Origin of the sequence: Staphylococcus pseudoxylosus (assembly GCF_003697915.1) — a bacterium.
GTDB lineage: Bacteria > Bacillota > Bacilli > Staphylococcales > Staphylococcaceae > Staphylococcus > Staphylococcus pseudoxylosus.
Genome location: NZ_RCVN01000005.1, coordinates 57672 through 115342 on the forward strand (window position 1 = coordinate 57672; position 57671 = coordinate 115342).

Consider the following 57671-nt stretch of genomic DNA (forward strand, 5'->3'; position numbering starts at 1 on the left):
ATCATGTTACCTGGTCGTGATGGCATGGAAGTCTGCCGTGAAGTACGTAAAAAATATGAAATGCCAATCATTATGTTAACTGCAAAAGATTCAGAAATAGATAAAGTATTAGGTCTTGAGCTAGGTGCCGATGACTATGTGACGAAACCATTTAGCACACGTGAATTAATCGCACGTGTGAAAGCAAATTTACGTCGTCATTATTCGCAACCAGCACAAGAAATTAACGACGAATCTAATGAAATTACTATAAAAGATATCGTTATCTATCCAGATGCTTATTCTATTAAAAAACGTGGCGGTGACATCGAATTAACACACCGTGAATTCGAACTATTCCATTATTTATCTAAACATATGGGGCAAGTCATGACACGCGAACATTTATTACAAACCGTTTGGGGCTATGACTATTTTGGCGATGTGCGTACTGTAGACGTTACAATTCGACGCTTACGTGAAAAAATTGAGGATGATCCATCTCATCCAGAATATATAGTGACACGCCGTGGTGTTGGATATTTCCTCCAACAACATGATTAGAGGCCATGTTAAATGAAATGGCTTAAACATTTTCAATCCTTACACACGAAACTTGTTATCGTCTATGTATTGCTGATTATAATCGGTATGCAAATTATCGGTTTATATTTTACGAATAGTCTTGAAAAAGAATTAACACAAACATTTAAAAATAATATTTCGCAATATGCGAAACAAATAGAAATTAATATTGAAAAGGTCTACGACGAAGATAATTCGGTAAATGCTCAAAAAGAAGTTCAAAACTTATTGAATGAGTATGCTAATAGACAAGAAATAGAAGAAATTCGCTTTATTGATAAAGATCAAATTATCATGGCTACTTCAAAGCAGTCTACCCGTAGTCTAATAAATCAAAAAGCCAATGATAATTCTATTCAAAAAGCACTGTCGCTAGGTGAAATCAATAGCCATACCGTATTAAAAGATTACGGTAATGGTAAACAGCGTGTCTGGGTATATAACTTACCTGTTAAAACATCTAACGATGGTACGATTGGTGACGTTTATATCGAAGCAGATATAAACGATGTATATAACCAGTTAAGTAATATCAACCAAATCTTTATCGTTGGTACAGGGATTTCATTGTTAATTACAGTAATCCTCGGGTTCTTTATTGCACGTACAATTACGAAACCCATTACAGACATGCGGAACCAGACCGTAGAAATGTCTAAAGGTAACTATACGCAACGTGTAAAAATTTATGGTAACGATGAAATTGGTGAGCTCGCACTCGCCTTCAATAACCTATCTAAACGTGTACAAGAAGCACAGGCAAATACCGAAAGTGAAAAACGGCGTCTTGATTCCGTTATCACACACATGAGTGATGGTATTATCGCAACAGATCGACGCGGACGTATACGTATTGTTAATGATATGGCATTAACGATGATGGGCACAATGAAAGAAGATATTATTGGTGATTATATGCTTAACGTATTGAATCTTGAAGAAGATTTCTCATTAGATGAAATTCAAGAGAATAACGATAGTTTCTTGTTAGACATCAATGAGACGGAAGGCATTATCGTTCGAGTTAACTTTAGTACGATTGTTCAAGAAACCGGCTTTGTCACAGGTTATATCGCCGTGCTACATGATGTAACTGAACAACAACAAGTTGAACGAGAACGTCGTGAATTCGTGGCTAACGTGTCTCACGAATTACGTACACCACTGACTTCGATGAACAGTTATATCGAAGCATTAGAAGGTGGTGCGTGGAAAGATGACGACCTAGCACCACAATTCCTATCCGTTACACGTGAAGAAACAGAACGTATGATTCGTCTTGTAAACGATTTACTACAATTATCTAAGATGGACAACGAATCTGATCAAATTACTAAAGAGATCGTAGACTTTAATATGTTTATCAATAAAATCATTAATCGTCACGAGATGTCTGCGAAAGATACGACATTTATCCGTGAAATTCCAAAACAAACGATCTTTACTGAAATCGATCCAGATAAGATGACACAAGTGTTTGATAACGTTATTACCAATGCGATGAAATATTCACGTGGTGATAAACGTGTTGAGTTTCACGTGAAACAGAATGCGTTATATAATCGTATGACGATTCGTGTGAAAGATAATGGTATTGGTATTCCAATCAATAAAGTAGATAAAATCTTTGACCGCTTCTATCGTGTAGATAAAGCACGTACGCGTAAGATGGGTGGTACAGGTCTAGGATTAGCTATATCTAAAGAAATTGTAGAAGCTCACAATGGCCGTATATGGGCGAACAGTGTAGAAGGACAAGGCACGTCAATCTTTATTACGCTTCCATGTGAAGTTTTAGAAGATGGTGATTGGGATGCGGAGTAAAGAGTTAATCAAATCCATAATCCTTATCCTTCTTGTATTAATGAGTGCGGTTTTAACATATATGACCTGGAATTTCTCACCTGATTTAGCCAATGTGGATAAGCAACAAGATAATAAAGAAACAGAAGCTAAGACGATAGGGAAGCCATTAGATCAAGGAATGGATAAAGTGGTTACACCCTATCAGGTAATTCATTCTAAAGGTGAAGATTCTGAAGGTATGGAAGCGACGAAAAGTAATGTAGAAGCAACATTGAAACCATTGAAGAATCATCGTGTATTACGTTCAGAGCAAATGCATAGTAACCATAACTTAATTATCCCAGATCTTAGTGATGAATTTTTAGTATTGGATTTTACGTATGATATGCCATTAGCAACTTATTTAGGTCAAGCCTTGAATATTAACGCTAAAGTGCCAAACAATTTTAAATTCGATCGCTTAATCGTCGACAATAATAAAGATGGTACAGTGAAGCTCTATGCGATTAGTAAAGATCGCCATAACGTTGTGCGTATGACAACGTCTGCTAAACTCAGCCAATTTGAAAAGGTAATGAAGCAGCAACAGAAAAATATGCAGCCTTATACTGAGATTATTACGAATAAAGATACGATTGATAAGGCTACACATATTTTCGCGCCAAAAGCGCCTAAAGGCTTGAAATCATATCACACGATTTATAATCGCATTAGTGTAGATACGATGAATGCCATACTATTTAATGACTCTGTCGTTGTGCGTAGTTCGAAAAGCGGTAACGCAACATATAATAATAATACGGGCGTTGCCAATTATAGCGATGACAGTGAAAAATACCGCTATACTAATCTCTCAGAAGATGAAAATCGTTCTACTAATATGAAAGAAAGCATACCGAGTACCTTTGATTATATAAACAATCACGGTGGCTTTACAGATGATTTCAGGTTATTCAATGTGGATAACAAGACTGGTGAACTGACATATCAAATGTTCTTAAACGGTCGTCCAACGTTTAATAATGATGATCTTAATAACATTAAAGTATCATGGGGCGATAAAGGCGTCTTTAGTTATGCACGTGCACTATTGAAAGCCAATGTAACGATTGATAGTGGTGAAGACGAGGTTAAACTACCTGGTGCTGAGACTGTACGTGCAGAGTTAGCAAACAATCCAGAGATTAACTTTGAAGAAGTAACAAACATGACGATCGGCTACAATATGGATAACAAACCAGATAATACCGATATTGAAATCCAACGCAATAGTGAATTCAAACCACAATGGTATGTACAATATGATGGTGAATGGCGTGCATACAGTGATGGGGGGCTAGAATAAATGAACTGGAAACGTACAAAAACATTATTTATTATCGTCTTTATTCTAGTAAATATTGGCTTAGTCATTATCTATATTGATAAGGTGAATAAGTCACATATCAATGATAGTGAAGTTGAAAATGCTGTGGATTTTAAACAAGAAGAAATTAAAATTCCAGACAACCTCCCAAGTGTTAAAAATTTAAAAATGCAGTTGCTAACCGCGCGTTCATTTGATTTTTCATCCTATGCTAAAGCGCATTCTGATATATCGAGTGAACAATCAGGTGCCATGGCTAAAGGTGACATTAGTAGTCCTATCGACGTCAGCAATGATCAATACACCGACTTAAAGACATATGTCAAAGATAAGGTGTATAAAGGTAAAGACTATGAAATGAGTAACATAGACAACAAAAACGTAACGTTTGAACAAACTTACGAAGATTATCCAATTATGAATAACAATAAAGCGAGATTAAAATTTAATATAAATAATGATGGTAAAGCTTCAAGCTATAAACAAACGGCAATGAAATCTATCACACCATCAGAAGGCGCTAACAACGAGAAAAAACAAGTGAATACGGCGAGAAGCGCAATAGAAGCCCTTTACTTTAACCGTTATCTTAAACGCAACGATGAAGTTACTAACGCAAGACTTGGTTACTACACGGTTGTGAAAGAGCCCAATGTGCAAGTACTCGAAGCCAATTGGGAGATCAAAGTAAAACACGGAGAAAAGATTAAAACTTACTATGTTGAAGCCGTATCTGATAGCCCGAAAGTAATTGAAGAATAATATAACTGATCGAACGCACGTCTCTTAAAGAGATGTGCGTTTTTTATACCCAAAAACAATAAGGAATGGCTTAACTCTCTAAGATAGACATAAACATTAATAAGAAAGCGTTTACAAAATTAAACTACAATGATAATATTTCACTTAAGCTAGTTAGTTAATTTAAAAAACAAACCAACTAGCAAAGGGGGAATTCAATGGATAAAATTTCGGGTACGCATGATAGTTCTTATGTTGACGAAAGCCAAGTTAATGGTTCAACCAAGTTACGCACTTCTGAAAAAGTTGTATTTGGGGTAGGGGATTTTGGTGCTAATTACAGTTGGACTTTTATTGCATCATTTATCATTATTTATATGACAGATGTAGTAGGTATAGCAGGCTCAGTTATTGGAACTATTATACTTTTTTGTCGTTTTGCAGATGGTTTTTCAGACATTTTTATGGGCAGTATTATAGATAATACAAACACTAAAATGGGTAAAGCTAAGCCTTGGGTCTTTTGGACAGCACCTGTATTGGGCGTTTTAACATTCATGTTATTTAATGTGCCAACATCGTTTAGTTATACAGGTCAAATTGCATATATTTTTATCGTATATTTTTTGATTTCAGTTATTTTTTATACAGCAAATAATGTTGCTTATTCATCACTAGTATCATTTATGACTAAAAATGAAAAAGATAGAGTTTCACTAGGAAGTATACGCTTCATATTTTCTAATATCAGTGTGTTATGTATAACAACTTTCACAGTCTATTTTGTAACAAGTTTTGGCGATAATCAGCAAGGTTGGACATATACCTCAGCTATATACGCGTTGTTATGTGCAATCCCATTAATGATTACAGGTTATTTTGTAAAAGAAAGAAATGTGGCCGAAAAGCAATATCATGAAGTTAAAAAAACAAAGCGTATTCCATTTAGTTTAATCATTAAATCTTTAATAACTGAAAAATATTTCCTGATTACAATCGTCTTATATTTATTATGGTATTTGAGACAAACGGATAATAGTATGAGAATCTACTACGCAACGTACATTTTTAATGACGCCAATGTAATGGCAATGATGAGTATAGCGACACTATTGCCTACCATTTTAGGATTATTAGTAGCACCTCAATTTGCCGAAAAAGTAGGTATCAAAAATAGTATTATCATCGGGTTAATTATATCTATTATTTCGTATATTATGATGGGCATATTCTCAGAGAACTTAATACTTTTAGTCGTTGGATTAATTATTCATGGAATAGGGTTAGTGCCTTTTACAGCAGCATTAAGCGGTATTGTCGCAGATGTTGGAGATATTATTTATTGGAAGACGGGCGTACCAGTACAAGGCTCAATATTCAGTTTAGCAAGCGCTGGCATGAAGATTGGTTCAGGATTGCAATCTGCAATTGTTGGGTGGTCACTATCCGTAGGTGGCTATGTTGCCGGAGCCTCAGTTCAATCACAAAGTACCATTTTTGCTATAAAATCCATGCAGATTTATTTTCCATTATTAGCAGTCGCTATCGTAACGATATTCGCATTATTTTTGAATTATGAAAAATTTATTAAACACATAAAAGAACAAATTAGAACAAATAACGTAGGTGAAATGAGAGACAAACAAATATATAAATAAAATGAGGGATTACTATGACAAATTGTATTCATGTAGATAAAAAAGGTTCAGATTGTGGATTAGGTAATATTGAATCACCATTCTTAACAATAGATAAAGCTGCTTCTGTTGCACAACCTGGGGACAGTATCATTGTGCATCAAGGGATATATCGCGAAGAAATAACACATATAAACACAGGATTAAGTGAGTCTAGAAGAATTTCATTTGAAGCAGCCAAAGACGAACAGGTTATTATTAAAGGCTCCGAAGAAATAACAGGATGGCAACAAATCGATGGCAGTATATGGAAAGTAGAAATAGATAACACGATATTTAAAGATTTTAACCCATTTGCTACAAAATTATTTGGCGATTGGTTAGCGGTCGATAACGATAAGAGTTTAGGACAAGTATATTTAAACAATCAATCACTTTTTGAAGTAAGTGAATATGAACAATTGGCTGATCCGAAATTGGTTGAAGAAACACTAGATCATTGGACAAATAAACAAGTTACTTATGACTATAAAGACCAATCAATCTATGTCTGGTACGCAAAAGTAGAAAAAGATATAACAACGATATATGTGAATTTTCATGACTATAACCCCAATAATGAAGTAACGGAAATAAATGTTAGAAAAAGCGCATTTCGTCCCTTCAAAATGCATACAAATTATATTACAATAAGAAACTTTGAAATTGCGAATGTAGCAACGCAATGGTCGCCTCCAACTGCAGCACAGACAGGCATGATTGATACACATTGGAGTAAAGGGTGGATTATCGAAAATAACACACTTTATAACGCCGTGTGCAGTGCGATTGCTATAGGTAAAGAAATTTCAACAGGTGACAATTTAAATACTTATAGAAAAGACAAACCAGGTTATCAATATCAAATAGAGACCGTCTTTAAAGCAGTAAATAGTGATTGGAATAAAGAAACCATAGGATCACATATTGTTAGAAATAATGTGATACATGATTGTGGACAGAATGCAGTAGTAGGACATTTAGGAAGCGCATTTAGTAAAATATATAATAACCATATTTATAATATAGGTAATAAGAGAGAATTTTTTGGTTATGAAATTGCAGGTATCAAGTTGCATGCTGCGATAGATACACAAGTGTACAACAATTATGTTCATAATTGCTCACTAGGTATGTGGTTTGATTGGCAGACACAAGGAACAAGAATAAGTAAGAACATATTTAATGATAATACTAGAGACTTGTTCGTAGAAGTAAGTAGCGGTCCGTATATTGTAGATAACAATATACTAACTGCGGATTATGCTTTAGACAACCATGCACAAGGTGGGGCTTACGTTAATAATATTATTAATGGCGAAATAGTACATAGGTTAATGTTGGATAGAGCAACGCCATACCATGTACCACATAGTACATTAATAGCAGGATTTGCACCAGTTTATGGTGGCGATGATAGATTTTATAACAATATATTTATTGGACAAGAAGGTATACCTAATGTAGGAACTGAAATTTATAATGGTTATAACACGTCACTATCAGAATTTAAAGAAGCGGTTGCTAAAGAAGAAGGCGATCATGAGTCATTTCATAAGATAAAACAACCAGTATATATTGAAGATAATGCATATTTTAATAAAGCAGATCAATTTAATAGAGAAGATCGTAATTTTATAGATGAAAGTGTTAACCCTGATTTATCAATAGTCGAAGAAGGTAATGATGTGTATTTAAATATCTCTGTACCAGAATCATTTATTGAATTTAAAGGACAAGTATACGATACCGAGACATTACCTAAAGTACGTATTGTTGATGCAGACTTTGAAGATGAAAATGGTAATTCATTAACACTCAACACAGATTTAAATGATGAGTTGAGAGAAAATGAGTCTATGATAGGTCCACTTCAAACGCTCACTACTGGAAATAATAAAGTGAAAATTTGGACTAAAAACGATGCAAAATAATAGAGTTTATTTCAAGAAATATGAAAGTTATATAACTATATAGCATGACGTAAAAGATTTGTTTTCTACATTGCGTAGGAGATGAATCTTTTATTTTTATAAATTGAAAAATGATTAACAAACCTTTCCAATTTTATTCAGATGAAATATCCATAAAGTATGTTAAAATTAAATACTGTTGATGAGCGTTATACAAAAGCAAAAAATAAAGCGCTGTAGTATAATAAAAGCGTAAAATTCGCGATAAGTTGAAGCGGAAAAGAGATAATAATTTTATGCGACAGGATTTTTTAAATTCTGTGATTGCAATCGTATGCATGAGGTTCCATTAGCTATGCGCAGTGCTCCTAACGGCACGAGCAATGAAAATTTTAGACAGAGGGTATATTGACGGCACATAAACCGAAGTCTGCCCTATAACAATATATTACTAAACAGTGTTTACAGATTAGAAAGGGTGAATCGCTTGATACGTATGAGTGTATTAGCGAGTGGTAGTACAGGAAACGCCACTTATGTGGAAAATGATAAAGGCAGTATCTTAGTTGACGCAGGTTTGACTGGGAAGAAAATGGAAGAACTTTTTGGACAAATTGATAAACAAATTAAAGACTTAAACGGTATTTTAGTTACTCACGAACATTCAGACCATATTAAAGGATTAGGCGTATTAGCACGTAAATACAACTTGCCTATTTATGCGAATGAAAAAACATGGTCAGCCATCGAAAGGAAAGACAGTAAAATTCCAATGGACCAAAAATTCATCTTTAATCCATATGAAACGAAATCATTAGCTGGCTTCGACATTGAATCGTTTAACGTTTCACATGATGCCATCGATCCACAATTCTATATATTCCATAACAACTATAAGAAATTTACGATTTTAACAGACACAGGTTACGTTTCAGATCGCATGAAAGGTATGATTCAAGGCAGCGACGCATTCGTCTTTGAAAGTAACCACGATGTAGATATGTTACGCATGTGTGGTTATCCGTGGAAGACAAAACAACGTATCTTGAGCGACATGGGACACGTTTCCAATGAAGATGCAGCACACGCAATGACAGACGTCATTACAGGCAGCACAAAACGCATTTACCTTTCTCACTTATCTCAAGATAACAACATGAAAGATTTAGCCCGCATGAGCGTCGGACAAGTTCTAAACGAACACGACATCGATACAGAAAAAGAAGTATTGTTGTGCGATACTGACAAAGCTAATGCAACCCCAATATATACGCTATAGAAGCCCTTGCCCCTTGATTGAAGGGGCTAGGGCTTCTTAATGCATTAGCCAATGGCTAATGTAATCCTAAACTGAAAGCAAGCTCAATTGGAAAGTTAAGCGATTTTGAATGCATTGGTATAGGCGAATGCTAAATTTCGTTGTCCCGCCCTCGCAAAGATGAGTTTTTTGTTAGAACGCAATTGCTCAAGCAATTGCATAAGCGCTACTAATCTTTATAAATAAAGAAGTAGTGCTTTAAAAAGCATTATACAAGGCGCACTTAGAAACCAGTCATCTACTGCACATTAACAGATTATCAATAATAGCGAATTAATGTGAGACTCAGGCTTCTTAATGCATTATTGTGAGTGTATGTAATCCAAAAGAGGAAGAGAGTGTAACTGAAAAGTTTAGCGGATTGTAAAGCATTGGAAATAAGCCAACGTAAACTTACTTTTATAGCGGCATTAAATTGAAAAATTCAGAGATTTTTCATAAATTAACCGAGATTTAATATGATGTTTGAGACTTAACGCTTTTTAATGCATTATTACGTAGGAATGATGCATTCTATAAATAAATTCACAAATTAATTGAGGAAGACTAGTGATTATTGATAAATCATTAGGCTGATTTGTATTGTAATAACCTAACCAATATCACAATTTGAGATATTGGTTTTTTATTATGTGTAAGAATAGTATTACTAAATTTTAAGGGTCATACATCCCTGTGTCTTAATTGAAACCCAATATACAATTACAGCATAATTATAAACAGTGGATAACTTAGCTAATAAAAGGTTTTAATAGGTAAAAATCATGAAGATAACGTAAAATTTGTGAATAAGTATGTAAGATACCCATCAACTTATCCACTGTTTTATCCATAGTTATCCATAGATGTGCACAATTAACAAGGAAATACCCACATTATACACAGGGTTATCCACAAATTAACATGTTATTAACTTATTTTTGTTTAGAAAACGTAAACATTATTAAATAATGATATACATTCCTGTTATAATAAGAGGGAATAGTGTGAATAAGTGTACAACTTGTGGATAACTCTAATAACTATTGTTTATTATGAACTTGGAGGACAATGATGAAAATTACGATACTAACAGTAGGTAAATTAAAAGAAAAATACTGGAAACAAGCAATCGCAGAATATGAAAAACGTTTAGGAGCATACTCCAAAATTGAAGTTATAGAAGTGCCTGACGAAAAAGCACCTGAAAATATGAGCGATAAAGAAGTTGAACAAGTGAAGGAGAAAGAAGGCCAGCGCTTATTAGCAAAAGTAAAACCCCAGTCAACTGTCATAACACTTGAAATCAAAGGTAATATGTTGACGTCTGAAGGATTAGCTAAAGAAATAGAAGGACGAATGACTAGAGGACAAAGTGACTTTACCTTTATTATTGGTGGATCCAACGGCTTACATAAAGGTGTACTAGACCGTAGCGACTATGCATTATCCTTTAGTAAAATGACATTCCCACACCAAATGATGCGCGTCATATTGATAGAGCAGATCTACCGTGCATTTAAGATTATGCGTGGGGAGACATATCACAAATAAAACTAAAAAATAGGTTGTATGTAACTCACTTTGAAATTGATTGAATATATAGTATCTTTAATAAAATGCAGCTATTGTGGCGTAGAATTTGAGAATCAAAAAAGGATTAATATAGTTTGAAGAGACTGAGCATAAATACTAGAAAAATGGCCAGTAAATGAGTTTATTATAAATTCATTTACTGGCTTCTTTAAATAATTATCTAGACAATTTGCTTTTCTAGACATACTCTGAAATGCATTATTTTCTTTAAGAATATTAATATATGACTTGTTTTGGTAATGATAACCTTGGTCAGAGTGTATTGTCATGCGATAGTTAAGATTAGATCTTTTAATTAAAACATTGTTTTAAATATCGATGACAAGGTCTAATGTAGGACGTGTAGACATAAGTTTCGGAATTATATAAATCCATAAAAGTAGATAAATCGAAAACATTTATACCCTGGGTGGGTATATGTTATAGTATAAGTAGCTTTACTATAACATTTTCATTAGGAGGGGTTAATTTGAATAATAATGGTGAAGAGCATAATCATCAAAATCACATGAATCATTCCAATCAAATGCATCATGATAACCATGCCTCACATCATCATCATAGTGGCCATGCACATCATCATGGAAATTTTAAAGTTAAGTTTTTTGTTTCATTAATTTTTGCAATACCTATCATTCTTTTATCGCCACTGATGGGTGTTAACTTACCTTTTCAATTCACATTTCCAGGTTCTGAATGGGTAGTGTTAATATTAAGTACAATTTTATTCTTTTATGGTGGTAAACCGTTCTTGTCTGGTGGTAAAGATGAAATTGCTACAAAAAAACCAGGCATGATGACCTTAGTTACCCTAGGTATCTCAGTAGCTTATATTTATAGCTTGTATGCTTTTTATATGAATAACTTTAGTAGTGCAACTGGTCATACAATGGACTTTTTTTGGGAATTAGCAACCTTAATTTTAATTATGCTATTAGGACATTGGATAGAAATGAATGCTGTCGGAAATGCTGGAGATGCTTTAAAGAAAATGGCAGAACTGTTACCTAATAGTGCTATTAAAGTTATGGATAATGGCCAACGCGAAGAAGTTAAAATATCAGACATCATGACTGATGATATCGTCGAAGTAAAAGCCGGAGAAAGCATTCCAACAGATGGTATTATCGTTCAAGGACAAACATCTATAGATGAATCCCTAGTCACTGGAGAATCTAAAAAAGTACAAAAAATCAAAATGACAACGTCATCGGGGGTTCTATTAATGGGTCTGGAACAATACAACTCAAGGTTACAGCTGTGGGAGAAGATGGATATCTTTCTCAAGTTATGGGACTTGTTAATCAAGCACAAAGTGATAAATCTAGTGCTGAATTGTTATCTGATAAAGTAGCGGGTTATTTATTCTACTTTGCTGTAAGTGTTGGCGTGATTTCTTTTATTGTCTGGATGCTCATTCAAAATGATGTTGATTTTGCATTAGAACGTCTTGTAACTGTGTTAGTCATTGCTTGTCCACATGCTTTAGGCTTGGCAATACCTTTAGTCACTGCACGTTCTACTTCAATTGGTGCACATAATGGTTTAATTATTAAAAATAGAGAGTCTGTAGAAATAGCTCAACATATCGATTATGTAATGATGGATAAAACTGGTACTTTAACTGAGGGTAACTTTTCTGTGAATCATTATGAGAGCTTTAAAAATGATTTGAGTAATGATACAATATTAAGCCTTTTCGCCTCATTAGAAAGTCAATCTAATCACTCATTAGCTATAAGTATTGTTGATTTTGCGAAAAGTAAAAATGTTTCATTTACTAATCCACAAGACGTTAATAATATTCCAGGTGTCGGATTAGAAGGTCTAATTGATAATAAAACATATAAAATAACAAATGTCTCTTATCTTGATAAACATAAACTTAATTATGACGATGACTTGTTTACTAAATTAGCTCAACAAGGTAATTCAATCAGCTATTTAATTGATGAACAACAAGTCATTGGCATGATTGCTCAAGGAGATCAAATTAAAGAAAGCTCAAAACAAATGGTAGCTGATTTACTATCAAGAAATATTACACCAGTTATGCTTACGGGTGACAATAATGAAGTGGCACACGCTGTCGCAAAAGAATTAGGTATTAGTGATGTGCACGCACAACTCAAGCCAGAAGATAAAGAAAGTATCATAAAAGATTATCAACGTAGTGGTAAAAAAGTAATGATGGTCGGAGACGGTATCAATGACGCACCAAGTCTTATAAGAGCAGATATTGGTATTGCAATTGGTGCAGGAACGGATGTTGCAGTGGATTCAGGTGATATCATACTTGTTAAAAGTAATCCATCAGATATCATTCATTTCTTGACCCTTTCAAATAATACTATGAGAAAAATGGTGCAAAACTTATGGTGGGGTGCAGGCTATAATATTGTTGCTGTACCTTTAGCAGCTGGTATTTTAGCATTTATCGGCTTGATTTTATCACCTGCAATAGGTGCTATTTTAATGTCACTAAGTACGGTTATCGTTGCAATTAATGCCTTTACATTAAAATTAAAATAAAAGATAGGAGTTTTATTATGATTAAAAAATTATTTTTTATGATATTAGGATCATTACTAATATTATCAGCTTGCTCCAATAATGATGAAAAAGATAAAGACACTAATGACCAAAAAAGTGAGAGCCATACGAAGCATAATGATGAAAGTAAAGTTCCTGAAAATATGAAATCGACTAATGAGGGTGAATTTAAAGTGGGAGATAAAGTAACGATTACAGCAGGACATATGCCAGGTATGAAAGGTGCAGAAGCTACTGTAAAAGGTGCGTATAAAACATATGCTTATGTTGTAAGTTATAAACCCACAAATGGAAATGAAAAAGTAAACAATCATAAATGGGTCGTGAACGAAGAAATTAAAGATGCACCTAAAGATGGATTTAGTAAGGACGATACTGTTAAATTAGAAGCAAATCATATGTCTGGCATGAAAAATGCTGCAGCTAATATAGATAACGTGAAAAAGACTACTGTTTACGTGGTTGATTACAAATCCAAAGATAATGGTAAAATCATTAAAAATCATAAATGGATGACAGGAAATGAGCTGGAAGCACGATAAAAATCTAGTTCTAAATTGAGAAATAAATAGATATAAAAATATTCTCCTTAATCAATAATTTAAATAACTTATTATTGTTAAGGAGGATATTTTTTATTGTGTAAATTAAAAAGAATTTTAGAAGAATAACATTTATCAAAAAACTGTTCATTACCTTATTAATTGAAATTATATAATTAAAAACCGCATCATTAACCGATACGCAGAAGCTTATCATAAGTGATGCGTTTTTTTATTTTACATTTTACTAGTGATGATGTTAACTAAAAACATACTTGATAACCCAATTTAAAGACGCAATGATCAATTTTATATGCAGAAGATTACATATAGAATTGATAACTTTAATGGGAGGTGACTTATATATGAGACTTGCAGAGCAAATTAGAAAGTATAGAAAAAGTTCTGGTTTAACTCAAGAAGCTTTAGCGGAGAAATTGAATACTACTAGACAGTCTGTTTCAAAATGGGAACAAGGATCTTTAGAGCCTAATATTCAAATGCTTAATAATTTAGCTGAATTGTTTGGTGTTAGTCTTGATAATTTAGTTAATGGTAAAGACGGATTAGAAGATTCTGATGATAAAGACTATGCACATGTACCAATGAATATATGGGAATTTGCTTCTAAAAAATGGTGGTTAATCATTGTAATCGTATTAATTATCGGTGGTACACTTTCACAAATGTTCGGTTAATATATAAGTTCCTTAATTGTTGTTAAGGAGTTTTCATTATGAAAGTTTTAATTAATATTTTAAAAATTGTAGGATTGAGTATCATATTATTTATTATTTCTGTATTCGCGCAAAATATAGGCATCCTATGGCATATATTTAGTTTGTATACTTTGGAATATTTGTTGCATGGTTTAACTTATCTGATAGTGACTATAGGTCTAGTTAACCTATTAGTTAAGAAAGGTTTGAAAAACACGCTATCATATTATAGAATTACTACTTTTAAGATTTATCCGTTATGCTTAATTTTAGGTTTGGTTTTACCGATTATAGTCATAACTGTTTATTTTGTGTTTATATCTGGAGATATAATTGTTACTCAATTTGCCTCTGAAAAAGAGTATATTGAAATGATTATTTCTGTATTATTCATATCAGGTATCGTTGCGCCAATTGTAGAAGAAATTATATTTAGAGGTGTGCTTTTAAAATACATTGAAGATAAAACAAATATCTTAGTAGCAATTATATCAACATCTGTACTATTCAGTTTGGTACATTTGTTCAATGGAAAATTAGTTGGTTTAGATTTTTATTTATTAATTATTGCTGGAACCATTGCAGGAATTATGTATGGAATTGCTTGTTATAAGTATTCTTCAATTTGGGCTAGTATATCATTACATATGTTTTGGAATATTGGAGGTATATTTGTTATGACAAACAGTAAAGAAGACTACGGTATCATACAGTATATAATAAATAGTAGCAATGTATTTATAACAGGTGGCGGTTACGGTACGGATGCATCAATAATTTCTATATTAAGTTATATGTTAGTTATAGTCATACTTTTATTCAGAAAAAGGCATGTAAGAAATTCCAATATAAAATGAATAAATTAAAATAAAGCATTTTTCATTTTGTAATGAAGAATGCTTTATTTTTGTCTGTCTTTATTATTTTAATTAAGTTTAATATCTTAATTTCATACTTGGCCAACCATTTTATCACTTGATAATTTCGATTGTAAGAGGTACAACAAAATCTTCCCCTTTATTTACTGTGACAATACCAATAATCGCATAGACAAATCCTGCGATTGATAAAATAAATAGCGGGATGTAACCAATAAGAACGATAGTTAATATCCAAGATACAATGATGTACGAAGTATAGCTTATTGCAAAGTTTAAGTAATTTTTACCTTGTCTGTTTATATATTTAGATTCATCTTTTTTCATAATCCATATAATTAATGGACCAATAAATCCTGTGAATATATTTAATATCCATATTAACATAGCCATTGTCTTATCGTTTTGACTTACATTTGGGAAAGCATGTGGGTTTTTTGATTGATTTTGAAAATTCATTTTTAACTACTTCATTTTTTATATAAAAACGAACTACTATATAATTAGTTTAATTGATTTTGCTCAACTTGTATACATCTTTTTAAGTACAATATATATGTTTAATTTATTAATAATAGTTATACATGATCAGATTAATTAATTCTCTCATTTTTTATGTTTTTCAAAATGTTTATTTCCCTAGAATACTCTAGTTCCAATGACTAATTTCTAGTATATATTCCCAAGTTAATATGAATTTGCAAGACCGGACTTCATGATTTTAATATTTGTACACTTGTCATAATTGTTTTTAAATGTTTTAGATTATTTAAGTCTATAAAGTTTGATATTTATCACAACAAATGTAACTCCTAGACAATAATTTTACATCAGGTTTGTTGCATGTATTGTTCAATTCTTATTCTAATTCAACTGTTCATCATTATATACTTTAAAGGAGTATGAACCTGCACCACGCTTATTATTTGCAGGAATTAACCAATAATTGTCTTTGTACTGAGGTTCTTGGGATTGAATTTTATTTGAATCATTTTCTAGTTTGGAATCAATTTCAGCTAACCAATAGTCGAAAACATTTTCACGAGTTACAACTTTTCTATTATCTGATGTATCACTAGATTCTTTCTGTGTATTTTGTTCTTGCGTGTTAACTTCATTCATAACTTTTTGAAAAATCTATTAAAAGACTTAATTTATTTGTTAAAATAGTGTTAATTAAAAATAGATAATCAAGGTGGGATATGATGGGGCAAATGGTAAAAGATACTTTGTCAGCGTGGTTATTAATTGAATCTTTAAGTCCAGGCGAAGTGAGTTATACAACTGAAGATATACTGCCAGCTAATCATTTTAAGAATGAATGTAAGCAAACACAGCTTCAAAGTTTTGACGAATACTTTGATATATGGAATGATTTTCGTTTCATTATTTCGAATGAAAAAAAGAAAAAGGGAGAAAGAATTTTTAAATTTTATAGGTATTGTTTTCGATATAATGAGATTAATCTGAAAATTCAATCGATTTTCGATAGTTATTCAGAGATTTATAATCCTAATGCAACACATTGTTATGGTTATACCTTCAATACTGATGAAAACGGTAAAGTCATAGGTGATTCTATACATATTCCAATGATTATGTCTGCATTAAAAGAAATTGAAAAAGATAAAAATGCAAATATAGAAACGCAATTCAATGACTCAGTTAAAAAGTTCATACAAAAAATAAATGAAATTTTAGCAGGCGAAGCCATTAATGAAAGAAAATGGATAAAGCTTACGAAAAATATTTTTCAGTATTAAATTCAAAAAACCTAGGCTTATTTTCACATTATGTAGCTATAGAATTTGTGAAAGATTACGAAACACCTCAGCCAGAATTCAATAGTTTCTTTGTAAGTGATATTGAAATGGCCAAAAAAGGTCCGAACCGAACATTAGTAGATTATATAGAAGGGTTAGAAGATGACCAACGAATAGAAGTCGATGAGAATAAAGAAATCATCGAGCATTTCTTACACCCTTCACAATTACCTGATGGTCGTTGGCCATCACAGACTGAGTTTAGACTATCTCTCATGCAACAAGTCGCTGTAAATCAAATAACAAGAAGTGATAAAAAGATTAGTTCGGTTAATGGACCACCTGGCACAGGAAAAACAACCTTACTAAAAGATATATTTGCCCACTATGTTGTTGAAAGAGGTAAAGAATTAGTGAAGCTGGATAGTCCGAAAAAGGCATTTGTAAAAACGAAGTTACATGAAACAGATGATAAGGATGTATATCTTTTAAAAGAAGCTATTTCAAAGTATAAAATGGTCGTTGCTTCAAGTAATAATGGAGCGGTTGAGAATATATCTGAAGATTTACCTAAATTAGAAGAGATTATTAGAAATCCGGACAATTGTGCATTTCCTGAATATGAAAAGGACTATGCAGAATTAGCACAAGAGTTAAAGGCTTTTTCTGAAACTGCTGAGGACTTAATAGGTGAAAAAGCTTGGGGATTGTTTTCGGGTGTATTTGGTAGAAGTAAAAATATTAATAAAGTTTTAGATCAACTCTTAAAGCAAGACAAAGATTCTATAGGTTTTGCTAAAATGCTACAAAATGAGAATAATGATTTAAGTTATCAAGCATTAATGAAAGAGTGGAAAGTACAGCAACAATTATTTTCAGAAGAACTTGAAAATGTAGAAAAGCTAAAAAATGAATCAATTAAGGCTTTTGAAGTATATAAAGACTATGAACAATATATAAGTGAAGAAAATTTATTAAAAAACAAAGAACAAGCAGCGAAAAATAACATACAACAATTAAATTTTGAAATAGATAATGAAGACAAAGAATTAAAAGAAATAAAAGATCAAATCAATAATAATGATAAACAATTGGATGTCTTAAATGACTTAATAAAATCTATAAAAGATAATAATAAAGGTTTAGTCAATAAATTGAAGGCTATGTTTAACTCAGAAGAAGATGAACATTTCCAGAAATATAACAAAGAAAGACAACAATTATTAGAGCAGAGATTAAGTTTAGAGAAATTAAAAAAAGCCAAACAAGATGATGTTTCTAATAAAAATAAAAAACAATCATCATTAAAGCAAAGCTTAATAAAAACACAAGAAGCGTTGCAAAACATTACTCTTAAAGTGCAAGAATTTGAAGTCTTTCGTAATGAATCAAATATTACAATTCCTTCGAAAGACTTTTGGAACAAAGATACTTATGATGAACGACAAATTTCTAATTTATGGACAAGTGATGAATTACAGTATAGACGTGCAATGTTATTTTTAAGGGCAATGATATTACATAAATTACTATTGATTGCTAATAATACAACTATTTATTATGCTATAAAGGATTTTAAAGACAGACGTAAATTAATAGATGCAAAACCAGAGGTAATACATAACGCATGGAATGTGATACATCTAATATTTCCAATTGTAAGTACCACATTTGCAAGTTTTAAATCTATGTATCAAGGTATACCCAAGGACTTTATCGATTATTTATTTATAGACGAAGCGGGACAGGCTGTTCCTCAAGCAGCTGTTGGCGCTTTATACCGTTCTAAAAAGGTGACAGCTGTGGGTGATCCCATTCAAATAGAGCCGGTTGTTACATTAGAAAGTCATTTAATAGACAACATCCGGAAAAATTATAATGTTCCAGAGCGTTTGGTATCAAAAGAAGCTTCCGTACAATCTGTTGCAGACCATGCTAACTATTACGGATTCTGGAAAAAAGATTCTACTGATGATGAGCAAAAAAAATGGATAGGAATTCCACTTTGGGTGCATAGACGTTGCTTAAATCCCATGTTCACTATTGCTAATCAAATTGCCTATAATAATAAAATGGTGCTACCTAGTAATATTAAAAAGGTTGGTAAAGTAGGTTGGTATAATATAAATGGAAGTTCAGTTCAAAAGCAATATGTGAAAGAGCAAGGAGAAAAAGTATTTGCATTACTAGTCAATGATTGGCATAGAGCAATTAAAGATGGGGAGATAGAACCAAGTTCGATTGTGATATCTCCATTTGCAGCAGTACAAAACAAATAAAAACTTTAGTGAAATCCCAATTATCAACTAAAATCAATGTTGATCGTGAGATAATCAATAAATGGATTAATAAATCTATTGGGACAGTTCATACTTTCCAAGGAAAAGAAGCACAGAAAGTATATTTTGTAGTTGGTACTGACAACACTCAAGATGGTGCTGTGAACTGGTCGTGTGAGAAGCCTAACTTATTAAATGTAGCAGTTACAAGAGCAAAAAAAGAATTTTATGTGATTGGAGACCTTCAAAGAATTCAATCTAAACCATTTTATGAAATTATATATAAAGAAAAGAATACTGATTAATGATTTATTGAGAGGTAGTTTTGTAAGTTTAATTAAATATTATAATGGAGGATTGTTATAATGATAAAGCAGTTGAAGTCGCCAAGCTCTGAAGAACTGGATATTATTTCAAAGATTTGGTTGGACGCTAATTTAGAAGCACATCATTTTATAAATCGTGATTATTGGATTAATAATCTAGATCAAGTAAAAAAGATGTTACCATATTCAATCATTTACGTATATTACGTTGAAAATGAAATTATAGGGTTTGTTGGCTTATATGAGAATGATATTGCGGGGATTTTTATTAAGGATAGTTACCGAAATAAAGGCATAGGAAAGTTATTTATGGAAAAACTAAAAAATGACTATAACACATTGAAGTTATATGTATATGAGAAAAATGTGAGAGCAACTCGTTTTTATCTAAAACGTCACTTTGAAATTAAATGTAAAAATTTAGAAGAAGAAACTCAAGAATATGAATACTTTATGGAATGGACTAATGAATGAAAGTGATATTAAACAAATTAAGGCTAGGACAAATCGAATTGTCTTAGCCTTGATCAATTAAATATAACCATCTTCGAAGCAAAAATTGTTACATTTTTTAGCACGAGTATATAGTTATTTACTCATATTTTTTAATACAATTTCGGCGACTTCACTTACTATTTTATCATTAGGTTTACCATCCTTTTTATCTTTATTTGTAAATATAACTAAAATGATAGGTTTATCTTGTCCATCTGGATAAACAAGTGCAACATCGTTTCTTGAACCGTATGTTAGTGCCTGACCACTCTTATCCATAACTTTAAAGTTTGAAGGTGCGCCATCCTTAATTAATGTATCGCCACTTTTATTTTTCAACATTAAGTCAAGCAATAAATCTTTGTTCGCTTTACTAAGATTTCCATCAACTATAAGTTTATTTAAAGATTTACCATAGGCCATTGGAGTAGTTGTATCTCGTTTATCCTTTGGCGAATAAAAATTTAAGTCGGGTTCTTTTCTAGATGGATGTGTAGTTGTATCTCCTAAATCTGTCAGTCTATTTTTTACATGCTCATACCCTCCTAATTCATCGATAATTTTATTGTTAGCAGTGTTATCGCTAAATAACATGGTAGCTTCTATAAGTTTTTTAATAGTTATCTCTTTGCCGATATATTTCTCTAACACTGGTGAATATGGAACGATATCATCTTTGTTGATGTGAATTTTTTTATCTAATTTGTTGTAAGGTGTTTGCTCAAGTAGCATGGCACTACTTATAGCTTTTAATGTGGAAGCATAAGCAAAACGTTTATTTTCATTAAATGATAATGCTTCACTGTTTTGAGTGTTAAGCGCATACATACCTATGTTAGCACCATATTTTTTTTCGAGTTTTTCAATATCATTATTAGTTGAATGCTTAGTATTACAAGCACTTAATATCAATGCTAACATGATTAAAATTATTAATTTTTTCAATTTTATTCCTCCTATATATTACAAATGTAATCTTTTTGAAAATGATTTTTCTTCAAATATACTTAATTAACAACAAGTCAAAAGAAGTATTTAAATTATTCATCTATGTCAAATTTAGTTTTTCCATGCTCATATAAATCATCATAAACTTTTCCAGATATAGCAGCATTATAGCTAGCCATCCCTTTGTTTTGAACGTCTTTAACATTAATCGCCATTAGCATATTGGGGTTATTTTTATCATATGAAACAAACCAACCTATTTGTCTTCCGGTTTCCCCTTGTTTCATTTTTAATTCTGCTGTGCCAGATTTACCTATAATTCGGGCATAATTTTTGTAGACATCATCTCTATGTGTTTTAGTCACTACACGTTCCATACCATGAGTTAATATATCTATGTCTTTTTTAGATATAATAGACTTTTTCCAAATTTGAGACTTTGTTTCACGTAAAACATGAGGATTTTGTATATTTCCGTTATTTTCTAAAGCACTGTAGATTGACAAAATTTGTATAGGGTTTACTAGTATCTCGCTTTGTCCATATCCTGAATCTGCTAGTAATATGTCATTATTTAAATTACTATTTGAAGTTTGTGCTTTATAAAAGGGATAATCACTCGGGATATTTTCACCAATCCCTAAATCTTGCATACCTTGCTCAAATTTTTTAGCGCCTAAAGCTAATGCAATACGTGCAAAAAATATGTTGTCTGATGACTCTATTGCTTGCTTTAAATCAATCTTGCCGTCTACTACTTTAAATCTTGTTATATTATAATCTCCCCACGATACATCTTTTTGCCATCCTTTACCATAAATATCAAAATTAGTATTGTCGTCTAGTTTATTTTCTTTTAATGCAATAATAGACGTTAATATTTTTTGGGTTGAACCCGGTGATGTAGTGATTTGAAATTTGTTGAGTAAAGGCTCTTTTTTATCGTTAGTTAATTTACGGTAGTCATGATTGCTTATTCCATTCATGAATGGATAAACATCATACGAAGGAGTACTTACCAAAGCTAAAATTTCGCCAGTTTTAGGTTGTAATGCTGTACCAGATCCAATGTCATTTTTCATATGTTTATAAATACTTTCTTGTACCCTAGCATCTATAGTTAAATGAAGATCTTTTCCGTTTTCAGCCTGTTTCTCCAATAATGTGTCTAAAGGTTTATTGTCATAAGTATTTGCAATGGATACCCTAAAACCATCAGTGTTTTGCAATTGTTTATCATAGAGGCGTTCTAAGCCCTTTTTTCCAATAATAGTATTTTTGCTATAGTTTCTAAATTGCTTACTTTTTAACTCGTCAGAATTAATTGGACCCACATAACCTAAAAGGTGTACTGTTGCTTCGTTCAATGGATAAACACGGCTTTTTATAGTGTTTATTTGTAAATTGTATGATTTAATTAATTTGTCTATAGATTCATCTTGTTTATTTATCTTTTTAATTGGTACAAATGAATCTGGCTGAACCCATTTTTGATTAACTTTATTGGTTATAGCTTTTGTATCAATTTGTAAGTCACGAGCAATATCGTCATATTTATTTTCGGGTGTTTTGTTAGGGACAATACCGATTTCGTATGTATCTCCAGTTTTAGCTAAATCTATTCCATTTCTATCTTTTATTTTGCCTCGCTCTGATTTTAACGTTTCTATATTAATTTTTTGTCTATTTTTCAATCCAGGTATTATTACCCCCTGATCCCAATCTAATTTCCAATGTTTATCTTCATAAACAAAGTTTAATTGTGTATCACGTTGTATAGTTCCATATTTTGAAAATATATTATATTTAACATCAACTTGCTTTTTATCTTTTCCAATTTTTTTAATGGTATGATTAGTAATTTTTAGGTTATTAACGCTTAAATCTTTGTATATTTTTTATTCCCATCTACAATTTCTTCTTTTCCATATGCCAGTTGAGATGTTTCTGAACTACTTTTATATACTTTGTTATAGTTTCCCTTTTCAATAGAATTAATTGTTTTCTCAATATCATCATCTCTGAATAACCAAGTTATTATCATCATAATTAGTAAAAGAAGTGGTACACTAATATAAAATTTTTTCATTTATTCCTCCTCGTATACTACAAATGTAATCTAATAGTATTACACTTGTAGTCTGTTTGTCAAAATAATGCTATAATATTTAAGAAGTGAGGTGTGAAAATTGCTACAACAATTCTTGGTAATGAGTATAATTAGTTCAATTCTGACTTTGTTGCTAATTATCATTGTGCGTGCTATATGTATTAAATATTTTAAGACTCGGTTAAATCATAAGATTTGGTTATTAGTTTTGCTTTCATTATTTTTACCTTTATTGCCGATAAATAATATAGTGAAAGTTAAAATACCCAGTATATTTTCAGCTGATATAATTTCGCATTCATCTAAGTCTAGTAATCATAATTTATCAAATGAAAGTACTAATTTAACCAAAGATTTAGCTTTGAATATCCAACATCATGAAATGACATTTATTTTAATTATTTTATTGGTAGTGTGGTTTATTGGATTACTATTTTTTAGCTTTAAATTTATTGCTGCTATTAAACAAATTGCCTTTATAAAAGATTTATCTATTAAATCTTCAATATTAGATAATCATTTGAAAAAATGTATAAATAATTTAAACATCAAAAGCAAGTCTATTGTAATTAGTCACGTAGATGAAATAGAGAATCCAATGGTCTTTTGGTTAGGAAAATATTATATCGTTTTACCTACAAATATTATGTATATGATGGACGAAGAACAAATTGATTATATAATTAGCCATGAACTCATTCATATTAAGAATAAGGATTTATGGAGTAATTATATATTCACATTTTTTATCATCATGCTATGGTTTAATCCAGCATTATATGTATCAAAAAAATTATTTAATATTGATTGTGAAATCTCGTGTGATAATCAAGTACTTAAAAGATTAAGCCAATCAAATCATCAAAGATATGGTGAGGCAATTTTGAAATGTTGGGCTATACAGAAGCAATCAGTTAATGATTTTGCAGCAAAATATTTATTAGGTACTCAATCTAATTTAAAGAGTCGTTTTGTGAATATTTCAAAATTCAAAAGTTCCCGAAATCGTAAATTGAAAATGATACCGTATGTGGTTTTATCTATATTGATATTACTACAAGGAGTGATGGTTTCTGCTCACTCTGACAAGGGCGAATATACGGATGATATCAAATACACAAACTTGAAAGAATTAGATTCTCATTTCTTAGGATTTAATGGTAGTTTTGTATTATTTGATAATCAGAAAAAAGAGTACTTCTTATATAATGAAAAAGAAAGTAGAAAGAGATACACACCTGATTCTACATATAAATTGTATTTAGCTTTAATTGGATTTGATAGAAACGTTATGTCATTGAATAATACTGAACAAAAATGGGATGGCAAAGAAAATGCTTTTAAAGAGTGGAATCAAAATCAAAATTTAAATTCAGCAATGAGGTATTCTGTGAATTGGTATTTTGAAAATATAAATAACAGTATAAAAAATAAAGAGCTTAAAAGTTATATAAGTGAATTACAGTATGGTAATGAAAACATATCAGGAAGCAAAAATTATTGGAATGAATCCTCTTTAAAAATTTCTGCAATAGAACAAGTTAATTTGTTAATGAAGTTGGATAACCAACAACTAAAATTTGATGAAAAGTATATCAACGCTGTAAAAGATAGTATTACGCTAAATAAATCTAACCAATATAGATATTCAGGTAAAACTGGAACAGGTATCATAAACGGTAAGGAAACTAATGGATGGTTTATTGGAACAATTGAAAAAAACGGAAAATCATACTACTTTGCCACACATTTAGACAGTAAGGACAATGCCAGTGGTAAAAAAGCGAAAAATATTTCTGAAAAAATTCTTGAAGAATTGGGGTTAATGAAATGAAGAATGAAGGCTATGATATATCAGCATCAGAATGGGAAATAATGAATACTATTTGGAATAAAAAATTAATTAGTGCTAATGAAGTTATAGAAATAGTACAGCAACATAAGGAATGGAGTCCTAAAACAATACGAACCCTGATTAACCGTCTTTACAAAAAGAAATTCATAGATAGAACAAATCGAAATAAAATCTTTGAATATTTTCCAATTGTAGAGGAAAAGAATATGAAGTACAAAACTTCTAAAGTATTTTTGGATAAAGTATACGAAGGTGGATTAAATTCATTAGTCTTAAATTTTGTGGAAAATGAAGAATTGTCTGAAGAAGAAATTGAGGAATTAAAAAATATATTAAACAAAAAGAAAGATTAAGAAGGAGTATTTTCAAATAACTATTAGAATTTCAAAAGCTTGGTACCATAAAAAGAAAGCATTGATAAATTATCCTTTGTTAAAGAGGCGATTCTACAGTTTAGAGGTTAGGTAATCTAAGGGTACCTAACCTTTTTTGTATAGGACAATATAACAAACTGATATATGTGATACATATATAGAAACAATAAAATATAAAGTATCGTTATTATACTTATATAGCAAATAAGTTTACAATATCTACAAATTTAAAAATTAAGCGTTATACAATTATTTATTATGTTATCATTTACCTCGGGGTGAAAAAATGAAAAGAATAAGAATGGCAGATTCGCTCAGAGGTTTCAGTTTGCTAGGTATTTTTTTGGCAAACTTACTTATTTTTCAATATGGATTGTCAGGGAAATCATACATAGAATTTTATAATTTAAATACATTTAATTTAGGCGTCTTCCATTTTATAAAAATATTTATTGAAGGTAGTTTTATGCCTATTTTTACATTACTATTTGGTTTTTCATTGGATAAATTATACCAATCAATGAAGCATAAAAGTATTAAGCGGCCAAGGGTGAAACTTTTTAGACGAGCAGTATTTATACTAATAATCGGTATTTTGCATGCCTCTTTCATTTGGGAGGGGGATATATTAATGGGTTATGGGCTTTCTATGTTAATTGTTATACCTTTTATATCATTAAACAAAGGTTTCTTTAAGTGGGTTACAATTATCGCCGTTTTACTACTTATCGCATTATTGTCATTTTCATTCTTTGATAAAAGTGAAGTGCCAGAGAACAAGCACAAACAAGAAACCTATGTTGAAAATGTGAAGGATATTTATCAAAATGGTAGTTATAATGAAATAAATAATGCCACTGATGAATTAGAGGATCCATTTTTCAAACAGTTGAAAGGTATATTTGGAGAATCAATTGCTTTAATATTTTTAGCTGTGTTTGTAATGGAAGCTACATTCTTTGGAATAGGTATTTACCTTTCTAAAAGTAAATGGTTTGAAAAAGATGCCAAAGATTTTTGGTCCTCTAAATTATTCATCTATTTAATACCAATATCGCTAGTCTTAAAATCATCATATCTATGGATAGAAAATAAAGATCTAGCAGAAAATTTAACATATGTATTTGGATTTTTACTGGCAATGGGATATGTTGCATTATTTAAATACCTATACCAAAAATACAACAATCATATAATATTTAGAGGTTTTGAAAGTTTAGGGAAAATGTCATTAACATTTTATATATCACAAAGCGTAATGGGTGTACTCATTTTCTATGGCTTTGGTTTAGGGTACTTTGGTAAAGACACACTGATTTTCAGTCTTATTACATTTATAGTATTGTATATCATTCAAGTGATGGTTGCATTATGGTATCAAAAATATTTAAGATACGGACCGCTTGAATATATTTTAAGAGTATTTACCTATTTGAAGTTCAAACCAAATAAAGAAAAACAACTTTACTCTAGAACTAATAAATATTAAAAAACGGAGAGTCAGCGCCTAGTAATAGGTTAGTGAATCAGTATAGAATAGTTTATTGAATATGATAGTGCCTTTGATCATATTGATCATAATTAGTTTTTGGACATTATTTAAAAGCACTAAGATTCAATCAAGCAGAATTTCAACTTGAATAAAACGTTATGCATAAATACGTACCGCAATGATTATTGATATATGGCAAAGGGGTTTAGATTCTTGAGCCACTGAGTCTCAAAAAAGAGTTTATTGAAAATTTGTCTGCTGTAATAGAATATTATCAAGAATAATAGCTTCCTTGACGTTAGATGTCAGGGAAGCTATATTACATTTTGCTAGATGAATGAAATAGCATGTCTTAAAAATATAAAACAAAATAATGTATTAGAGACATAAATAGCTCTGATTAAAGAGCAAGCGTCAATTTCTATTGAAATTGACGTTTGCTTTGTTTTAATTAAACTTAATTTATTCAGTTGTATAAGATGACTAGGTTCACTTCATACCATAAGTCAGAGACTTTATCGAAAATCCGTTATAAAGCAATTAGTACATATATTTTGAAAAAATAATTCTCAATCTAATTTTTACTGAAAAAAATTTATATTATATATATATAGTGTTGGTTGTGAAATTGTGGTAAGTTTTAATTGACTCCCATACTAAATATAGAAGGTGACTATTATGAAATCTTTTTTATGAAATGGCAATAAAAATTATATTCAACCTCTCAAATTCGAAAAAATGCTATATCTGATGCCATACAAGATCATTTTGTGACGAGTGTTAATTTTAAACTATTATTAAAGCAACGATTTGTGTCATACAAAATTAATCCCGAAAATTTATCAGAAAATTCTCAATAATATCATTACAATTAAAAAGGAGTTGTTTTTATGGAACCGAAAATTTTAATTCCAATAATAATGATAATAGCAATATACTTGGTTATTTGTTTTGTTGATTTGTTAAAAGTTAACAAAACAAAGTTTTTACCTAAATGGTTATGGGGTGTAATTATATGCATTTCAATTCCTTTGGGAGGAATAATTTATTACATCATTGGTCGAGATGTTTTAGGTGATAATGATGAATAAAATTGCTGAGATAAATAATCTAACCATCAAATTTAAAAGCTTTAAAGCTTTAGATAAGTAACGTTTAATATAGAGAAGGGCAATGGCGTAATTGGTTTAATAGGGCCTAATGGTGCTGGAAAACCACGCTTATTAATACCATATTAGGACAATTAAGGCCTCATACAGGAGAGGTTTTTGTTAAACAAAATGAAATAGCGTATTGCCCTGACGTTCCGTCTTTTGAGCCATTTCTCACACCTCAAGAAGTTCTAGAGCAGACGTTACAATTGAATGGCAAAAAAGTTAGTGATTTTAAAGATAAAATTGATAATGTATTAGTTTCTGTCGACTTAAAGAGGCATTCAAAAAAGTTATCTGGCGGATTTTCACGTGGTATGAAACAGAGGTTAGGTATTGCATCTGCGCTTATACTTGAACCCAAACTTATTTTTTTGGATGAACCTACGAGTGCTTTAGATCCTTTTGGGCAACTAGATATATTGAACTTGGTTGAGAGGATATCAAGTGAAAGAGTGGTCGTGATATCTAGTCATAATTTAAAAGATATAGAAAAAATTGCGAGTGAATTAATTGTATTGAATAAAGGTAAATTGATTTATAATGGCTCATTAAATCAATTTATAGAAAAAGATGAAGAATATATGTATATAGAATTAAAAGATAAACAAGCAACTGAAAATTTATTTAATACTATGAGGCATAAAGATATGGCATGTTCGTTATATGATGATTTATATATAAAAGTAAAAGTTTCCGAATTAAGTGAAGTATTTATGGTGATTAGTGAATTCACTGAATCACTTCAAACCATTACAAGAAGCAAAATCACTTTAGATGAAGCTTTTTCAGAACAAGTAAATAAATTAAATAATTCATAAGTAGGAGAGATTAATGATTAAATTAGAGTTATTATCATGGTTTAGAAGTAAGCGTTTTCTCATAATTTTTGCTATTTTTCTTTTTTCTGGTTTTTCATCACCTTTAATGGCGTATTACTCAAACGATATTTTAAATAGTTTGAGTAGCAATGAAGGAACTAAAGTAATAATGCAAGATCCACAATGGCAAGATTTATTTACTTCGTATTTTAAAAATGCATCGCAGTTAGTCATGTTAATTTGTGCATATATTGTAGCTGATACATGTAGGTTAGGGAAAGATAAATCAATGCAATTGTATTATAAAACTGGAGCGATTAATTCAGGTAGAATATTCTATCCAAAGTTGACCGTTAGTTTATTTATAATAGCTTTAGGGGCAGTAGTTGGTAGTTTAAGTACTTTATATGTAACTTGGGTATTTTTTGATAGTTTCGACTTAGGAAGTGCTTTAATAAGTTTATTTATTCAAATGATTGCTTTATTGATTTTTTCTACAATAAGTGCAACGATTTCTTTTTGGATTAATTCTCCTTTTATATCTGCCTTGTCTGTAGAGGCGCTAGTATTTTTATCAATTTTTCTTAATAATATTGATGATTTTGAAAAATGGTCTCCAACAACTTTACTTAGACCAGAGTATGTTCTTTCTGGAGATATAGAATATAAAAGAATATTTTACCAAGTTATAATTGGGATTATTGTATGCATAGTATGTTTAATAGTAAATTACTTCCGACCACTAAGGGTTAAAACTAAATTGTAAAGGTTGATATATTTTGATTAGTAGAATTAAAAATTCAGAAAAAACAATTGATAGTAAGACAATAATAAATGATATTTCCTTTAACTTAGAAGAAGGAACTATAAATGCTATTTTAGGGCCAAATGGTGTTGGGAAAACGACTACAATAAGATTATTAACAGGTTTATTACAACCTACAAAAGGTGAGATACAAGTACTAGATAAAAATACAAAGTCTCATAATTTTGATAGAGTACGTGAAAACATAGGTGTACAGAATGATGGGAATCTATATGAAACTTTAACTATTTATGAAAATTTAAAAATTTGGGCGAATTTTTATAACATACCTAAGGAAAATAGAGAAAACAAAATACAAGAATTACTAGAAATTTTTAGTTTGTCAGATAGAAAGCATTCTAAAGTAGGAACATTAAGTAAAGGTATGAAGCAAAAAGTATCGATAATAAGGGCGTTAGTTCATAATCCTAAGTTATTGATATTAGATGAGCCGACATCTGGGCTCGATCCGTCAGCTTCAGAAATTTTAATAAGTCACCTACAAAAAATAGTGAGAGAAGAGAATGTTACAGTTTTCATGTGTACGCATCAGTTACAAGGTTTAGAAGAAATAGCGGATAATATTTTTATTATGTATGATGGTATATTTATCGCTTCAGGAGACTCAAATACGCTACTAAATAAAGAATGGCCAGGCCATGAATTTGCTATTTATACTAATAACTATGGTAAAAGTTTAGAGACACTTAAAGGTTTAAATCATGTTATTGACGAAGATAATGATAAAAAGAAAATAAAAATTCATTTAGATGAGTATACAGAGATATCCAAAGTGATTCAAACTTTAATAAATCATGATATTGAAGTATATACCGTTACAGAAATGAGACACTCAATAAAAGAATTATACTTCCAAAAAATAAGGGAGGCTCAAGATTGTGAATTATAAAAACGTTATGAATATCGTATTAAAGGACTTATTAGAAACTAAAAGTGACAAAGGCATGATAGCGCCTTTACTAATTGTTCCATTTATATTCAGTGTTTTTTTGCCTTTGCTAGTAATATTAGGCGGGTCTAATCATGTAATGGTTAATTTTATTGGTGGAGTTAAAATATTTACAGAACAACTACCTTTCAACTTCATTCCTCTCGATTTAAGTGAAGGGGAAGTTATGGTTTATGCAATACTTATGTATTTCTTCGTCCCATTATTTCTTTTAATACCAGTTATGATTTCTACAATTATTTCTACCTCAAGCTTCACTGGGGAAAAGGAAAGAAAGACAATTGAAGGGCTTCTATATACGCCTATCACGAACAAAGAACTTATGTTAGGGAAAATTCTAGCATCGGCTATTCCTTCAATCATCATCACTTGGGTATCATTAATTGTCTATGGAATGATAATTGATATCTATGCTATCAATGTATTAGGAGAATTAATATTTCCGAATTTAAATTGGCTAATCATCAGTTTGCTATTATCCCCATTAGTTACATTTTTATCGATTTCTTTAGTAGTATCAATTTCACACAGAGTTAAAACAAGTAAATCAGCTCAATTTATTTCGATGCTTTTAATTCTACCAATTATAGGGTTGATAGTTTCTCAAGCAAGTGGAACTATATTATTTGGATCTGTAGTATCTTTAATTCTATCAATCATATTGGTGGTTTTAGATATAATATTATATTTTATAATAGCTAAAACATTTAATAGAGATAAATTTATTACAAAAATATAGGAGTGGTATGTGTGGAAGCATTAACATTAGTGAATCCTAATTTAGTTTCTGATAATGATGTGCCAAACATTAAGGAAGTATAATACTAAGTTATGTCAAAGTAGGTATGCATTATTTAAATTAATCTTTAATATGTCATGAAATTCAATAGAATATTTTCATATACCACGGTAAAACAAAAAGCGCCATCTAATAAAATCATTTCAAAAATGGTTTTACTAGATGGCGCTTTATCTTATTGAAGTCCACCGTTAAAAATAAACAGCTATATGATACTCTTGGCAAAAATCATTGATATTTTTTGGAGGAATTTTATCGGTAAACATTTTGTTAATGTCACTTAAATCACAATAGGTGAGTAAAGTGGATTTCCCCATTTTACTATGGTCGGCTAAGATAAATGTTTCTGTGGCTTTACTCGTAATATACTGCTTTATTAAATTCTCTTCCATTTCAGAATTAGACAATCCGTTTTGAATATTAACACCTGTTGCTGACATAAAAGCTTTATTAATATTGAATTTTTCTAGCAACATATTAGAATCAATACCTATAAATGATCTAGTTATTGGTTTATATTTTTCCCCGATAATAAATAAAGTGACATTGTCAAATTGTGAGGCTTTATTCATAATATCAAGGCTATTCGTTATTATAGTAAAAGTCAGATGTTTATCTACATAATCTAACAAATGGATTGTGGTCGTACCTGTATCGATATAAATAATATCATTGGCTTCTATTTCGTTAGCAGCTAGTTCTCCAATTAATTTTTTGGAATTACTGTTTTCGATATTTCTTTGATTATAGTCCACGGCTTTATGTGAGTCTTCAATTACTTCAATACCACCGTAAACTTTTTTAACGATATTCATATCTACAAGTTGATTAACGTCACGCCTAATAGTGTTAATTGAAACATTGAACCTTTGCCGCAATTCTTCTATAGAAGCGGTTTTATTTTCTTTTATGAAAGATTCAATTTCATAAATACGTTTAGCTTTCATATATAATTCCCCCATTTATTACAATATAACCAATTTCATGAAAATACACAACCTAATATGGAAAAAGTTACTCAAAAGTTGACACAATTTTGAGAATATTATAAAGTTATTCCAAGAAGTAACCAAAATATTACCAAAATATACAAAAAAATAAAAAGTATTTTGTAAGCGGTTACCAAAAAATAATTGGAGGATTTTATAATGGCAGAAATCTTAAAGAATTATATTAACGGTGAATGGAAAGAATCAAAGAGTACAGAGACGCTGGATGTTTTGAATCCTGCAACTAAAGAAGTGATTGCCAAAGTACCTCTTTCGACACGTGAAGAATTAGATGAAGTTGCACAAATCGCTGCTGAGGCATTCCAAGAATGGAAAGAAGTTGCTGTACCTAAGCGTGCGCGTTTGTTATTCAAGTTACAGCAACTATTAATAGACAATAAAAATGAATTAGCTGAAATCATAACGAAAGAAAACGGCAAGAATACAACAGAAGCTTTAGGTGAAGTACAAAGAGGTATTGAAAACGTTGAATTTGCGGCCGGTGCACCGTCGTTAATGATGGGAGATTCATTATCAAGTATTGCAACGAATATTGAAGGTACAAGTTATAAATATCCGGTAGGTGTTGTAGGGGGGATTACACCATTTAACTTCCCTATGATGGTGCCATGTTGGATGTTCCCAATGGCCATTGCTTTAGGTAATACATTTGTAATTAAACCATCAGAGAAGACACCATTGTTAGTAAATAAATTAGCCGAATTAGTAGAAGCGGCCGGTTTCCCTAAAGGTGTATTTAATGTTGTGCATGGTGCACACGATGTCGTTAATGGTATTTGTGAAAATGAACATATCAAAGCAGTTTCATTTGTAGGATCTAAACCAGTTGGCGAATATGTCTATAAAAAAGCGACAGAAAACTTAAAACGCGCCCAATGTTTAACAGGAGCTAAGAACCATACTATTGTATTGAATGATGCGAATATTGATACAGCTGTGAAAGATGTCATTGGAGCTGCATTTGGTTCAGCAGGTGAACGTTGTATGGCTGCGGCAGTTATAGCAGTAGAAGAAGATGTTTATGACGAATTTAAAGAAAAATTAGTTCAAGCAGCTAAAGATATCGTGATTGGTAACGGTTTGGAAGATAACGTATTTTTAGGTCCTGTAATTAGAGAAGAGAATAAATCTAGAACACTGAGCTATGTGGATGCAGGTGTCGAAGAAGGCGCAACACTAGTGCTAGATGGTAGAGAAGACAATAAAGAAGATGGCTATTTTGTTAAACCAACTATCTTTGAAAATGTCACACCTGACATGAAATTATGGCAGGATGAAATTTTCGCACCAGTGTTATCACTAGTTAAAGTTAAAAATTTAAAAGAAGGTATCGAACTCGCGAATAAATCAGAATTTGCAAATGGTGCTTGTTTATTCACTGATAGCGCTTCTTCCATCAGATACTTTAGAGAAAATATTGATGCAGGTATGTTAGGTATTAACCTTGGTGTACCAGCGCCTATGGCTATCTTCCCATTCTCAGGTTGGAAATCTTCATTCTATGGCTCATTACATGCTAACGGTAAAGATAGTATTGAATTCTATACACACAGAAAAGTTGTTACAGCACGTCATGACGAACCTAAATTTTAAGGAGTGAACATTGATAATGACTCAATTATTAAATAAACCTGTACATCGTCGTCTCAGCGATGATGTGCAAGTTATCCACGATTTAAAGCCCAGCGACATTAACTTGAATTATATTGGTTTAAAAGTACTAGATATTAAACAGAATGGTATTTACGAAGCATCAACTGAGGATTTTGAATTATGTATTGTGGCTTTAACTGGAAAGATTAATGTATCAGATGGTAATGAAACTTTTAATGACCTAGGGACAAGAGACTCAGTGTTTGAAAGAATTCCAACAGATAGTGTGTTTATTTCGAAACACCATAATATAAAAATTGAAGCAACGCGAGATGCTAGAGTGATCTTATGTTATTCGCCTGCTGATGAAGTTAGGCCAACACAACTGATACCAGCAAAAGAAAACGGTGTTGAAGATAGAGGTAAATATTCAAATCAACGTCATGTGCATAATATATTGCCAGATACACATGAAGCGAGCGAAAAATTATTAGTAGTAGAAGTTTATACGAACCAAGGTAATTGGTCTAGTTATCCACCACACAAACATGATCAGGATGATTTACCCAATGAGTCATTATTAGAAGAAACTTATTATCATGAAATGAATCCAAGTAAAGGTTTTGTGTTCCAAAGAGTATTTACCGATGATTTGTCATTAGATGAAACAATGGCAGTTGAAAATGGTGATGTTGTAGTAGTTCCAGAAGGATATCATCCTGTAGCCGTCCCAGATGGTTACGATGGTTATTATTTAAATATCATGGCTGGTCCAAAAAAAGTTTGGAAATTTTATAATCAACCAGATCATGAATGGATTATTGACCGTAAATAAAAGGGGTGTAAATAAATGACTAATAAGAAACACATCGTAGCAATTGGTCGTGCTGCAATTGACTTAAATGCGAAAGAAATCAACAGACCAATGGAAGAAACAGCTACATTTAGTAAATACGTTGGTGGATCTCCGACGAATATCATGATTGGCGCATCAAAATTAGGTTTAAACGTTGGTATTATTGCCAACGTATCCGACGACCAACATGGAAGATTTATTACAAACTATTTTGAAGAAGTGGGTGTAGATACTTCACAGATTCATATTGATGAAGAAGGCCGTAAGATTGGCCTAACTTTTACTGAAATAAAAAGTGCTCAGGAATCAAGCATCTTAATGTATAGAGAAAATGTAGCTGATTTATACCTTGCACCAGAACATGTAAATCCAGATTACATTAAGAATTCCGAATATTTGCTCATTTCAGGAACTGCGTTATCCCAATCTCCTTCAAGAGAAGCAGTGTTAAAAGCGTTATCGATTGCTAAAAAACACGGTGTAAAAATCATATTTGAATTGGATTATCGTCCATATAATTGGGTGAACAAGGAAGAAACATCGATTTATTATGAATTAATTGCTGATCAATCAGACGTTGTTATCGGTACGAGAGATGAATTCGATATGGTTGAAAGCTATCAGAATATTTCAGACCAAGAAATTAGTCATTTGCTGTTTGAAGCAACGCCTAATTTGGTTGTTATTAAGCATGGCGTGCAAGGTTCATATGCATTTGATAAAGCTGGTCACGTTTATGAAGGAAAAGCATTCAAAGCGAATGTAGTAAAAACGTTTGGTGCAGGGGACTCATATGCAGCAGCATTTATATATGCCCTCGTTAAAGGTAAACCTGTAGAAGACGCATTGAAATATGGAGCAGCTTCAGCAGCCATTGTTGTAAGCAGTCATAGTTCGTCAGAAGCAATGCCTACGATAGATAAAATAGAAAACTTAATTAAAGAACAATCATAAGGCGGTGTTGAATTGTGGTCAAAACAGTGAGATTAACAACAGGTGAAGCAATCGTTAAATTTTTAACAAAACAATACATTTATGTTGATGGAGAAGAAATAAAATTTGTAGAAGGTGTAATGAATATCTTTGGTCATGGCAATGTGCTTGGTTTAGGTGAAGGTTTGTCTAAATACCAAAAAGAATTAAAAACAATTCAGGGCAAAAATGAGCAAGGTATGGCACATACTGCAATTGGATTCAGTAAGCAAAGTTTAAGGAAAAAAATATTTGCCGTAACCAGTTCTGTGGGTCCTGGTTCAGCGAATTTGGTTACTGCAGCTGGCACGGCATCAGCAAATCATATTCCAGTGTTATTCCTTCCAGGAGATACGTTCGCTACACGTCAACCAGACCCAGTTTTACAACAGATAGAAGATCCTCAAAGTATTGGGACAACTACAAACGATGCCTTGAAGCCTTTATCTAGATATTTTGATCGTATAACGAGACCAGAACAAATTATGTCAGCACTCATTAGAGCATTTGAAGTTATGACAAATCCTCAAACAGCTGGTCCAGTAACGATAGCATTAAGTCAGGATGTACAAGGAGAAGCATTTGATTTTCCAGAAACATTCTTTGATAAACGCATACATTATGTAGATCGATTAGAACCTTCTAACCGTTCTATTGAAGCTGCGATTGAAGTGCTTAAAACTGCTGAAAAGCCTTTGTTAATCGTCGGCGGTGGGGCTAAATATTCTGAGGCACAACATGAAATTGAGCAACTAATAGACAATCATCATATACCGATGGCTGAGACACAAGCAGGAAAATCAACCATTGCAGCGTCGCATCCATTAAATTTAGGTGGTTTAGGTGTAACTGGAAACTTAGCAGCAAATATTTATGCGAAAGATGCGGATGTCATTGTAGGTATCGGCACAAGATATTCTGATTTTACAACTAGTTCAAAAACAGCTATCAATTTTGATTCAGCCAAAATCATTAATATGAATGTAAATAGAGTGGATGCTTATAAATTAGATGCGATTCAAGTAGTTGGTGATGCGAAAGTATCTATTTCTAGATTAAGACAGCAATTAAACAACCATCAATATGATATTGAGGACACTGTTCGTGATGTTAAACAAGAATGGAACAACGAGCGCAATCGCTTAGCGAACATCGATATCAATGATACTGATTATGCACCTGAAATAGCAACGCACTTTGATAAAGAGAAACTAAAGCGATATGTAACATCATTACAAACCGAGTTACCACAAACGAACGCTTTAATAGAGGTCAATAACTCCATTGATCATGACGCAATTATTGTCGCTGCAGCTGGTTCATTGCCAGGTGATCTAGAAAGATTATGGGAAACAGATACCTTTAATACTTATAACATGGAATACGGTTATTCAACTATGGGATATGAAATCGGCGCTGCTGTTGGTGCTAAAATATCAGAACCAAATAAAGAAGTATACGCGCTTGTTGGCGATGGAAGTTTTCTAATGTTGCATTCCGAATTGATTACCGCACTGCAATATAACTATAAAATTAATATCATTTTATTCGATAATAGCGGTTTTGGTTGTATTAATAATTTACAAATGGATAACGGTAGTGACAGTTTTTGTACAGAATTCACTGATATGAATGGTGACATATTAAATGTTGATTATAAAAAAGTCGCTGAAGGATATGGTGCAGTTACTTACAAAGTAAATGATGTCAATGCATTAGCAACAGCTATCGCAGAAGCTAAGAAAGAAGCAAAATCTACATTAATAGAAGTTAAAACGTTACCTAAAACGATGACGGCAGGATATGAGTCATTTTGGAATGTAGGCGTTTCGGAACATAGCGACAAGCAAGCCGTACAAGAAGCATTTTCAAACAAAGCCGAAATCATGAAAATATCGAAACATTATTAAGACAGGTGAGAAAATAATGACAAAAATAAAAATAGGTCAGGTAGGTCTTGGTCGATTAGGCAAAGTGCATGCGTCGAATATTGTAAAACATGTGAATAACGCTGAATTATACGCAGTCGCAAGTGTAGTTGAACAAGAATTAGAATATGCCAGTGAAACGTTAGGCGTTCAACATTGTTATACATCATACAGTGACATGCTTGATAACGATGCGTTAGATGCGGTTGTAATTGCTTCACCAAGTGGATTTCATGCAGTCCAAATTACTCAAGCCCTAGAAAAAGGGTTGCACGTATTTTCTGAAAAACCGATTGGCTTAGAATTGGAAAATATTAGACAAGTTGTAGATAAAATCCATGATCATCCACATAAGGTGTTTCAATTAGGCTTTATGCGCAGGTTCGATGAATCTTATTTATATGCAAAAGATGCAGTAGATCGAGGGGAATTAGGAAAAATTACAGCCATGCGTTGTTATGGTATTGATCCTAGTTCAGGGTTAGATCGTTTTATACAATTTGCTAAAAATAGTGCTAGTGGTGGTTTATTCTTAGATATGTCCATTCATGACATTGACTTAGTGAGATGGTTTACTGGTTCGGAATTTAAAACAGTTTATTCCCTAGGAAATAATATTGCAGCACCTGAATTAACTGCTTGTGATGAATTAGAAACAGGCGCATGTTTATCAGAGTTAGAGGATGGAACAATTGCATATTTTTTAGCTGGAAGAAATGCGCAACATGGCTATCACGTTGAAACAGAGATTATAGGGACGGAAGGCATGATTAGAATTGGTAACGCACCTGAAAAGAATTTAGTCACTTTATATGACAAAAATGGTGTAGTGAGACCAACTTCAGATCATTTTCCGGAACGATTTAGGTTTGCTTTTATAAATGAAATGAATACATTTGTTAGCACTATTAAGAATAAAGATCAATCATCTGTTACAGCTATGGATGGATTGAAAAGTACAGAAGTAGCAATTGCTATGCAAAACTCCATCGAAACTAAGAAGGTTATTACGTTATGAGGTGAACAGAATGACTAGAAATATTCGTTATGCATGTGCGCCAATCGCATGGACAAATGATGATATGCCAGAATTAGGCAGTGAAAATTCATTTGAACAATGTATTAGTGAAATGGCATTAGCTGGGTATGAAGGCACAGAAATAGGTAATAAATACCCGAGAAATCCTGAAGTATTAAAGTCTTATCTTGAACCACGTGGTTTATCGATTGCTAGTGCATGGATAAGCTTGTATTTAACATCAAAACCGTATGAAGTAACGGCAGAGGCATTTATTAAACATAGAGATTTCCTATATGAAATGGGCGCTAAAGTGATTGTCGTATCAGAACAAGGTAATAGCATTCAAGGCAAATTAGATAAAGCATTATATATAGACAAGCCTACTTTCACCGAAGAAGAATGGCAATTACTAAGCGAAGGTTTAGAAAAATTAGGCGAACTAGCGCACGAAAAAGATATGGAAATTGTATATCATCACCACATGGGAACTGGTATACAAACTACAGAAGAAATTGATGAACTAATGGAAAGAACAAGCAAAGACAATGTTTCTCTCTTGTTTGATACTGGGCATCTGGTTGTTTCTGGTGAAAACCCCATAGAAATATTTAATAAGCATGTAGATCGCATTAAACACATTCATTTTAAAGATGTAAGGCCAGAAATTAAAGAGGCAGTGGATAAAGAAAATCAATGTTTTTTAGATGGTGTACGAAAAGGTATGTTCACTGTCCCTGGTGATGGGGCGATTGATTTTGAACCTATTCTAAACCTTATATATCAATCAGATTATAAAGGATGGATTGTAGTTGAAGCAGAACAAGATCCATCTGTAGCAAATCCTTTTATATACGCTAAAAAAGCAAAAGAGTACATGGCTCAATACCAATGAACACATAGTTCATGTCAGACTGAGGGTATTCTTAAGCTTCCAAGGGGAGAGAGTAATCATGAGTATGTTTGCAGTAATTTCATTTTTAGTAGTCATTGTAATAATCGCATTATATGCATTCTTAAAAAGTAAAAGAATTAATACGAAAAATGCTGATGGATACTTTATGGGTGGCAGAAGTTTAACTGGTTTTACCATTGCTTCTACAATTATCATGACCAACCTGTCTACAGAGCAAATCGTAGGTCAAAACGGTCAAAGCTTTAGAGCTGGTATGGAAGTTATGGCTTGGGAAGTAACTTCAGCGGTAGCAATTGTTATATTAGCGCTTGTGTTTCTACCAAGATATTTTAAATATGGTGTAGATACGATATCTGACTTTATTGAAATGAGGTTTGATACATTTACTAAGAGATTGGTATCGCTATTATTCATATTCACATATGTTGTATCGTTTCTGCCTGTTGTCCTGTATTCAGGCGCACTCGTATTTAATAAAATTTTTAATATTAGTGAAATCTTAGATATAAGTGATATGACGGCTGTTGTACTGATTTCAACATTTATAGGTATCTTCGGGATCATTTATTTGTTTATTGGAGGTCTTTCTTTAAGTGCACATAGTGATTCTATTTATGGAGTGGGACTTATTCTCGGAGGTCTTGCTATACCAGTTTTAGGGTTAATCATGTTTGGTGATGGCAGTTTCTTAAAAGGTTTCGACAAAGTGATTCAAAATACACCTGAAAAATTAAATTCTATTGGTGCCATTGATTCGGACATCGTACCTTGGCCAACGTTGTTCTTTGGTATGTTCTTTAACAATTTATTCTTTTGGTGTACGAATCAAATGATTGTTCAAAAGGCGCTCGCTGGTAAAAATTTAAAAGAAGCTCAAAAAGGTGCAATGTATGTTGGTACATTTAAAATATTTGGCGCATTATTACTAGTATTCCCAGGTGTGCTAGCCTTCAATATGTTAGGTAATAAGGTTACTAATCCTGATAATGCATACCCTATGCTTGTTAATGAAGTGTTACCAGGATGGGCTTATGGTTTATTCGGTGCAGTTATATTTGGAGCGATTCTCAGTTCATTTGTTGGATCACTCAATAGTACGGCAACCTTATTCTCGCTTGATTTTTATAAATCCATAATTAATAAAGAAGCAACAAATAAACAAGTTTCTAGAGTTGGTAGATTAATAACCGTCCTTGTCGGGATTATTGTAGTCATTATTGCACCAATGATTTCGCTGTTTCCACAAGGTTTGTATGCTGTAGTACAAGAGTTTAACGGCATTTATAATATGCCATTATTAGTACTGATACTTGTTGGATTTTTTGTTAAACGTACATCACATCAAGGTGCTAAAGTGATGTTTATTTTACACATAGTTTTGTATGCGCTTTCAAAACTATTGATATCAGAGATCCATTACTTATATGTTCTAAGCGTATTATTCTTTATAGATTTATTTATAGTATTAATATTCAACAAATGGAAACCATCAGATGAATTTGATTTCAATGTCAATTACGCAAAAGTAGATATAACGCCTTGGAAATACAGATATTTCGTAGGGGCTGCTATTATCATTGTTGTAATCGCAACTTATATCTTATTCTCATCACTTGGTTTATCCTAATAGGAGGAATTTCATGACACTTACATTCGGAGTGATTGGCGTTGGTAGAATTGGTCAATTACATATTAACGGTTTAAGAAATAATAAAGACGTCAGAATTAAATGGGTTTCAGATTTATATTGCGATAAGTTGTCAGAATGGATCGCAAAGGCAGGTATTGAAAATAAAACAAAAGATCATAGAGATATTATTAACGATCCAGAAGTAGATGCGATTATCATCTGTTCACCTACAGATACACATGTTGAGCTTATTAAAGCAGCGGCAGCAAAAGGCAAACACATATTTTGTGAAAAGCCTATCAGTCTCTCATTAGAAGAAGCTGAGGAAGCTGTTGAAGCGGTGAAACAAGCTAACGTAAAACTTCAAATGGGCTTTAATAGAAGATTTGATAAGAATTTCAAACAACTACACAGTATTTTAACTAAAAAAGAACTAGGCAAGATTCAGACATTACGTATTACTTCTAGAGATCCAGAGCCACCTCCAATTGAATATATTAAACATTCTGGTGGATTATTTATGGATATGACAATTCACGACTTTGATATGGCTAGGTATTTAATGCAATCTGAAATTGTTGAAGTGTATGCAACTGGCTCGGCATTAGTCAATCCTGAAATTGCAGCATATGATGATATTGATACGGCTTTGATTACATTAAAATTTGAAAATGGTTCAATTGCAATGATTGAGAATTGTAGAAGAAGTGTTTATGGCTATGATCAACGTATAGAAATTCTAGGAGATCATGGTGCAATAGATGTAGGAAATGAACAATCTTCGACTTTAAATTATCATCGCATAGATGGTATTAGAAGAGATAATCCGCCTCATTTCTTTTTAGAGCGTTATAGTGACGCGTATAAAGTTGAAATGGACGACTTTATTAATGCACTGCAAAATGATACAGACGTCATTTGTTCAATTGAAGATGGATATAAAGCGCAACAAATTGCGTTGAAATGTAAAGAATCGCTAATATCAAATCAACCAAAAAGAATATAAAGAAGGGTGGGGTGATAATCAATGAATGCACTTATACAACAAGCTAAACAAGAACATTACGCCATACCTCAAATCAATGTAAATGGATTATTATGGATAGAAAGTATTTTAGAAGCAGCAGAAGCAACGCGTTCACCCATTATAGTAGGTACAACTGATAAAGTAGTTGAATTCCTAGGAGGATATCATTTTATATGTACGACAATAAAAAATAAGATTAAAACAATGAATATTACGATACCGGTTATTGTTCACTTAGACCATGGTTTGACCGTTGAAAATTGTAAAAAGGCAGTTGATGCTGGCTATGATTCAGTGATGTACGATGGCTCAAAGTTATCCATTGAAGAGAACATTAAACAAACCAAAGCGGTCGTTGAATATGCGCATAATAATAAGGTCATTGTCGAAGGTGAAGTAGGAGCCATTGGTGGTAACGAAGATGGTATTGTTGGCAATGTTAAATATGCTGATTTAGATGATTGTATCAGGCTAGCCCAAGAGGCAAAGTTAGATACATTGGCACCTGCTCTAGGATCTGTACATGGAAAATATCAAGGTGAACCGGATTTAGGATTTTCAGAAATGAAAGCCATACAAGAAGCTATTGATATTCCGCTAGTGCTACATGGTGCATCAGGCATTTCAGATGAAGATTTATTAACAGCAATACACTTAGGTCATGCTAAAATTAATTTTAATACAGAAATCAATATCGCTTGGAGTAACCAACTAAGACAGACACTTAATCAAGATAAGTCATTGTTTAATCCACAACAAATTCTAAAACCTAGTAAAGCAGCGATGGTAGAAACGATTAAATCTATTATTTATAAATGTACGTCTTATAACCGGGTATAACAGAACATATGTAGATAGGAGGATGAGTCAACATGCCATTAATGAAAATTGATTTAATAAAAGGAAGAGAAAAAGAAGAAATAAAGCAAATATTAAATATCTCTTATGAAGTTATGCTGGATACATTTAAGGCACCTAAAGGCGACAGATACCAAATAGTTAATCAACATGAAGATTATGAGATGCAAATTTTGGATACTGGTTTAGACGTAGAACGAACAAAGGATGTAATTGTGTTCACAATTATTACAAGACCAAGGACTCAGCAACAAAAACAAAGGTTCTATAGTGAAGTTACAAATAAACTTCATGAAAACATGGGGATACGTAAAGAAGACATCATGTTTAGTTTGATTGAGAACACAGATGAAGATTGGAGTTTCTTTAATGGAGAAGCTCAATTTCTAAATGGGATGCTTTGAGAAAGACATAGTTCAAAGTTTTAGTATGTACGGTAATATTTTGTAATATGTTCAAAAGGCTTCTTATCATTATGGATAAATTTTAAATAGTAAAGACGCTTCTTTTTAAACGAAGCGTCTTTTCTTATATTTTATTAATCTAATAATTCGAATTGCTTAATTTGTTTTTCAATATTTATTGAAGAAGTATTTTCCTTTTCTGCTTTGCGCATTTGCTTATGTTCTTCAATATGTGATGGACGAGAAAGCCATGCTTGAAAATATTTTTTCTCTAACCATTTAGATACTATAGCATATGAAATGGTAGAGTTCTTTTCGTTTTTCCAAATTTCAACATCTATTAAACCGTCATATCCTCGAAAATCATCTTTAGCATGTAATGCCTTGTTGTCTAAAACGGCTCTATTTTCTATATTTGTTGTGAAATCAGCTTGTGCGATGAACATACAATCAATCCTCCTTAAAACTATTCATTAATTATATCAAAAATGCTATGTTTCAACATATAAATTAGCCTGTATTATTTAATCGATATACTTTTTGCGAAATTTAAAATAAGTTTTATTACTAGACGGAGATGATAAATGCAATTACACTGAGTAGACTTATAAGGGGGGATAAAATGGATATAAAAAACAACACAATATTAATAACTGGTGGCGCCTCTGGAATAGGACTTCAGTTCACCAAAAAGTTTTACGCAAACAATAATAAAATTATTATTTGTGGACGTAATACTGAAAAACTGCAAAGTATTGAAGCGGAATTTCCAGATGTTATTACAAAGGTATGTGATATATCTAGTTCAGAAGAACGTTTGAATTTATATAATTGGGTAACTGAAAATCATCCAGATATAAATGTACTGGTAAATAACGCTGGGATCCAAAACCGATTCAATATTTTGAAAAAAGATGCTGCAGTAGATTGGGAGAACTTAAATATTGAAATAAAATCTAATTTTGAAGCGACCGTACAACTGTCAATTTTGTTTAGTCAGTATTTTGCTGATAAAACAACTAATTCAAATATAATTAATGTTTCTTCAGGTTTAGCTTTTGCACCCATGGCAATAGCACCGATTTACTCAGCGACAAAAGCTGCAGTACATTCATTTACCGTTAGTTTGAGACACCAATTATCTGAGACAAATACAAGTGTTTTTGAAGTAATACCTCCTGCAGTTAATACTGATTTAGGTGGAAAAGGAATCCATACTTCTGGTGCAAATCCAGTTGATTTTATCAATGAAATATTTGAAGGACTCGTTCAAGAAAAAATTGAAATTGGTTATGGTTCTGCTAAAGAACGTTTGAAAATGTCCAAAGAAGCATTAGATGAATATACAGCAGAAATGTATAATACTTTGAAAAATACAATTTAGCAGATTCGAATTTTTATTTAATATTGCGCTTGTAAAAGTGGGCTGTTAGTTATTAACAGTCCATTTCGCATTTAATAAATTATTCGATATTGGCTTTATTACAGGACATACTTATGGTTATGCTTTTTCTTTGAATGTTTATGATGTATATAATCTTTCTTAATATTTATTGAATAAGCAATTCTATCTATACAAAAACACTTCCGTATAAATTCATTTTATATTATGAATTCAACGAAAGTGTTTTTATTTTATTGCTAATTAATTGGGTTCATTACCTATAGAAATTGAAGTTTATTTAACTAGTCAGAGTAAATTCTGTTTTAATAAATTTAACTAAAAAGTTATTTTGCAGATTCTTGTACTTTTTCAACTTCAGATAAATAGTTCGCTAACTGTTCATAAAGACCTAACACCATTTTAGGCTTAATTCTAGTATCAGTTAAATCCCAACCTACTAGATCCATGTGGTCCCAATTTTTTAGGGTAGGCATAACTCCCCATAAACCTAATTCTGGTTTACTATCAAACGTTATATCTTTGTGAGGTTTATTAAAAGGATACAGACCTGATTTTAATGGAACAGGGCCATCTCCTTCTCTCCAACTTTCAGGATTTTGTCTTCCGACTAAGTTAGCTAATATTTTAAACGGAGCAAACATCTTTAAGTTGCCACGTTGACGATTATTAAAAGTTTTATGGGTATCTTCAGCAGTAATGGATGTATAAGCAACGTCTTTACTTAGAGTTAATCGATCATTAATTTTTTTCGATCCTTCAATTGAGCCGTCTGTAAAACTTGTGTCTTCAGTTTTCCAAACTATATTGTCTTTAACTCGTTTTAAATATTGAATATATGATTCATCATCACGCTGCTTTATTCCCCAAGGCTCGAGACCGTAATCGGCTTTAGTGTATTTATTGCTAGTGTATTTTAGAATTTTGTAGAACAATTTTCTAGCAATTGGTTTATTACCTAACTTGTCCGATATAAATGTACCGTTATGAGGTGTGGCGATGGTTGTAACAGAGGAAACCATATTATCATTGCCCCCTGCAAATATTTCAGGTATATCTCCACCATGTTTTTTCTGGTATTCAATTTCTTCAGGAACGCCATTTCTTAGCATATCCTCTAATACTTGGATCGTTTGGCCGCCAAAACTATGACCAACTAAATGAACTTTCTTACCAGGAGCCCACTCAGGATAAATGCCTTTATAAGTTTTACCGTATCTAGCATGGCCATATTTTTTAGAATGATAAGCGCCATAGTCTACAGTTCCGCCTTTAATATAATAATACAACTCAAGTGCGCGATCATAATTACTTCCAAACGGACTCATTCCGCCTTCTCTAACATCGTATCCTTGTTTATTTAATTCTTTGTCTAAATCAACTTTATTTCCACCCCAATACGGAGGTAAGACTGCGGGTTTAGATTCATCTGGATATCCAGAAAAACCGTGAGCTAGAATTATAGGATATTTATTTTTCTTAACTACGCCTTGATTACCTTTTGGAATTGCAGGTGTATAATTATCTTCTTTAGCAACTTCATTTTTATTTTCAGACGTATTGTTAGCATCTTGTTGCTCATCCTTAGAAGCGTCAGTTTGCTTATCGTCCGCCTCATTTGAATCAGATTGTGCATCCTTAGAAGCGTCAGTTTGCTTATCGTCCGCCTCGTTTGAATCAGATAGCGCATCTTCAGAAGCCTCGTTTTGTTTATCGTCCGCCTCGTTCGAATCAGATTGCGCATCCTTAGAAGCCTCGTTTTGTTTATCGTCCGCCTCGTTCGAATTAGATTGTACATCCTTAGAAGCGTCATTTTGCTTATCGTCCGCCTCGTTCGAATCAGATTGTGCATCCTTAGAAGCATCGGTTTGTTTTTCAGACGTATTGTTAGCGTCTTGTTGTGCATCCTCAGAAACGTCAATTTGCTTATCATTAGCCTCGTTTGAGTTTGATTGTTCCTCCTCAGAAGCATTATTTAGTTTTTGAGACTCAACATTTGAATCTTGTTCTTTTAAATTAGAAGATTGATTTTCATTTTTAGAAGCATTGTTGTTTTGAGATACATCCGTATTAGATAATTCATTCGTCATTTCAGCGTCGTTGTTAGTAGCTCTTTGTTCTAAATTAGAAGCATTATCTTCATCCATAGAGTCTTGTATATTTAAATTAGATGATTGTTTTACATTTTTTGAGTCGGTATTAGGAGATTGCTGTTCTGATTTAGATGGATTATCTGCGTTCTTTGAGTCATTGCTTGGATTCTGTGTATTTGAATTAGATGATAAGTTCACATTTTTAGAGTCGGAGTCAGGAGATTGTTGTTCAGAATTAGATGGATTGCTCAGGTTTTCAGGCTTACTATTTTGATTTTGTGTCTTTATGTTAACTTTTTGAAAACTATTTAAACCTTGCTCATTAGTCGATTGATTAACTTCTCTTTCGTCTGCTGAAGCTTGGGAAACGGTACTTAGTGCTACAAATAAAATAGAAGTGGTTGTAAGTGATGTTAGTGGTAAAATAATTTTGTTTTTCAATTTCATAAAATCCTACTCTTTTATATTTAATTACATACTAATTTTAATATAAAATTAAAAGAATTTTTCTAAATTTATTGAAACACAATATTTAATTCCTATGTGTAAATACAAACACAATTTTTTGATTGATATTGACACTTAGGGCATAAAAAGGAGTGGGAGTCAGAAGGATTATATGTAATTATAAAAAAATATTAGTTTAGTTGATTTTTTAATCACCTTGTAAATACTGTTTCAATCACAATAAGTAAGAGATACAACGGTATAAAATCTCATTTTAATATACGGATAAATAATATAATTTATGGCTTAGTATTTTAGATTCTTCCTTTTCTCACAATTACTATGAAATATAGGAAGTAATTGTTAAACTAGATGTTAAGAAATTTTATATACATAAATAGAAAATCAATTAATCATATTATTGCACTAAATATAAGGAGGGCATTTATGTTTTTAGCATGGAATGAAATTAAACGAAATAAATTGAAATTTAGTTTAATCGTTGGCGTTTTGATAATGATAAGTTATTTACTGTTCTTATTATCTGGTTTAGCCAGTGGATTAATGAATATGAACAGAGAGGGTATTGATAAATGGGGCGCTGATGCAATTGTGTTAAATAAAGATGCAAATCAAACGGTTGAGAAATCAGCTTTTAATTTAGATAAAGTAGAAAACACATATAAGCAACAAACAAGTTTAAAGCAGACAGGTGTTATTGTTTCTAACGGTGATACCGAAGAGAATGCATTGCTATTTGGCGTTAAAGATAATTCTTTTTTAGTACCCAATATGATTGAAGGAAAGAAATTTAATTCTGATAATGAAGTTATTGCTGATGAAACGCTTAAAGAAAAAGGCTTCAAAGTTGGTGATAAATTGTCATTATCACAGTCTGATGAAGAACTGAAAATAGTAGGGTTTAGTGAGAGTGCAAAATATAACGCTTCTCCTGTGATTTTCTCAAGTAATAGTACAATAGAAAAAATTAATCCATCCTTAAAAGAAGGCATGACGAACGCTGTAGTTGTTAAAGATAAAGAATGGAATAAAAAGAATTTAGATAACAATTTAGAAGTTATTGAAATTGAAAATTTTGTTGAGAATTTACCTGGCTATAAAGCACAAAACTTAACCCTCAATTTTATGATTTCATTTCTATTTGTTATTTCAGCAACAGTTATAGGTATATTTTTATACGTGATTACACTGCAAAAGACAAATTTATTTGGTGTATTAAAAGCTCAAGGTTTTACAAATGGTTATTTAGCAAAGGTAGTAATATCACAAACGTTTATTATTGCTTTAATAGGTACAATTGTTGGATTAATACTGACATTAATAACAGGGTTATTTTTACCAAGTGCAGTGCCTATTAAATTTAGCATAGCAACTCTAACGATATACGGTATTGTACTTATTGCTGTTTCACTATTAGGTAGTCTGTTCTCTATATTAACGATAAGAAAAGTGGATCCACTTAAAGCGATAGGGTAAATAAGGAGTGTAATGAAATGTTAGAATTTAAAAATGTTACTAAATATTTCCAAGACGGAAATCAAAAAATAGAAGCCGTAAAACCTACCTCACTAAAATTTAATCAAAAAGAACTCATTGCTATTATTGGTCCTTCTGGTTCTGGAAAAAGCACGTTTTTAACTATGGCAGGGGCGCTCCAAACGCCAAGTTCGGGTGATATTATAATTAATGGGAGCGAAGTGTCCGGTATGTCTCAGAAAGCACTAGCACACACAAGAATGCAAGAGATTGGATTCATACTGCAAGCCACTAATCTCGTGCCTTTTTTAACAGTAAAACAACAATTTAAATTACTAAAGAAACAAAAGAAAAATGTGCTAAGCGAAGACGAGTATAATCAACTCATGTCACAGCTTAATCTGGAATCAATTGAAAACAAGCTTCCAAGTGAGATATCTGGAGGACAAAAGCAGCGTGTGGCAATTGCCAAAGCTTTATATACGCAACCTTCAATCATTTTAGCAGATGAACCAACGGCTTCTTTAGACACTCAGAATGCTATGGAAGTTATGAAGATTTTAAAGGAACAGACATTAAGAAAAAACAAAACCTGTATAGTAGTTACACATGATGAACGACTTACGTCATATTGTGATAAGGTTTATCATATGGAAGATGGCGTATTAGAGCAAGCGCAAGTCTAATGTTTTAGCGCTAATAATTAATTCAAGGTACTACTAATTAATAAATATTAGATTCGAAATTAATATAAATTTAGCCTACTTAACTTATAAAATTAAGTAGGCATTTTTATTGGTAATTAATGGGATTTATAAAGAAATAATTAGGATTTGTTATCAAAATTTCTTCCTTCTAAACCAGCTAACTCTTCTTTTGATGCAGATGGTGCCTTCATTTCAAAAATTTGATCGACAACTGTATAGTCATAATAACCTAAGCGTGCAATAGGTCTAATAGATTGTATATCAAGTTTCCCATTATCTAGAATAACTTCGTCATCAATATGAACTTGTGCTACACGGCCTATTACCATATCTACAGTTGATACTGGATCGCCAGTAGGGATACGCACTGTTTGGACGTATTCACATTCAAAATTTACAGGAGATGCTTTGACTCTGTGACCAGGCGCTTCAATGCATTTCTCTTTTTCTACACCTGCAAATTCAAATTCATCTTCTTCTGGTGGCAATGCCTTAGCAGATAAGTTTACTGCTTCTCTTAAATCATAAGTTGCCATGTTCCAAACAAACCATCCTGTTTCTTCTGCATTCTTAACTGTATCTTTACGCTCGTGTTCTCCTAAAACAGATTGATTAGCTGCAAACATTACCATAGGCGGATCCCATGTTAAATTTTGGTATTGGCTATAAGGCGCTAAATTATCTTTACCATCCTTTGATATTGTTGAAATCCATCCAATTGGTCTAGGAACAGTACTGCTTTTAAAAGGGTCGTGTGGTAAACCATGGCTACGTGTGCCTTGTTTTGGTGAATAATTCATAACATGATCACTCCTCAAAAATTTTGAAACTACTGCAAGAATAATTGTAATTAATGTAAACGTCTAATACTAAATTTGAATTGATTTATTAGTTCAAACTATAGAACAATGAAACGTGCATCAATAAGTTGTTTGTTCATCACTTGGTAAAAATAAGGATGCAAGGAATGCTAAGAATGCAATAGATGATATGATTACAAACATACTTGTAAAATTATTTAGAGAAGTAAGGTGAATTGATAGGATCGGAGCAATTGCTGTACCTAAAAATAGAATGAATGTGTTAACAGACAGGAAGAAACCTCTATTTCCATACACTACCATATTTACTTTTGCGATAACTAAAGGGACTGCAAACGCAATTCCAGCAACAAAACATATACTTAAAAATGTTATTAGCAGAATATTATGTGCAAAAGGCATTAATATTAATGTCACCCCACAAACGCCTAAAGCAATATTTAAAACAAATTTAATACCATATTTACTACTAATACGTCCTGACATTAATGAACTTAGCATACCAAAAACACCGAATAATTTTACTAGAAATGCTGTGTGATTATCTCCGTGTATAGAATCCGATAGTATGAATTTATTTATTACTGCATACATAGAAATGAATGTTGTAAGTAATGTTAGAGAAATAAAGTAGCAGATTAATACTTTTCGATTTTTAGCAAAGTCTTTAAAATTGCTAAAGTATTTAAGGATTTGAACGTCTGAATTTTTTACAGGGCTTTCTGGAACATTTCTAAAGATGATAATAGCTAAGCAGATGTATAGTGAAGAAAGTATAAAGAAAATAATGTGCCAATCGAATTGGCTGATTAATATTTCTGAAAAATTTTGACCTAAAATACCAGATAACATAAAACTTGTACTAATAAAACTTACTGCTGTTAACCTCTTTTTAAGTGGATAAGTTTCGGTAGTGTAAGCAATAGCTATGGGAGAAAATGCAGCTGCAAATATTCCTTGGAGGCCTCGTAAAATCAATAACGTATTAAAAGAAGTTACAAATCCAATCAAAAAGCAAACTATAATTAGACCAATCAGTGAAAGTAAAATGACACGTATTCTTCCAAATTTTTCTGAAATAGTACCATAAAATAAACAGCTAATGGAATAAGTGACTGAAAAAACCACACTATTCATTGCTGCAACTGACTGAGATATGCCAAAATCATTAGCTAAATTCTCTGTTATAGGTATTGCGGTATATAGATTAAACATAATTAAGATACCAGAAATAAACAAAACAAATGTTATTATATTATAATTTTTTGATGCTTCCATACGTATTACTCCTTGAAAATGAAGTGCGTCTATTATTACATTTATTTAGGTTTTGAAAAACCTTTTTTGGAAAATTGTTCATTTCAGTTTTGAATTTTTTGTGAAGTGGAAATAGGTAAGTAAGTATAGAAATTGATGACAATCGAATGGGAGCTTCTTCAGGAGGTAAATTAATGAAAATAAACTTAAATTGGGAAAATACTTTTCAAGAATATCAAGATATATTAAATTCTGGATTAAATCCAGAGTGGTTATATAGCGCTAAAGCAAATATGATACTAATTCCAGCTTATACAGGAAAGGGGAAAGAGTTTTTTTATACTAGTGACATCATTAAAGCAAGTAAGACTATCCCCTTTTTTTAGACAATTGTGATGATTCGTAGAATTATTTCATAATTTTTGCTAATAAAGGGTTAAAAAATTTTAAGAAGGGTACAATACTTAGTAAGAGACTTGGAGCTCTTGTCAATTAAGATAATGAGCAAGTGAGCTCGTTACGTAAAAGATGAGCTGAGGTAAAGTTTGCCTGCTCATCTTTTTCTATTTGGAGGCTAAATATATGAAAAAAATATTATTAACAGGCGCTTCGGGATATATCGGTAGTCACTTAATGAATAAATTAAAAGATAACTATGAAATTATAGCTATTTCTAGAAATATAGAAAATAAATCAAACGAACACAATGTTACTTGGAAAGCAGCTGACTTGTTTGATTTAAATGAAATAACAGAAGTAATGGAGGACATTGATATCGCTATATATCTTGTCCATTCTATGATGCCTTCGGCTAAGTTGACGCAGGCGAGCTTTGAAGATATGGATGCATTATTAGCTGATAATTTTGCTAAAGCCGCTAGTTATAACAAAGTTCAGCATATTGTATTTATGAGTGGTTTGATACCTAATACAAGTGAATTATCACCACATTTAAGAAGCCGTTTAGAGTGCGAACAGATTTTAGGATCATATGGTGTACCAGTAAGTACTTTAAGAGCGGGTTTGATTATAGGCTCTAAAGGAAGTTCTTACCCAATATTAAAAAAATTAGTAGATAGATTACCTGGCCTGTTACTGCCAAAATGGGCTTATAATACAACATTGCCAGTTGCAATAGACGACGTGATTGATGGTTTATATAAAATTGTAGAGCGTCAGCCGCATAAGAATGAATCGATAGATATTGGTGGACCTAGTCATATGACTTATAAAGATCTATTCAAGCAAACTGCAGAGGTACTAGATAAACGATTACCTACGATAGATTTGCCTATTATTCCCATTTGGCTAAGTAAATATTGGGTGAAACTTATTTCAGGTGTCCCAAAAGAAATGGTTTATCCGTTAATGGATAGCTTAATTCATGATATGATTAGAAATGATGAAAATATTGTGAAAGACATTTCTATAGGCAAGATTGATTATAAGGAAAGTGTGCGTAATGCCTTGGAAGAAGAAACTAAGACACAAAATAAAGGGAAGTCATCACGTAAGGGCGATATTAAAGATGTTAGAGCAATATCAAGGGTAGTCTTACCTAAAGATGTAAATATGATTCAATTGGCAGAATCATATGCAAGTTTCTTAAATAGAATTACATTAAATGTCGTTAATAGTGATTTTAACGAAGATAACTTTACGATTAGTGTGCCGTGTTTAAATAAGGACTTACTATTATTAAGAAAAGATTTTAAAGCTTCTAATAATGAGAGAATTTTATATCGAATTGTTGGTGGAGATTTCGCTTTAGATTCAGATGGTGGTAATGCGAGATTAGAGTTTAGAAGATTACCTAATAGTGACGCATGTATCATAGCGTTACAAGAATATGAACCGACGTTACCTTGGTGGGTATATAAGTATACCCAAGCAAAAGTTCATAAAAGTGTAATGAATCTTTTTAAATTTAAAATAAGTACTCAAAGAACCAACAAAGGAAAACAATTAAATATGAAGAAATTTATTTTACCAATTGTTATTTCAGGTGCTATTGTCTTGAAATTATATGGATTGAAGAAGTATTTAGCTAGAAAAAATAACATGTCTAATGCCGAACTATAGCTATTAGATATAATAGCTAGTTACTTTTACAAAAAAAGAGGGGATCAACTATGAAAGCAAACGAGATAATTAAAACAATTATAAAAGTTATAACACCAATTACAGGCGGTAAATTTATAGGGAAATTTGCAGTGAAAAATGCGAGAAAAGATTATAAAAATAATGTTAAACCACCTTTTTCACCACCCGGCTATGTCTTTCCAATTGTGTGGCCAATACTTTATACAACGATGGGCGTAGCTTATACATTAGTGACTAATAAATCTACTAGTAAGGCTTTGAAAGGTGCTTATTACACGCAATTAAGCCTGAATTATCTATGGTCGATATTATACTTTAAATATAAATTACGCTTTAGTGCGTTGATAGAGAGTGTTGTATTACTGGGCGCAGTAGTTACAACAACTGTAAAATTTTTCAATGTAAAAAAAATTGCTGGCATTTTACTAGTTCCATATATGCTTTGGAGCGCTTTTGCTACTTATTTAACAGCTGGTAATTGGTATTTAAATAAAGATAACCCAAGCTATACAGAGAAATCTGAGAATTAAATTGATGAAAAAGATTATATATATTGCGCTATATTGGTTTATAGTTCAAATGATTATTGCTCAACTTGGTACTCGTATTAGTTATAAGTTCTTAGAAAAAGATAATAAGTATTTTCGAAGTTGGAATTTTGAACAAGAGGGTCAATTATGGCAACAATTAGTTAAAGTGCAATATTGGAAAGATCATTTGCCAGACGGTCAAAATCTTAACCCTAATATCAGTAGTAAAGCGACTTTCGATTTATCTAAAAATATGAATGATATACAGCGATTTATATTAGAAACTAGACGTGCAGAGGTGGTTCATCTACTATCCATATTTCCTGTTATTGCGTTTTTTAAAGCGTCAAAAAGTGTTAAAATAATTAATTATATATATGTCATTATAGCTAATGTGCCTTGTATGATTGTTCAGCGCTATAATCGCCCTAAGTTAATACGTATTTATAATAAATTACAAAAAAGAAAAGGTGATTAAATGGGAAATAAGAAAGTGGTTGTCATAGGAGGTGGCTTGGGAGGGATTGCTAGCGCAATTTGTATGGCTCATGCAGGCTATCAAGTGGATTTATATGAACAAAATAAGCATATCGGTGGAAAGGTAAATAGGTTAGACATAGATGACTATGGATTTGATCTCGGTCCATCAATTTTAACCATGCCTAAAGTATTTCAACGCTTATTTCAACGATGTGATGAAAGGCTAGAAGATTATGTTAGCATTCGTAAGTTAAGTTTACAGATTAGAAACGTTTATCCAGATGGCCAAATTTTAGATTTATATGAATCCATGGAAGATATGTTAACAAATAATGAATCGTTAACAAATAAAGATATAGAGCAACTTTCTTCGTTTTTTAGTTACGCACAAAAGATACATCAAGTTGCTGAAAAAAGCTACTTTGATAAGGGATTAGATACGATGTTTGCAATTATTCGTTATCATGGTCCGTTTTCAGCTTTAAAGCAATTCGATTATTTTCATACAATGCAACAAGCCATTAATAAAAGGGTGGATAACCCATATTTAAGAGAAATGCTAGGTTATTTCATAAAATATGTCGGCTCCTCATCTTATGATGCTCCGGCTGTATTGAGTTTATTACCTCAAATGCAACATGAGGAAGGTTTGTGGTACGTAGATGGTGGCATTCATAAGTTAGCGGAAGCGATGGAACAATTAGCGAGAAAATTAGGTGTGGGCATACATTTTAACACCCCTGTAAAACGTATCAATTATAATAGTCAAAATAAGGTGACAGGGATAACAATACAAAGTAATGAGGAAATATATGCAGATTACATTATATCTAATATGGAAGTAATCCCTGTTTATAAATATTTATTGAATTTTGATGCAAATCAAATAAACAAATTGGAACGTAAATTTGAGCCAGCTAGTTCAGGTTATGTCATGCATCTTGGTGTGGACAAAAGTTATCCAGAGCTTCAACATCATAACTTTTTCTTCTCAAGTAATTCTAAAGTTAATTATGATCAAGTTTTTCACCAGTATGTTTTGCCTGAAGATCCGACTATTTATGTAGTGAATACAAATAAAACAGATAAGACACAGGCGCCAGAGGGACACGAGAATATAAAAATATTGCCACACATACCATACATTCAGAGCAAGTCATTTAGTGAAGCAGAATATCTGCAATTCCGAGAACGTATATTGGATAAATTAGAGTCCATGGGTTTGAAAGATTTGAGAAAGCACATTGTATATGAAGACGTATGGACACCACATGACATTGAAAATACATACAATTCTAATAAAGGAGCTATATATGGCGTAGTATCCAATAAGAAGAAAAATAAAGGTTTTAAATTTCCTAAAAAAAGTCAGTACTTCAAAAATTTGTACTTTGTAGGTGGTTCTGTAAATCCTGGCGCTGGTATGCCTATGGTCACTTTGAGTGGTATGCAAGTAGCAGAAGCTATTATTAATGGAGAAAGTAGTTGAGGCTGAATGATACTTTATATAATAGCAATAGTATTGACGATACTATCACTAATAAGTGGAATGTGTATGTATGCGCGTCGAGCGATTATAAATAACTCCGGAAAAGAAAGAGGTCAGACAGCCGTCAGTGTTATTGTACCTGCTAGAAATGAAGCGGAGAACTTACCTAAATTACTTAACAGTATAAGTAAAGAACAAGAAATAGAAGTAATTGTTATGGATGATGGTTCAACTGATGAGACACAAGTTGTCGCTAGATATTATGGTGCGAGCGTATATACTGTTGAAAATGATACTACATGGCAAGGTAAGTCACATGCTTGTTGGCAAGGTAGCAAATATGCAACGCATGATTTATTGATGTTTGTTGATGCTGATGTTCAGTTTGCTTGTGATGATAGTATCCAAAATATAGCCAATCAATATGATTTACAAGGTGGTAAAGGTTTGTTATCAATACAACCTTATCACAAGATAAAAAAGCTATATGAAAATATATCGGCGATTTTTAATTTAATGACAATCGTAGGTATGAATCAATTTTCAATCACGAAATCAGCAAATAATGAGCAAGGCGCGTTTGGACCAGTCCTTGTGACAAATAAGCAAGATTATAAATTGACACAAGGACATTTGAAAGCTAAAAATCAAATCATTGAAGGCTTTGCAATAAGTAAAGCATATAATAAGCAAGGTTTGCCAGTTAGTTTGCATGAAGGCCAAGGTGTAGTGAATTTTAGAATGTATTCTCAAGGATATAAAGCGCTATTAGAGGGTTGGAGTAAACACTTTGC

Annotated in this window: 47 protein-coding genes and 3 pseudogenes (2 of these 50 cut by a window edge); 41 read left to right on the forward strand and 9 right to left on the reverse strand. The window is 31.9% G+C overall.

Annotated features, from left to right (window positions below; genetic code table 11):
• The 12 genes and pseudogenes from yycF to D9V42_RS05650 all read left to right on the forward strand — a co-directional run.
• Positions 1-543, forward strand: partial view of a response regulator YycF gene (yycF, locus tag D9V42_RS05595; protein WP_017723692.1) — the 3' portion only. The gene continues 159 nt to the left of window position 1, outside the view; the window shows 543 of its 702 coding nt (coding positions 160-702); its start codon lies beyond the left edge, outside the window; the stop codon is at positions 541-543.
• A 12-nt stretch (positions 544-555) separates the two neighbouring features.
• Entirely contained in the window at positions 556-2388 is a 1833-nt protein-coding gene (gene walK, locus D9V42_RS05600; protein WP_017723693.1) for a cell wall metabolism sensor histidine kinase WalK, read from the forward strand.
• Positions 2378-3715 (forward strand): two-component system activity regulator YycH, encoded by a 1338-nt coding sequence (gene yycH, locus D9V42_RS05605; RefSeq protein WP_026113539.1) that lies wholly within the window; start codon positions 2378-2380, stop codon positions 3713-3715. Before walK ends, yycH begins: the two co-directional genes overlap by 11 nt.
• Positions 3716-4498, forward strand: coding sequence for a two-component system regulatory protein YycI (locus D9V42_RS05610; protein ID WP_122063655.1), 783 nt, complete (start codon positions 3716-3718; stop codon positions 4496-4498).
• A 197-nt stretch (positions 4499-4695) separates the two neighbouring features.
• The gene (locus D9V42_RS05615) at positions 4696-6135 is read left to right on the forward strand and encodes an MFS transporter (RefSeq protein ID WP_233665277.1); all 1440 of its coding nucleotides are present in this window, start codon (positions 4696-4698) and stop codon (positions 6133-6135) included.
• A gap of 14 nt (positions 6136-6149) precedes the next feature.
• Positions 6150-8087, forward strand: a complete 1938-nt coding sequence (locus D9V42_RS05620) for a right-handed parallel beta-helix repeat-containing protein (RefSeq protein ID WP_122063658.1) — start codon at positions 6150-6152, stop codon at positions 8085-8087.
• A gap of 457 nt (positions 8088-8544) precedes the next feature.
• Positions 8545-9345 carry an MBL fold metallo-hydrolase gene (locus D9V42_RS05625; RefSeq protein WP_122063660.1) on the forward strand — a complete coding sequence of 267 codons (801 nt, stop codon included), beginning with the start codon at positions 8545-8547 and terminating at the stop codon, positions 9343-9345.
• 1092 nt (positions 9346-10437) lie between these two features.
• Entirely contained in the window at positions 10438-10917 is a 480-nt protein-coding gene (rlmH, locus tag D9V42_RS05630) for a 23S rRNA (pseudouridine(1915)-N(3))-methyltransferase RlmH (protein ID WP_122063665.1), read from the forward strand.
• Positions 10918-11428: 511 nt separating this feature from the next.
• Positions 11429-13491: pseudogene (locus D9V42_RS05635) on the forward strand (heavy metal translocating P-type ATPase).
• A gap of 17 nt (positions 13492-13508) precedes the next feature.
• A complete protein-coding gene (locus tag D9V42_RS05640) occupies positions 13509-14054 on the forward strand; it encodes a YdhK family protein (protein ID WP_017723719.1) in 546 nt (181 codons plus the stop codon).
• A gap of 365 nt (positions 14055-14419) precedes the next feature.
• Positions 14420-14752, forward strand: a complete 333-nt coding sequence (locus D9V42_RS05645; RefSeq protein WP_122063669.1) for a helix-turn-helix domain-containing protein — start codon at positions 14420-14422, stop codon at positions 14750-14752.
• Between the two features lie 38 nt (positions 14753-14790).
• Entirely contained in the window at positions 14791-15630 is an 840-nt protein-coding gene (locus D9V42_RS05650; RefSeq protein WP_122063672.1) for a CPBP family intramembrane glutamic endopeptidase, read from the forward strand.
• A 114-nt stretch (positions 15631-15744) separates the two neighbouring features.
• Here D9V42_RS05650 and D9V42_RS05655 read toward each other — a convergent pair whose 3' ends face one another.
• Together D9V42_RS05655 and D9V42_RS05660 are read right to left on the reverse strand one after the other, a co-directional pair.
• Positions 15745-16110, reverse strand: a complete 366-nt coding sequence (locus tag D9V42_RS05655; RefSeq protein ID WP_122063675.1) for a DUF4870 domain-containing protein — start codon at positions 16108-16110, stop codon at positions 15745-15747.
• A 405-nt stretch (positions 16111-16515) separates the two neighbouring features.
• Entirely contained in the window at positions 16516-16773 is a 258-nt protein-coding gene (locus D9V42_RS05660) for a hypothetical protein (protein WP_122063678.1), read from the reverse strand.
• Positions 16774-16856: 83 nt separating this feature from the next.
• Between D9V42_RS05660 and D9V42_RS15330 the strand changes: the two are divergent.
• Both D9V42_RS15330 and D9V42_RS05675 read left to right on the forward strand, forming a co-directional pair.
• Positions 16857-19998 (forward strand): annotated as a pseudogene (locus D9V42_RS15330) (DEAD/DEAH box helicase).
• Positions 19999-20058: 60 nt separating this feature from the next.
• Entirely contained in the window at positions 20059-20493 is a 435-nt protein-coding gene (locus D9V42_RS05675) for a GNAT family N-acetyltransferase (protein ID WP_122063681.1), read from the forward strand.
• 114 nt (positions 20494-20607) lie between these two features.
• On the opposite strand, the gene blaZ is transcribed toward D9V42_RS05675, so the two are convergent.
• Together blaZ and mec are read right to left on the reverse strand one after the other, a co-directional pair.
• A complete protein-coding gene (gene blaZ, locus D9V42_RS05680) occupies positions 20608-21459 on the reverse strand; it encodes a mecC-type penicillin-hydrolyzing class A beta-lactamase BlaZ (RefSeq protein ID WP_063842862.1) in 852 nt (283 codons plus the stop codon).
• A 95-nt stretch (positions 21460-21554) separates the two neighbouring features.
• A pseudogene (mec, locus tag D9V42_RS05685) lies at positions 21555-23551 on the reverse strand (PBP2a family beta-lactam-resistant peptidoglycan transpeptidase).
• 121 nt (positions 23552-23672) lie between these two features.
• Between mec and D9V42_RS05690 the strand changes: the two are divergent.
• From D9V42_RS05690 to D9V42_RS05725, 8 genes are all read left to right on the forward strand, one after another.
• Positions 23673-25406 carry a BlaR1 family beta-lactam sensor/signal transducer gene (locus D9V42_RS05690; RefSeq protein WP_208639071.1) on the forward strand — a complete coding sequence of 578 codons (1734 nt, stop codon included), beginning with the start codon at positions 23673-23675 and terminating at the stop codon, positions 25404-25406.
• Positions 25403-25780, forward strand: a complete 378-nt coding sequence (gene mecI / locus D9V42_RS05695) for a mecC-type methicillin resistance repressor MecI (RefSeq protein WP_122063687.1) — start codon at positions 25403-25405, stop codon at positions 25778-25780. The genes D9V42_RS05690 and mecI overlap by 4 nt, the downstream gene beginning before the upstream one ends.
• Positions 25781-26087: 307 nt before the next feature.
• The gene (locus tag D9V42_RS05700; RefSeq protein WP_122063689.1) at positions 26088-27290 is read left to right on the forward strand and encodes a DUF418 domain-containing protein; all 1203 of its coding nucleotides are present in this window, start codon (positions 26088-26090) and stop codon (positions 27288-27290) included.
• An 893-nt stretch (positions 27291-28183) separates the two neighbouring features.
• Positions 28184-28384: a PLDc N-terminal domain-containing protein gene (locus tag D9V42_RS05705; protein ID WP_122063692.1), complete on the forward strand. Its 201-nt coding sequence runs from the start codon at positions 28184-28186 to the stop codon at positions 28382-28384.
• 131 nt (positions 28385-28515) lie between these two features.
• A complete protein-coding gene (locus tag D9V42_RS05710; RefSeq protein ID WP_122063695.1) occupies positions 28516-29265 on the forward strand; it encodes an ATP-binding cassette domain-containing protein in 750 nt (249 codons plus the stop codon).
• 13 nt (positions 29266-29278) lie between these two features.
• The gene (locus D9V42_RS05715; RefSeq protein ID WP_122063697.1) at positions 29279-30031 is read left to right on the forward strand and encodes a hypothetical protein; all 753 of its coding nucleotides are present in this window, start codon (positions 29279-29281) and stop codon (positions 30029-30031) included.
• Between the two features lie 13 nt (positions 30032-30044).
• The gene (locus tag D9V42_RS05720) at positions 30045-30980 is read left to right on the forward strand and encodes an ABC transporter ATP-binding protein (RefSeq protein ID WP_122063700.1); all 936 of its coding nucleotides are present in this window, start codon (positions 30045-30047) and stop codon (positions 30978-30980) included.
• Positions 30970-31779: an ABC transporter permease subunit gene (locus D9V42_RS05725; protein ID WP_233665280.1), complete on the forward strand. Its 810-nt coding sequence runs from the start codon at positions 30970-30972 to the stop codon at positions 31777-31779. Before D9V42_RS05720 ends, D9V42_RS05725 begins: the two co-directional genes overlap by 11 nt.
• A 251-nt stretch (positions 31780-32030) precedes the next feature.
• On the opposite strand, the gene D9V42_RS05730 is transcribed toward D9V42_RS05725, so the two are convergent.
• Positions 32031-32786 (reverse strand): DeoR/GlpR family DNA-binding transcription regulator, encoded by a 756-nt coding sequence (locus D9V42_RS05730; RefSeq protein ID WP_158593181.1) that lies wholly within the window; start codon positions 32784-32786, stop codon positions 32031-32033.
• 201 nt (positions 32787-32987) lie between these two features.
• Between D9V42_RS05730 and D9V42_RS05735 the strand changes: the two genes are divergently transcribed.
• The 10 genes from D9V42_RS05735 to D9V42_RS05780 are packed head-to-tail and all read left to right on the forward strand — an operon-like array spanning position 32988 to position 44051.
• Complete coding sequence (locus D9V42_RS05735; RefSeq protein ID WP_122063709.1) at positions 32988-34442, forward strand: CoA-acylating methylmalonate-semialdehyde dehydrogenase; 1455 nt, start codon at positions 32988-32990, stop codon at positions 34440-34442.
• A gap of 16 nt (positions 34443-34458) precedes the next feature.
• Positions 34459-35277: a 5-deoxy-glucuronate isomerase gene (gene iolB / locus D9V42_RS05740; RefSeq protein WP_122063712.1), complete on the forward strand. Its 819-nt coding sequence runs from the start codon at positions 34459-34461 to the stop codon at positions 35275-35277.
• A 15-nt stretch (positions 35278-35292) separates the two neighbouring features.
• Positions 35293-36252, forward strand: coding sequence for a 5-dehydro-2-deoxygluconokinase (gene iolC / locus D9V42_RS05745; protein WP_122063714.1), 960 nt, complete (start codon positions 35293-35295; stop codon positions 36250-36252).
• Positions 36253-36266: 14 nt separating this feature from the next.
• Positions 36267-38180 carry a 3D-(3,5/4)-trihydroxycyclohexane-1,2-dione acylhydrolase (decyclizing) gene (gene iolD / locus D9V42_RS05750; RefSeq protein ID WP_122063717.1) on the forward strand — a complete coding sequence of 638 codons (1914 nt, stop codon included), beginning with the start codon at positions 36267-36269 and terminating at the stop codon, positions 38178-38180.
• A 16-nt stretch (positions 38181-38196) separates the two neighbouring features.
• Positions 38197-39216, forward strand: coding sequence for a Gfo/Idh/MocA family oxidoreductase (locus tag D9V42_RS05755; RefSeq protein ID WP_122063720.1), 1020 nt, complete (start codon positions 38197-38199; stop codon positions 39214-39216).
• A gap of 10 nt (positions 39217-39226) precedes the next feature.
• A complete protein-coding gene (gene iolE / locus D9V42_RS05760; protein ID WP_122063723.1) occupies positions 39227-40111 on the forward strand; it encodes a myo-inosose-2 dehydratase in 885 nt (294 codons plus the stop codon).
• 58 nt (positions 40112-40169) lie between these two features.
• Positions 40170-41759 carry a solute:sodium symporter family transporter gene (locus D9V42_RS05765; RefSeq protein WP_122063726.1) on the forward strand — a complete coding sequence of 530 codons (1590 nt, stop codon included), beginning with the start codon at positions 40170-40172 and terminating at the stop codon, positions 41757-41759.
• Positions 41760-41772: 13 nt separating this feature from the next.
• On the forward strand, positions 41773-42768 hold the full coding sequence (gene iolG / locus D9V42_RS05770) for an inositol 2-dehydrogenase (RefSeq protein WP_047171641.1): 996 nt from the start codon (positions 41773-41775) through the stop codon (positions 42766-42768).
• 21 nt (positions 42769-42789) lie between these two features.
• The gene (locus D9V42_RS05775; protein WP_047171642.1) at positions 42790-43629 is read left to right on the forward strand and encodes a ketose-bisphosphate aldolase; all 840 of its coding nucleotides are present in this window, start codon (positions 42790-42792) and stop codon (positions 43627-43629) included.
• Positions 43630-43661: 32 nt separating this feature from the next.
• Positions 43662-44051: a tautomerase family protein gene (locus D9V42_RS05780; RefSeq protein ID WP_122063728.1), complete on the forward strand. Its 390-nt coding sequence runs from the start codon at positions 43662-43664 to the stop codon at positions 44049-44051.
• A gap of 134 nt (positions 44052-44185) precedes the next feature.
• Here the strand turns inward: D9V42_RS05780 and D9V42_RS05785 are convergent, their stop codons facing one another.
• A complete protein-coding gene (locus tag D9V42_RS05785) occupies positions 44186-44497 on the reverse strand; it encodes an antibiotic biosynthesis monooxygenase family protein (RefSeq protein WP_107554694.1) in 312 nt (103 codons plus the stop codon).
• 176 nt (positions 44498-44673) lie between these two features.
• Here D9V42_RS05785 and D9V42_RS05790 point away from each other — a divergent pair, with 176 nt between their 5' ends.
• A complete protein-coding gene (locus D9V42_RS05790; protein WP_122063731.1) occupies positions 44674-45435 on the forward strand; it encodes an SDR family oxidoreductase in 762 nt (253 codons plus the stop codon).
• Between the two features lie 344 nt (positions 45436-45779).
• Here D9V42_RS05790 and D9V42_RS05795 read toward each other — a convergent pair whose 3' ends face one another.
• A complete protein-coding gene (locus D9V42_RS05795; protein WP_122063733.1) occupies positions 45780-47993 on the reverse strand; it encodes a lipase-like domain-containing protein in 2214 nt (737 codons plus the stop codon).
• Between the two features lie 447 nt (positions 47994-48440).
• Here D9V42_RS05795 and D9V42_RS05800 point away from each other — a divergent pair, with 447 nt between their 5' ends.
• Together D9V42_RS05800 and D9V42_RS05805 are read left to right on the forward strand one after the other, a co-directional pair.
• Positions 48441-49490, forward strand: coding sequence for an ABC transporter permease (locus D9V42_RS05800; protein WP_122063736.1), 1050 nt, complete (start codon positions 48441-48443; stop codon positions 49488-49490).
• Between the two features lie 17 nt (positions 49491-49507).
• Positions 49508-50176 carry an ABC transporter ATP-binding protein gene (locus D9V42_RS05805; protein WP_029378648.1) on the forward strand — a complete coding sequence of 223 codons (669 nt, stop codon included), beginning with the start codon at positions 49508-49510 and terminating at the stop codon, positions 50174-50176.
• A 140-nt stretch (positions 50177-50316) separates the two neighbouring features.
• On the opposite strand, the gene D9V42_RS05810 is transcribed toward D9V42_RS05805, so the two are convergent.
• Both D9V42_RS05810 and D9V42_RS05815 read right to left on the reverse strand, forming a co-directional pair.
• On the reverse strand, positions 50317-50997 hold the full coding sequence (locus D9V42_RS05810) for a flavin reductase family protein (RefSeq protein WP_122063739.1): 681 nt from the start codon (positions 50995-50997) through the stop codon (positions 50317-50319).
• A gap of 120 nt (positions 50998-51117) precedes the next feature.
• The gene (locus D9V42_RS05815) at positions 51118-52296 is read right to left on the reverse strand and encodes an MFS transporter (RefSeq protein ID WP_122063742.1); all 1179 of its coding nucleotides are present in this window, start codon (positions 52294-52296) and stop codon (positions 51118-51120) included.
• Between the two features lie 173 nt (positions 52297-52469).
• On the opposite strand from D9V42_RS05815, the gene D9V42_RS05820 reads away from it, so the two are divergent.
• The 6 genes from D9V42_RS05820 to D9V42_RS05845 all read left to right on the forward strand — a co-directional run.
• Positions 52470-52661 (forward strand): hypothetical protein, encoded by a 192-nt coding sequence (locus D9V42_RS05820; RefSeq protein ID WP_029378645.1) that lies wholly within the window; start codon positions 52470-52472, stop codon positions 52659-52661.
• Between the two features lie 196 nt (positions 52662-52857).
• Complete coding sequence (locus D9V42_RS05825; RefSeq protein WP_107555035.1) at positions 52858-54357, forward strand: NAD-dependent epimerase/dehydratase family protein; 1500 nt, start codon at positions 52858-52860, stop codon at positions 54355-54357.
• Between the two features lie 50 nt (positions 54358-54407).
• The gene (locus tag D9V42_RS05830; protein ID WP_107555034.1) at positions 54408-54908 is read left to right on the forward strand and encodes a TspO/MBR family protein; all 501 of its coding nucleotides are present in this window, start codon (positions 54408-54410) and stop codon (positions 54906-54908) included.
• 4 nt (positions 54909-54912) lie between these two features.
• Complete coding sequence (locus D9V42_RS05835) at positions 54913-55386, forward strand: glycosyl-4,4'-diaponeurosporenoate acyltransferase CrtO family protein (protein WP_037557239.1); 474 nt, start codon at positions 54913-54915, stop codon at positions 55384-55386.
• Complete coding sequence (locus D9V42_RS05840; protein ID WP_122063744.1) at positions 55387-56877, forward strand: phytoene desaturase family protein; 1491 nt, start codon at positions 55387-55389, stop codon at positions 56875-56877.
• A gap of 66 nt (positions 56878-56943) precedes the next feature.
• Positions 56944-57671, forward strand: partial view of a glycosyltransferase family 2 protein gene (locus D9V42_RS05845; protein ID WP_047171651.1) — the 5' portion only. It continues 316 nt past the right edge of the window; the window shows 728 of its 1044 coding nt (coding positions 1-728); its start codon is at positions 56944-56946; its stop codon lies off the right edge, out of view.

Coding starts and splice junctions, on each gene's coding strand:
- D9V42_RS05820 (WP_029378645.1), top strand. CDS start 52,470: ATGAAAATAAACTTAAATTGGGAAAATACTTTTCAAGAATATCAAGAT.
- D9V42_RS05735 (WP_122063709.1), top strand. CDS start 32,988: ATGGCAGAAATCTTAAAGAATTATATTAACGGTGAATGGAAAGAATCA.
- D9V42_RS05640 (WP_017723719.1), top strand. CDS start 13,509: ATGATTAAAAAATTATTTTTTATGATATTAGGATCATTACTAATATTA.
- D9V42_RS05655 (WP_122063675.1), bottom strand. CDS start 16,110: ATGAATTTTCAAAATCAATCAAAAAACCCACATGCTTTCCCAAATGTA.
- D9V42_RS05795 (WP_122063733.1), bottom strand. CDS start 47,993: ATGAAATTGAAAAACAAAATTATTTTACCACTAACATCACTTACAACC.
- yycH (WP_026113539.1), top strand. CDS start 2,378: ATGCGGAGTAAAGAGTTAATCAAATCCATAATCCTTATCCTTCTTGTA.
- D9V42_RS05755 (WP_122063720.1), top strand. CDS start 38,197: ATGACAAAAATAAAAATAGGTCAGGTAGGTCTTGGTCGATTAGGCAAA.
- walK (WP_017723693.1), top strand. CDS start 556: ATGAAATGGCTTAAACATTTTCAATCCTTACACACGAAACTTGTTATC.
- iolB (WP_122063712.1), top strand. CDS start 34,459: ATGACTCAATTATTAAATAAACCTGTACATCGTCGTCTCAGCGATGAT.
- D9V42_RS05690 (WP_208639071.1), top strand. CDS start 23,673: ATGAGTATAATTAGTTCAATTCTGACTTTGTTGCTAATTATCATTGTG.
- D9V42_RS05615 (WP_233665277.1), top strand. CDS start 4,696: ATGGATAAAATTTCGGGTACGCATGATAGTTCTTATGTTGACGAAAGC.
- D9V42_RS05780 (WP_122063728.1), top strand. CDS start 43,662: ATGCCATTAATGAAAATTGATTTAATAAAAGGAAGAGAAAAAGAAGAA.
- D9V42_RS05805 (WP_029378648.1), top strand. CDS start 49,508: ATGTTAGAATTTAAAAATGTTACTAAATATTTCCAAGACGGAAATCAA.
- D9V42_RS05800 (WP_122063736.1), top strand. CDS start 48,441: ATGTTTTTAGCATGGAATGAAATTAAACGAAATAAATTGAAATTTAGT.
- D9V42_RS05610 (WP_122063655.1), top strand. CDS start 3,716: ATGAACTGGAAACGTACAAAAACATTATTTATTATCGTCTTTATTCTA.
- iolE (WP_122063723.1), top strand. CDS start 39,227: ATGACTAGAAATATTCGTTATGCATGTGCGCCAATCGCATGGACAAAT.
- iolC (WP_122063714.1), top strand. CDS start 35,293: ATGACTAATAAGAAACACATCGTAGCAATTGGTCGTGCTGCAATTGAC.
- D9V42_RS05765 (WP_122063726.1), top strand. CDS start 40,170: ATGAGTATGTTTGCAGTAATTTCATTTTTAGTAGTCATTGTAATAATC.
- D9V42_RS05650 (WP_122063672.1), top strand. CDS start 14,791: ATGAAAGTTTTAATTAATATTTTAAAAATTGTAGGATTGAGTATCATA.
- D9V42_RS05675 (WP_122063681.1), top strand. CDS start 20,059: ATGATAAAGCAGTTGAAGTCGCCAAGCTCTGAAGAACTGGATATTATT.
- D9V42_RS05815 (WP_122063742.1), bottom strand. CDS start 52,296: ATGGAAGCATCAAAAAATTATAATATAATAACATTTGTTTTGTTTATT.
- D9V42_RS05700 (WP_122063689.1), top strand. CDS start 26,088: ATGAAAAGAATAAGAATGGCAGATTCGCTCAGAGGTTTCAGTTTGCTA.
- D9V42_RS05825 (WP_107555035.1), top strand. CDS start 52,858: ATGAAAAAAATATTATTAACAGGCGCTTCGGGATATATCGGTAGTCAC.
- D9V42_RS05785 (WP_107554694.1), bottom strand. CDS start 44,497: ATGTTCATCGCACAAGCTGATTTCACAACAAATATAGAAAATAGAGCC.
- D9V42_RS05620 (WP_122063658.1), top strand. CDS start 6,150: ATGACAAATTGTATTCATGTAGATAAAAAAGGTTCAGATTGTGGATTA.
- D9V42_RS05830 (WP_107555034.1), top strand. CDS start 54,408: ATGAAAGCAAACGAGATAATTAAAACAATTATAAAAGTTATAACACCA.
- D9V42_RS05810 (WP_122063739.1), bottom strand. CDS start 50,997: ATGAATTATTCACCAAAACAAGGCACACGTAGCCATGGTTTACCACAC.
- D9V42_RS05730 (WP_158593181.1), bottom strand. CDS start 32,786: ATGAAAGCTAAACGTATTTATGAAATTGAATCTTTCATAAAAGAAAAT.
- iolG (WP_047171641.1), top strand. CDS start 41,773: ATGACACTTACATTCGGAGTGATTGGCGTTGGTAGAATTGGTCAATTA.
- D9V42_RS05660 (WP_122063678.1), bottom strand. CDS start 16,773: ATGAATGAAGTTAACACGCAAGAACAAAATACACAGAAAGAATCTAGT.
- D9V42_RS05775 (WP_047171642.1), top strand. CDS start 42,790: ATGAATGCACTTATACAACAAGCTAAACAAGAACATTACGCCATACCT.
- D9V42_RS05790 (WP_122063731.1), top strand. CDS start 44,674: ATGGATATAAAAAACAACACAATATTAATAACTGGTGGCGCCTCTGGA.
- rlmH (WP_122063665.1), top strand. CDS start 10,438: ATGAAAATTACGATACTAACAGTAGGTAAATTAAAAGAAAAATACTGG.
- D9V42_RS05715 (WP_122063697.1), top strand. CDS start 29,279: ATGATTAAATTAGAGTTATTATCATGGTTTAGAAGTAAGCGTTTTCTC.
- D9V42_RS05705 (WP_122063692.1), top strand. CDS start 28,184: ATGGAACCGAAAATTTTAATTCCAATAATAATGATAATAGCAATATAC.
- mecI (WP_122063687.1), top strand. CDS start 25,403: ATGAAGAATGAAGGCTATGATATATCAGCATCAGAATGGGAAATAATG.
- D9V42_RS05645 (WP_122063669.1), top strand. CDS start 14,420: ATGAGACTTGCAGAGCAAATTAGAAAGTATAGAAAAAGTTCTGGTTTA.
- D9V42_RS05835 (WP_037557239.1), top strand. CDS start 54,913: ATGAAAAAGATTATATATATTGCGCTATATTGGTTTATAGTTCAAATG.
- D9V42_RS05840 (WP_122063744.1), top strand. CDS start 55,387: ATGGGAAATAAGAAAGTGGTTGTCATAGGAGGTGGCTTGGGAGGGATT.